The organism is Nocardia sp. NPDC127526, assembly GCF_042672265.1.
Classification (GTDB): Bacteria; Actinomycetota; Actinomycetes; order Mycobacteriales; family Mycobacteriaceae; genus Nocardia.
In genome coordinates, this window is sequence record NZ_JBHXVO010000009.1 from 1 (window position 1) to 56,126 (window position 56,126).

54 protein-coding genes, 1 tRNA gene and 1 pseudogene (1 of these 56 running past the window's edge) are annotated in these 56,126 nt (G+C 68.4%); 22 read left to right on the top strand and 34 right to left on the bottom strand.

What is annotated here, in order from left to right; translation table 11 throughout:
• Positions 1–138: 138 nt before the first annotated feature.
• Positions 139–633 (bottom strand): transcription elongation factor GreA, encoded by a 495-nt coding sequence (greA, locus tag ACFVIV_RS17690; protein WP_067534175.1) that lies wholly within the window; start codon positions 631–633, stop codon positions 139–141.
• A 247-nt stretch (positions 634–880) separates the two neighbouring features.
• Positions 881–1,297, bottom strand: a complete 417-nt coding sequence (locus tag ACFVIV_RS17695; protein ID WP_379197462.1) for a DUF4307 domain-containing protein — start codon at positions 1,295–1,297, stop codon at positions 881–883.
• 178 nt (positions 1,298–1,475) lie between these two features.
• Between ACFVIV_RS17695 and mca the strand changes: the two genes are divergently transcribed.
• Positions 1,476–2,357 carry a mycothiol conjugate amidase Mca gene (gene mca, locus ACFVIV_RS17700; protein WP_379197856.1) on the top strand — a complete coding sequence of 294 codons (882 nt, stop codon included), beginning with the start codon at positions 1,476–1,478 and terminating at the stop codon, positions 2,355–2,357.
• Complete coding sequence (locus tag ACFVIV_RS17705) at positions 2,354–2,632, top strand: hypothetical protein (protein WP_379197464.1); 279 nt, start codon at positions 2,354–2,356, stop codon at positions 2,630–2,632. Before mca ends, ACFVIV_RS17705 begins: the two co-directional genes overlap by 4 nt.
• A gap of 150 nt (positions 2,633–2,782) precedes the next feature.
• Here the strand turns inward: ACFVIV_RS17705 and ACFVIV_RS17710 are convergent.
• Positions 2,783–2,851 (bottom strand) — tRNA-Lys (locus ACFVIV_RS17710).
• Between the two features lie 87 nt (positions 2,852–2,938).
• Between ACFVIV_RS17710 and ACFVIV_RS17715 the strand changes: the two genes are divergently transcribed.
• Positions 2,939–3,640 carry a methyltransferase domain-containing protein gene (locus ACFVIV_RS17715; protein ID WP_379197466.1) on the top strand — a complete coding sequence of 234 codons (702 nt, stop codon included), beginning with the start codon at positions 2,939–2,941 and terminating at the stop codon, positions 3,638–3,640.
• Between the two features lie 100 nt (positions 3,641–3,740).
• Here ACFVIV_RS17715 and ACFVIV_RS17720 read toward each other — a convergent pair whose 3' ends face one another.
• The 3 genes from ACFVIV_RS17720 to ACFVIV_RS17730 form a co-directional block, all read right to left on the bottom strand.
• Positions 3,741–5,354 carry a TROVE domain-containing protein gene (locus ACFVIV_RS17720; protein WP_379197468.1) on the bottom strand — a complete coding sequence of 538 codons (1,614 nt, stop codon included), beginning with the start codon at positions 5,352–5,354 and terminating at the stop codon, positions 3,741–3,743.
• Between the two features lie 360 nt (positions 5,355–5,714).
• Positions 5,715–6,185 carry a VOC family protein gene (locus ACFVIV_RS17725; RefSeq protein ID WP_379197470.1) on the bottom strand — a complete coding sequence of 157 codons (471 nt, stop codon included), beginning with the start codon at positions 6,183–6,185 and terminating at the stop codon, positions 5,715–5,717.
• A gap of 12 nt (positions 6,186–6,197) precedes the next feature.
• On the bottom strand, positions 6,198–7,409 hold the full coding sequence (locus ACFVIV_RS17730; RefSeq protein ID WP_379197472.1) for a Cmx/CmrA family chloramphenicol efflux MFS transporter: 1,212 nt from the start codon (positions 7,407–7,409) through the stop codon (positions 6,198–6,200).
• A 145-nt stretch (positions 7,410–7,554) separates the two neighbouring features.
• On the opposite strand from ACFVIV_RS17730, the gene ACFVIV_RS17735 reads away from it, so the two are divergent.
• Entirely contained in the window at positions 7,555–8,139 is a 585-nt protein-coding gene (locus tag ACFVIV_RS17735) for a TetR/AcrR family transcriptional regulator (protein WP_379197474.1), read from the top strand.
• 60 nt (positions 8,140–8,199) lie between these two features.
• A complete protein-coding gene (locus ACFVIV_RS17740) occupies positions 8,200–9,783 on the top strand; it encodes a PucR family transcriptional regulator (RefSeq protein ID WP_379197476.1) in 1,584 nt (527 codons plus the stop codon).
• A 22-nt stretch (positions 9,784–9,805) separates the two neighbouring features.
• On the opposite strand, the gene ACFVIV_RS17745 is transcribed toward ACFVIV_RS17740, so the two are convergent.
• From ACFVIV_RS17745 to ACFVIV_RS17755, 3 genes are read right to left on the bottom strand one after another with little or no spacing between them, the layout of a single operon-like run.
• Complete coding sequence (locus tag ACFVIV_RS17745) at positions 9,806–10,675, bottom strand: polysaccharide deacetylase (RefSeq protein ID WP_379197478.1); 870 nt, start codon at positions 10,673–10,675, stop codon at positions 9,806–9,808.
• A complete protein-coding gene (locus ACFVIV_RS17750) occupies positions 10,672–11,802 on the bottom strand; it encodes an NADH:flavin oxidoreductase (RefSeq protein WP_379197480.1) in 1,131 nt (376 codons plus the stop codon). Before ACFVIV_RS17750 ends, ACFVIV_RS17745 begins: the two co-directional genes overlap by 4 nt.
• Positions 11,789–12,433, bottom strand: a complete 645-nt coding sequence (locus ACFVIV_RS17755) for a DUF1989 domain-containing protein (RefSeq protein ID WP_379197482.1) — start codon at positions 12,431–12,433, stop codon at positions 11,789–11,791. Before ACFVIV_RS17755 ends, ACFVIV_RS17750 begins: the two co-directional genes overlap by 14 nt.
• 118 nt (positions 12,434–12,551) lie before the next feature.
• Between ACFVIV_RS17755 and ACFVIV_RS17760 the strand changes: the two genes are divergently transcribed.
• The gene (locus tag ACFVIV_RS17760) at positions 12,552–13,877 is read left to right on the top strand and encodes an amidase family protein (protein ID WP_379197484.1); all 1,326 of its coding nucleotides are present in this window, start codon (positions 12,552–12,554) and stop codon (positions 13,875–13,877) included.
• A gap of 13 nt (positions 13,878–13,890) precedes the next feature.
• Here ACFVIV_RS17760 and ACFVIV_RS17765 read toward each other — a convergent pair whose 3' ends face one another.
• Positions 13,891–16,707: an ATP-binding protein gene (locus tag ACFVIV_RS17765; RefSeq protein ID WP_379197486.1), complete on the bottom strand. Its 2,817-nt coding sequence runs from the start codon at positions 16,705–16,707 to the stop codon at positions 13,891–13,893.
• Positions 16,708–16,828: 121 nt separating this feature from the next.
• Here ACFVIV_RS17765 and ACFVIV_RS17770 point away from each other — a divergent pair, with 121 nt between their 5' ends.
• Together ACFVIV_RS17770 and ACFVIV_RS17775 are read left to right on the top strand one after the other, a co-directional pair.
• Positions 16,829–17,203, top strand: a complete 375-nt coding sequence (locus ACFVIV_RS17770; RefSeq protein WP_379197488.1) for a VOC family protein — start codon at positions 16,829–16,831, stop codon at positions 17,201–17,203.
• A gap of 32 nt (positions 17,204–17,235) precedes the next feature.
• Positions 17,236–17,697 (top strand): iron chaperone, encoded by a 462-nt coding sequence (locus ACFVIV_RS17775; RefSeq protein ID WP_379197490.1) that lies wholly within the window; start codon positions 17,236–17,238, stop codon positions 17,695–17,697.
• A gap of 48 nt (positions 17,698–17,745) precedes the next feature.
• On the opposite strand, the gene ACFVIV_RS17780 is transcribed toward ACFVIV_RS17775, so the two are convergent.
• The 3 genes from ACFVIV_RS17780 to ACFVIV_RS17790 all read right to left on the bottom strand — a co-directional run bounded on the left by ACFVIV_RS17780 (position 17,746) and on the right by ACFVIV_RS17790 (position 20,352).
• Positions 17,746–18,144 (bottom strand): nuclear transport factor 2 family protein, encoded by a 399-nt coding sequence (locus ACFVIV_RS17780; RefSeq protein ID WP_379197492.1) that lies wholly within the window; start codon positions 18,142–18,144, stop codon positions 17,746–17,748.
• A 112-nt stretch (positions 18,145–18,256) separates the two neighbouring features.
• On the bottom strand, positions 18,257–19,129 hold the full coding sequence (locus ACFVIV_RS17785) for a LysR family transcriptional regulator (protein WP_379197494.1): 873 nt from the start codon (positions 19,127–19,129) through the stop codon (positions 18,257–18,259).
• Positions 19,126–20,352: an MFS transporter gene (locus tag ACFVIV_RS17790; protein WP_379197496.1), complete on the bottom strand. Its 1,227-nt coding sequence runs from the start codon at positions 20,350–20,352 to the stop codon at positions 19,126–19,128. Before ACFVIV_RS17790 ends, ACFVIV_RS17785 begins: the two co-directional genes overlap by 4 nt.
• Before the next feature lie 143 nt (positions 20,353–20,495).
• On the opposite strand from ACFVIV_RS17790, the gene ACFVIV_RS17795 reads away from it, so the two are divergent.
• Genes ACFVIV_RS17795 through ACFVIV_RS17805 form a run of 3 tightly spaced genes read left to right on the top strand, consistent with a single transcriptional unit; the run spans position 20,496 to position 23,277 of the window.
• Entirely contained in the window at positions 20,496–21,380 is an 885-nt protein-coding gene (locus tag ACFVIV_RS17795; RefSeq protein WP_379197498.1) for a LysR family transcriptional regulator, read from the top strand.
• 9 nt (positions 21,381–21,389) lie between these two features.
• Positions 21,390–22,235 carry a helix-turn-helix domain-containing protein gene (locus ACFVIV_RS17800; protein WP_379197500.1) on the top strand — a complete coding sequence of 282 codons (846 nt, stop codon included), beginning with the start codon at positions 21,390–21,392 and terminating at the stop codon, positions 22,233–22,235.
• 52 nt (positions 22,236–22,287) lie between these two features.
• Positions 22,288–23,277, top strand: coding sequence for an alpha/beta hydrolase (locus tag ACFVIV_RS17805; protein WP_379197502.1), 990 nt, complete (start codon positions 22,288–22,290; stop codon positions 23,275–23,277).
• Here the strand turns inward: ACFVIV_RS17805 and ACFVIV_RS17810 are convergent.
• The 13 genes from ACFVIV_RS17810 to ACFVIV_RS17870 form a co-directional block, all read right to left on the bottom strand.
• Positions 23,261–24,895 carry a dipeptide ABC transporter ATP-binding protein gene (locus ACFVIV_RS17810; protein ID WP_379197504.1) on the bottom strand — a complete coding sequence of 545 codons (1,635 nt, stop codon included), beginning with the start codon at positions 24,893–24,895 and terminating at the stop codon, positions 23,261–23,263. The two genes, ACFVIV_RS17805 and ACFVIV_RS17810, sit on opposite strands and share 17 nt — an antisense overlap.
• Entirely contained in the window at positions 24,892–25,713 is an 822-nt protein-coding gene (locus tag ACFVIV_RS17815; protein ID WP_379197506.1) for an ABC transporter permease, read from the bottom strand. The genes ACFVIV_RS17810 and ACFVIV_RS17815 overlap by 4 nt, the downstream gene beginning before the upstream one ends.
• On the bottom strand, positions 25,710–26,738 hold the full coding sequence (locus ACFVIV_RS17820) for an ABC transporter permease (RefSeq protein ID WP_379197508.1): 1,029 nt from the start codon (positions 26,736–26,738) through the stop codon (positions 25,710–25,712). Before ACFVIV_RS17820 ends, ACFVIV_RS17815 begins: the two co-directional genes overlap by 4 nt.
• Complete coding sequence (locus ACFVIV_RS17825; RefSeq protein ID WP_379197510.1) at positions 26,731–28,353, bottom strand: ABC transporter substrate-binding protein; 1,623 nt, start codon at positions 28,351–28,353, stop codon at positions 26,731–26,733. The genes ACFVIV_RS17820 and ACFVIV_RS17825 overlap by 8 nt, the downstream gene beginning before the upstream one ends.
• A gap of 17 nt (positions 28,354–28,370) precedes the next feature.
• Positions 28,371–30,308, bottom strand: coding sequence for an acetyl/propionyl/methylcrotonyl-CoA carboxylase subunit alpha (locus ACFVIV_RS17830; RefSeq protein ID WP_379197512.1), 1,938 nt, complete (start codon positions 30,306–30,308; stop codon positions 28,371–28,373).
• Positions 30,305–31,891: an acyl-CoA carboxylase subunit beta gene (locus ACFVIV_RS17835; protein WP_379197514.1), complete on the bottom strand. Its 1,587-nt coding sequence runs from the start codon at positions 31,889–31,891 to the stop codon at positions 30,305–30,307. Before ACFVIV_RS17835 ends, ACFVIV_RS17830 begins: the two co-directional genes overlap by 4 nt.
• The gene (locus tag ACFVIV_RS17840) at positions 31,888–33,123 is read right to left on the bottom strand and encodes an aminotransferase class I/II-fold pyridoxal phosphate-dependent enzyme (protein WP_379197516.1); all 1,236 of its coding nucleotides are present in this window, start codon (positions 33,121–33,123) and stop codon (positions 31,888–31,890) included. The genes ACFVIV_RS17835 and ACFVIV_RS17840 overlap by 4 nt, the downstream gene beginning before the upstream one ends.
• 3 nt (positions 33,124–33,126) lie before the next feature.
• Positions 33,127–34,290: an MFS transporter gene (locus ACFVIV_RS17845; protein WP_379197518.1), complete on the bottom strand. Its 1,164-nt coding sequence runs from the start codon at positions 34,288–34,290 to the stop codon at positions 33,127–33,129.
• Positions 34,291–34,866: 576 nt separating this feature from the next.
• Complete coding sequence (locus ACFVIV_RS17850) at positions 34,867–35,232, bottom strand: hypothetical protein (protein ID WP_379197520.1); 366 nt, start codon at positions 35,230–35,232, stop codon at positions 34,867–34,869.
• Between the two features lie 139 nt (positions 35,233–35,371).
• On the bottom strand, positions 35,372–36,661 hold the full coding sequence (locus ACFVIV_RS17855) for an ABC transporter permease (RefSeq protein ID WP_379197522.1): 1,290 nt from the start codon (positions 36,659–36,661) through the stop codon (positions 35,372–35,374).
• Positions 36,658–37,923: an ABC transporter permease gene (locus ACFVIV_RS17860; protein ID WP_379197524.1), complete on the bottom strand. Its 1,266-nt coding sequence runs from the start codon at positions 37,921–37,923 to the stop codon at positions 36,658–36,660. The genes ACFVIV_RS17855 and ACFVIV_RS17860 overlap by 4 nt, the downstream gene beginning before the upstream one ends.
• On the bottom strand, positions 37,920–39,437 hold the full coding sequence (locus ACFVIV_RS17865; protein ID WP_379197526.1) for an ABC transporter ATP-binding protein: 1,518 nt from the start codon (positions 39,435–39,437) through the stop codon (positions 37,920–37,922). Before ACFVIV_RS17865 ends, ACFVIV_RS17860 begins: the two co-directional genes overlap by 4 nt.
• A 3-nt stretch (positions 39,438–39,440) precedes the next feature.
• Positions 39,441–40,541, bottom strand: a complete 1,101-nt coding sequence (locus ACFVIV_RS17870) for a BMP family protein (RefSeq protein ID WP_379197528.1) — start codon at positions 40,539–40,541, stop codon at positions 39,441–39,443.
• Between the two features lie 322 nt (positions 40,542–40,863).
• On the opposite strand from ACFVIV_RS17870, the gene ACFVIV_RS17875 reads away from it, so the two are divergent.
• Positions 40,864–41,574 carry a hypothetical protein gene (locus ACFVIV_RS17875; protein ID WP_379197529.1) on the top strand — a complete coding sequence of 237 codons (711 nt, stop codon included), beginning with the start codon at positions 40,864–40,866 and terminating at the stop codon, positions 41,572–41,574.
• Between the two features lie 221 nt (positions 41,575–41,795).
• Positions 41,796–42,491, top strand: coding sequence for a DUF3558 family protein (locus tag ACFVIV_RS17880; RefSeq protein WP_379197531.1), 696 nt, complete (start codon positions 41,796–41,798; stop codon positions 42,489–42,491).
• Between the two features lie 12 nt (positions 42,492–42,503).
• Here the strand turns inward: ACFVIV_RS17880 and ACFVIV_RS17885 are convergent, their stop codons facing one another.
• Complete coding sequence (locus ACFVIV_RS17885) at positions 42,504–43,187, bottom strand: hypothetical protein (protein ID WP_379197533.1); 684 nt, start codon at positions 43,185–43,187, stop codon at positions 42,504–42,506.
• Positions 43,188–43,263: 76 nt separating this feature from the next.
• On the opposite strand from ACFVIV_RS17885, the gene ACFVIV_RS17890 reads away from it, so the two are divergent.
• The gene (locus ACFVIV_RS17890; protein WP_379197535.1) at positions 43,264–43,902 is read left to right on the top strand and encodes a TetR/AcrR family transcriptional regulator; all 639 of its coding nucleotides are present in this window, start codon (positions 43,264–43,266) and stop codon (positions 43,900–43,902) included.
• A 9-nt stretch (positions 43,903–43,911) separates the two neighbouring features.
• Here ACFVIV_RS17890 and ACFVIV_RS17895 read toward each other — a convergent pair whose 3' ends face one another.
• Positions 43,912–44,205, bottom strand: coding sequence for a hypothetical protein (locus ACFVIV_RS17895; RefSeq protein WP_379197537.1), 294 nt, complete (start codon positions 44,203–44,205; stop codon positions 43,912–43,914).
• A gap of 134 nt (positions 44,206–44,339) precedes the next feature.
• Positions 44,340–46,082, bottom strand: coding sequence for a histidine kinase (locus tag ACFVIV_RS17900; RefSeq protein ID WP_379197539.1), 1,743 nt, complete (start codon positions 46,080–46,082; stop codon positions 44,340–44,342).
• 81 nt (positions 46,083–46,163) lie between these two features.
• Between ACFVIV_RS17900 and ACFVIV_RS17905 the strand changes: the two genes are divergently transcribed.
• The 4 genes and pseudogenes from ACFVIV_RS17905 to ACFVIV_RS17920 form a co-directional block, all read left to right on the top strand.
• A complete protein-coding gene (locus ACFVIV_RS17905) occupies positions 46,164–46,769 on the top strand; it encodes a response regulator (protein ID WP_379197541.1) in 606 nt (201 codons plus the stop codon).
• Between the two features lie 175 nt (positions 46,770–46,944).
• A complete protein-coding gene (locus ACFVIV_RS17910) occupies positions 46,945–47,292 on the top strand; it encodes a DoxX family protein (protein WP_379197543.1) in 348 nt (115 codons plus the stop codon).
• Positions 47,249–48,427, top strand: coding sequence for an FAD-dependent monooxygenase (locus tag ACFVIV_RS17915; RefSeq protein WP_379197545.1), 1,179 nt, complete (start codon positions 47,249–47,251; stop codon positions 48,425–48,427). Before ACFVIV_RS17910 ends, ACFVIV_RS17915 begins: the two co-directional genes overlap by 44 nt.
• A gap of 59 nt (positions 48,428–48,486) precedes the next feature.
• A pseudogene (locus ACFVIV_RS17920) lies at positions 48,487–48,669 on the top strand (DUF255 domain-containing protein); the annotation flags it as partial.
• Positions 48,670–49,052: 383 nt separating this feature from the next.
• On the opposite strand, the gene ACFVIV_RS17925 reads toward ACFVIV_RS17920, so the two are convergent.
• The 3 genes from ACFVIV_RS17925 to ACFVIV_RS17935 form a co-directional block, all read right to left on the bottom strand.
• Positions 49,053–50,009: an NADP-dependent oxidoreductase gene (locus tag ACFVIV_RS17925; RefSeq protein ID WP_379197858.1), complete on the bottom strand. Its 957-nt coding sequence runs from the start codon at positions 50,007–50,009 to the stop codon at positions 49,053–49,055.
• Between the two features lie 61 nt (positions 50,010–50,070).
• Positions 50,071–50,340, bottom strand: coding sequence for a hypothetical protein (locus tag ACFVIV_RS17930; protein ID WP_379197547.1), 270 nt, complete (start codon positions 50,338–50,340; stop codon positions 50,071–50,073).
• An 85-nt stretch (positions 50,341–50,425) separates the two neighbouring features.
• The gene (locus ACFVIV_RS17935) at positions 50,426–51,736 is read right to left on the bottom strand and encodes an FAD-binding oxidoreductase (RefSeq protein ID WP_379197549.1); all 1,311 of its coding nucleotides are present in this window, start codon (positions 51,734–51,736) and stop codon (positions 50,426–50,428) included.
• Positions 51,737–51,949: 213 nt separating this feature from the next.
• Here ACFVIV_RS17935 and ACFVIV_RS17940 point away from each other — a divergent pair, with 213 nt between their 5' ends.
• Positions 51,950–52,507, top strand: a complete 558-nt coding sequence (locus ACFVIV_RS17940) for a TetR/AcrR family transcriptional regulator (RefSeq protein ID WP_379197551.1) — start codon at positions 51,950–51,952, stop codon at positions 52,505–52,507.
• 272 nt (positions 52,508–52,779) lie between these two features.
• On the opposite strand, the gene ACFVIV_RS17945 is transcribed toward ACFVIV_RS17940, so the two are convergent.
• Entirely contained in the window at positions 52,780–53,742 is a 963-nt protein-coding gene (locus ACFVIV_RS17945) for a LysR substrate-binding domain-containing protein (RefSeq protein WP_379197553.1), read from the bottom strand.
• A 76-nt stretch (positions 53,743–53,818) separates the two neighbouring features.
• Between ACFVIV_RS17945 and ACFVIV_RS17950 the strand changes: the two genes are divergently transcribed.
• Complete coding sequence (locus ACFVIV_RS17950) at positions 53,819–54,190, top strand: DUF4267 domain-containing protein (protein ID WP_379197555.1); 372 nt, start codon at positions 53,819–53,821, stop codon at positions 54,188–54,190.
• 15 nt (positions 54,191–54,205) lie between these two features.
• On the top strand, positions 54,206–54,682 hold the full coding sequence (locus ACFVIV_RS17955) for a DUF2871 domain-containing protein (protein WP_379197557.1): 477 nt from the start codon (positions 54,206–54,208) through the stop codon (positions 54,680–54,682).
• 382 nt (positions 54,683–55,064) lie between these two features.
• Here ACFVIV_RS17955 and ACFVIV_RS17960 read toward each other — a convergent pair whose 3' ends face one another.
• A complete protein-coding gene (locus ACFVIV_RS17960; protein WP_379197559.1) occupies positions 55,065–55,238 on the bottom strand; it encodes a hypothetical protein in 174 nt (57 codons plus the stop codon).
• Between the two features lie 301 nt (positions 55,239–55,539).
• Between ACFVIV_RS17960 and ACFVIV_RS17965 the strand changes: the two genes are divergently transcribed.
• Positions 55,540–56,126: the beginning of a thioredoxin domain-containing protein gene (locus tag ACFVIV_RS17965; protein WP_379197561.1), read on the top strand. 1,603 nt of this gene lie beyond the right edge of the window; the window shows 587 of its 2,190 coding nt (coding positions 1–587); its start codon is at positions 55,540–55,542; its stop codon lies off the right edge, out of view.

Here is a 56,126-nt window from a genome sequence, read left to right on the forward strand (position 1 = left end):
CCCCCAGGTACAGCGAAGCGCCGCACCGGGATCAGGTGCGGCGCTTCGGTGTTTAGTGGTATCGCGGCCGAATGTCGCGAAAACAACTGCGGCCCCTGGTTCTTGGGAACCGGGGCCGCGAAATCCGGGGTTCTCGGACTAGCTGTGGTACGGCTCCGCGGAAACCAGCGTCACCTTCATGGTGTTGCCGTTCGGCAGGGTGTACTCGCGGGTTTCGCCGACCTTGGCGTTGATGAGCGCGCCACCCAACGGGGAGTTGGGGGAGTAGGTCTCCAGGTTGGCGTCGCCCAGGCCCTCTTCGCGGGTGGCGATGAGGAAGGTCTCGGTGTCGCTCTCATCGCCGTCGTAGTAGACCTTGACGACGGAACCCGGCAGCGCGACGCCCGACTTGGTCGGCGCCACACCCACCTTGGCGTTGTTGAGTAGTTCCTGCAGCTGGCGAATGCGCGCCTCCTGCTGGCCCTGCTCCTCACGCGCCGCGTGGTAGCCGCCGTTCTCCTTGAGGTCGCCTTCTTCGCGACGCTCGTTGATTTCGGCCGCGATGACCGGACGGTTGGCAATGAGCGCGTCGAGTTCGCCCTTGAGCCTCTCGTGCGACTCCGGTGTCAGCCAGGTCACGTTCGTCTCAGTCATCTCGATCACTCCCTAGTAGTTGTCCCCGGCGGGGCCGGGATTCCCTGATTTCCGCCGTCGTAACCATCCGAAAACGGGCACAACGGCAGTGGACGGCTAGAGCGATCCCTGGGGGAGATTCCCGACAGCGCCGGCCGCCAATGCAAGCAAACACGGCTCCGAACCCCGGAACCGTGTGTCGCGTCATTTTAGCACGATTCGCAAAGATGCAGGTAGAAGCATCAAAGCGGGTTGCGTACCGGACTTTTCACCCAGCGCGCAGATACGCGGGCACCTTCTCGCTACATCCGTAGATATTGCCCGCGCCGGCTCGCTCGATGGTCTTGACGACCGTGGTGAGGCGAACCGTGCCGTCCGTGGACGCCGGGACGAGAACCTCGCGGCGGCCGACTTCCACGCCGTCGGCGTCCAGGGCCCGAACGTAGCAGACCACGGGTGTCTCAGGATTCTTGCGGGTCAGTTTGAAGTCGACCTCGACCGTGGAGTCGTCCACCACGGTGTACCCGATGCGCTCCGGCTCGATGTCCTTCGGCCCGTATTGCTGATAGCCCAGGTAGGCGACGATTACTCCGGCGATCAGCACGCCCGCGCCCAGCAGGATCATGACCCAGCGACGCGCCGGCCGGGGCGCAGTTCCGTACCGGTCGGCCGGTCTTTCGCTCATGGCTGGACGCTCCCGGGGGGTAGGTCGGAACAAATCATCGTCGGATGGAACTATAGGGAACGGAGATCGGACACCACCGCGGCGTGCCGCGATTTCGATACGGCCTGGACTCGGCGGAGAGCATTGAGGTGAACACTGTGATCGGTGAGGTGAACGAGAAGTGAGTGGTCTTCGCCTCATGGCGGTACACGCCCATCCCGACGACGAATCCAGCAAGGGCGCGGCAACGACCGCGCGCTATGCCGCAGAGGGCAATGACGTCCTGGTCGTCACCCTGACCGGCGGCGAGCGCGGCGACATTCTGAACCCCGCCATGGACACCCCCGGCGTGCTGGAGCGCATTACCGAGGTGCGCCGCGAGGAGATGGCGGCGGCCGCCGAAGCGCTGGGCGTGCGCCAGACCTGGCTGGGCTTCGTGGATTCCGGCCTGCCGGAAGGCGATCCGCTGCCGCCGCTGCCCGAGGGCTGCTTCGCGCTGGTGCCCCTGGAGGAGGCCACCGAGGCGCTGGTGCGCGTGGTGCGCGAATTCAAGCCGCACGTCATGACCACCTATGACGAGATGGGCGGGTACCCGCACCCGGATCACATCATGTGCCACCAGGTTTCGATGGCGGCCTTCGAGGCGGCCGGGGATCCGGAGAAGTTCCCCGATGCCGGTGAGCCCTGGACGCCGTTGAAGCTGTACTACAACCACGGGTTCAGCCTCACCCGCCTGGAGGTCTTCGCCGACGAGTACCAGCGCATCGGCGAGCCGTTCCCCATGCAGGACTGGATGGATCGCATGCGCAAGTTCGCCGCCGAGCGCGGCGACATCATGGCCCGGGTCACCACCCAGGTGGAATGCGCCAAGTACTTCCCGCAGCGGGACGACGCCCTGCGCGCGCACGCCACCCAGATCGACCCCAATGGCGCCTTCTTCGCCATTCCGACGGAGCTGCAGCAGCGGTTGTGGCCCACGGAGGAATTCGAGCTGGCCAAGACCCGGGTGCGCACGGCCATTCCGGAAACCGACCTGTTCGCCGGCATCGACGACGCCGACACCGAGGACCCCGACCGATGATCCTGACCCTGCTCGCCCAGTCCCCGACCCAGCCCACCGGACCGGAGTTCGGCAAGGCGTCACCGCTGGGTCTCGTCATCGTCCTGGTCCTGCTGGCCGGCACCGTGCTGCTCGTGCGCAGCATGAACAAGCACATCAAGAACCTGCCGGCCACCTTCTCCCCGGAACATCCGGAACCGGACCAGGAAGCCGACGAGGGCACCGAGCACGGCATCACCAAGCGCGAGGCCGAGGAGCCGAAGACTCCGAAGCCGGAATCCGCCAACGGGGCTTGACGGCAGTTGTCACGCACCCCCGGTCCGGACGGACCGGGGGTGCGGTGCGTTCGGGGGTGAATGGCCCCGGGCGCGAGAGGTTCGGGCGTCCGAGATCGAGTCGGCGACGGTACGTGCTGCTCTGCCAGTTGAGCTACCGGGCCCATGGATTGGACCCGAGCGGGACTCGAACCCGCAACCAGCCGATTAAGAGTCGGAAGTAACCGCTGCCTGCGCACCGGACGCAGTTGCGACTGTAGCGGCCGGCACGGGGTCATCGCATTCGAATTTCCGTGGTGGCGAAGCGGTCTCGCATGTGAGGGTGGGATGGTGACGGATCGACTGGAGAACGAGATCGTCGGGGAGTATCTGCTCACCGCGCGGTCGCTGGCCGAGTATCGGGCCATGTTCGCGCTCACGGACGCCGAACTGAGCGGGCACATTCTCGACTGCCCCGGCGGGGCGGCGAGTTTCGCCTGTGAGGCAGTGGAATTCGGGGCGCGGACGGTGGCGGTGGACCCGGTGTACGCACAGCCCGCGGGGGAGTTGCGAGAGACGGCGCTGGCCGATACCGATCGCGGGAACGCCTGGTCGGCGGCGCATACCGGGGATTATCTGTGGGACTTCTACGATGGCGATCCGGCGGTGCACCGTCAGATGCGGCATCGGGCGGTGCGCCGGTTCGTGGCGGATCTGGTGGCCTGCCCGCAGCGCTACGTCGAAGCGGGACTGCCGTCACTTCCCTTCCCGGACAAGGAATTCGATCTCGTCCTCAGCTCGCATCTGCTGTTCACCTACGCCGACCGGCTGAAACCGGACTTCCACCTCGCCGCCCTGCTCGAACTGGCGCGGGTGAGCGCTGGGGAGGTGCGGGTGTATCCGCTGGTGGAGCATTCCGGGGCGGAGCTGACCGACCTGGTGGAGTGGCTGCGGGCGGAGCTCGACGGCAAGGGAATTCGCAGTGAGCTGCGGCCGACGGCCTTCTACGAGTTCCAGCGGGGCGCACGAGACATGCTGGTGCTCGGCTGAATCGGCGTGCGCGGCGACCGCGCCCGCCCGGGCCCCACTCCAAACCTCAACCGACCGCGCCCGCTCCGCGACTGCGGAGCGGGCGCGATCTGTTCACTTGTCAGAACGGCCAATCGGCGTTCTCGCCCGCCTCGATGAGCCGAATCATCGAGAAGGCGGAATCGGTCAGCCCGCCGAAGGCATGCCGGTTGGCCGACCCGCTCGGCGCGTGGCCGTACTGGTAGCCCGCCAGGTTCCAGGTGTAGAGCGGAACCGTCTTCGGCAGGGCCGCACCGACATCGCCGCCGGTGGCCTGCTCATCGGTGAGGATCACCACCCGGTCGTGACCGGAGAAGTGAGTGCGCACCGCGCGCGCGGTATCGGTGCCCGCGCCGATGAAGTACCCGTCGGACTTCCACCGCTCGACCGCCCGCAGCACCGGCTCGGCCTTCCGCAGCGGGAAGACCAGGCTGTCCGGATAGGTCTGGTTACCCCAGCGGCCGGCCTGCGAGTACGACACGATGTCCGCCCGCTCGCAGCGGCTCGCCAGCGCGATCCCGAAGACCACCGCCGCATCCCACCGGCGCAGGGTGCCGTCCCGGGAGAAGGTGGTCTCCATGGAACCGGAGGTGTCCACCAGCACCAGCGTCCGGCCCGGCAGCACCGGGACATTGGCCAGCGAGTGGGTCAGCGCCTGCTCCAGGGCGTGCCCCCACCGCAGCGAGGGCGCGGCCCGGTACGCGGACAGGAACCGCATGGGCAGCTGCCGCGAGCGCGCCACCTGCTCCGGATCCGCCAGCCGCGCGGCGACTTCCGCCGCTACGGTGTCCGAGACCTTCGCCTCGTCGAAGTTGCGGAGGTTACGCAAATGTGCCATGTAACCCATGGACGGGATGAGGGCTTCCCAGACCTTGGCGTCGAGCGGGCCCTGCAACCAGCCCGCCACGGACTCCCACGTCATCGCTGCCGAGCGCAGCGTTGCGCGGGCTCGATCGCCGTCCTCGAACAACGCGCGACGATCCGCCACCGGAGTCGCGAGCAGCTCTGCGCGGGCGCGCAGCGTGGGCAGCGCGTCCGGAATCGGGTTCTCGCGATTGTGGCGGCGGTCCAGCGCGTGCGCGAAAAGCGCACCCTGCCACGCCTTCTCGGGCGCGGGCGTCGGGTGCGTCAGATCGAGCACATCGCCGAAGCGGAAGGCGCGACCGGCGCTGTCCCACTTGGCCAGCGCCCGCTCGTCGTACAGGCGGCGCACGGCATCGCCGATGCCGCGCTTGACGGGCTTGGGCAGGTTGCGGCCGTAGGTGGCGTGCCAGTAGGCGATGAGCTCACCCGGCTCGTCGGCGCGCTGCAGGACGGAATCGATGACCTGACGCGACATTCCGGCCGCGCCCGCATCCAAGCGGGCCTTGGTGAACTCGGCGGCGCCGACCAGTGCGGCCGAGCGCATATTGGCGCTCGTGCGCAGCCAGCCGAGGAAGCGCGCGGTCCATTCCGGATCGGCGAGGGTGGCCTCCCGCACGAGCACCGCGAAGCGATTGTCGCGCTGATCGGCCGACTCGTAGAAGGTGTTCTCGCCGACCATGTTCGACACCGCCAGCAGGAACAGCTCACTGTGCACCGTGCGCGCGTAGCCGGGCGCACCCTCGTGGGTGCGGCCGGACGGCAGTCGCTCGCTGGTGATCGGCGAGGTGGCCGCGGGCGCACCGCGCAGCCGGGCGATATTGAACTTGGCCATAGGAATTCCCCCATAGTGCTGAGGGAGCGCGCGTGAAACGGCCCGAGTTCGAGGCGACGACGGAACTGCACCCGCCACCATGGGAGACCACGATGGCCCGGACTCGAACCAGCATGGGGTGCGTACCAGGAAGTATCCGTATGTCTGCGCACCGGGCCGGTGCACGTGTGCCCCCGAGATCGAAATCGGCGACGGTACAAGCCGCTCTACCAGGCTGAGCTACCGGGTCCGAAGATCCGGGCGGGATTCGAACCCGCGACATGCTCCATCTGAAGGAAGTAACCGTTGCCTGCGCACCGGGCGCGAGACCGACATTACGGAACCGATCTTGGCCCCGCATCCCATTTTTCGGGAGGGGGTTCAGCCGAGGGTAGGGGTGTCGTACAGGGTGAAACCGCCCTGGTCGTCGGAGTCGATTCCGGTGAACCGGCCGGCATTGAGGGGATTGTTGGCGAGGAAGCGCACGCACAAGCCGTCCGGGTCGATGATGTTGAGGAAGGCCCCGTATTCGCCGCGGTCGACCACCTCGTGGTGGGGGTAGTCGCGCTCGGCCGCTCGCGCGGCCAGCTGGTGCAGATCGTCCACCGACCCCACTTCGATGGCGAAGACATCGAATCCGGCGAGATCCGGCTTCCCGGCGCAGAATTCACGCTCGCGCAGCGCGATGCCGAAACCGGAGGCCGGGTGCATGAGCTGCGCGCCGCGCAGTTCGCCCTGTTCCCGGAATTCGGCGACGAGTTCGAGTTCGAGCAGGTCGCGGTACCAGGCGACGCTGCGGGCGAGATCGGTCACGGGGAGTTTGACGTGGCGGATGCGGGACAACGCGGCCATGCGTGGCTCCTGTCAGAGTGTCGAGGTGGTCAGTTCCGGGAGCGGTTCGGTGGTCGCCTCGAAGTGCGGGCCGGAACTCCGGTACTGCACATAGCCTGCCCAGAGTGTGCCCAATAGGCCAGCGGTCCCGAGCGCCGCACCCACCCAGGCCACCGACGCGAAGCCCAGACCGGCGCTGATGGCCATGCCGCCGAACATCGGCGCCAGGGTATTGCCGATATTGAAGGCCGCGGTATTGGTGGCGCCGACCAGGGTGGGCGCGCCGGGCGCGAGCACGAAGACCCGGGACTGCAGAACGGGATTGGTGACGTATCCGGCGATGCCGAGCACGAAGACCAGGCCGATCGTCACGACCGCGTGCGACGCCAGCAGCGCGAGCGCCGCGGAGGCGAGAACGAGTACGCCGATGCCGGTGGCGAGCGTGCGGATCGGGTAGTCCTGGGCGAGCCGCCCGCCCAGGGCCATGCCGATCAGCCCGCCGACGCCGAACAGCGCCAGCACCGCGGGCACCCAGCCTTCGGGTAGCCCGCTCACGTCGGTCAGGAGCGCGGCGAGATAGCTGAAGGTGACGATGACCGCACCGAAGGCGAACGCCGTGATGGCATAGGACAACCACAGCTGCGGCCGCGCCATTGCCCGCAATTCCGCACGGACCGTGCGGGTTTCGTCCTGTGTGCCGGCACCCGCGGGAATGGCGAGCAGCGCGCAGAGCAGGCTGATCAGGGTCAGCGCGGCCACACCCCAGAAAGCCGCTCGCCAACCGGCGAATTGGCTCAGCACGGTGCCCGCCGGAACCCCGACGATGGTGGCCAGGGTGAGCCCGCCGGCCACCACGGCGACCGCCTTGCCCTTGGCAGTCGCGGGCACGAGGGCGACCGCCGTGGCGACGGCGACGCCCCAGAACCCGGCGTAGGCCAGCGCGCTCACGATGCGAGTCGCGAACAGCACCCCGTAGTTCGGCGCCAGCGCGCTGGCCACGTGCGCGGCGATGAAGACGGCCTGCAGCGCGACCAGGGCGGTGCGGCGCGGCCAGCCCAGCGTGGCGATGGCGAGCAGCGGCGCGCCGACGACCATGCCGATGGCGAAGGCGGAGATGAGCAGTCCCGCGTCCGGTATGGAAACGCCGAGGTCGGCGGCCATTCCCGGGAGCAGTCCGGAGAGCATGAACTCCGAGGTTCCTTGGGTGAAGATTCCCAAGCCGAGTATGTAGACGGCCAAGGGCATGGGTGATTTCTCCTGTGTGCGTGGGGAAGTCGATGAGCGATCGATCGCGGCCGGGTGCGCTCGCCCGGCCCTGCGGTGGGCCCGGAAGGACGCTAACATGGTTTTGGATCAACTGCTACATAACTACCGACCTAGAGTGTGAGGCATGGCGAGGCCGCGGAAGTTCGACGAGACGCGCGCTGTCAACGCGGCGATGGACGCGTTCTGGCGGCGCGGATACGAGGCGATCTCGACGCGGGATCTGGCCGAGTGCACCGGGCTCGGTACGTCGAGCCTCTACAACACCTTCGGCGATAAACGCCAGCTGTATCTGCGGGCGCTGCGGCGGTACTACGAGACCAGCACCGCCGCGCAGATCGACCTGCTGAGCCGCCCCGGACCGGTCCGGGACCGGTTCCGGGAGCTCATGGTGCGGGCGATCGATATGGACCTGGCCGAGGCCGGCGCCGATGGCTCCGGCTGCTTCGCCATCAATGCCTCGATCGAGCGGGCGAGCACCGATCCCGAGGTGGCGCGCGAGGTGCGGCGGCACTTCGACGCGGTGGAAGAGGCTCTGCGCGAAGCGGTTTCGCGGGGCCAGCGCAGCGGTGAGATCGGCGCCGGCCGGGATGCCGCCACGCTGGCCCGCCAACTCCAGAGCACGTACTACGGATTGCGGGTGCTCGCCCCGATCCAGCGGGATCGGCAGTCCCTGCTCGGTGTGGTGGAGGCCGCGCTGGCCGCGCTCTGACTCACGCTGACCGATGTGCATTCATCCACTGATTGCGGGCTGCTGTGTAGATTTCACTAGGTGTTGACCATCAGTCGGCTTGTTGCTGATCCCGCGCTGGGGCTGCGTGTGATGACCCCGGAGCTCACCGAGCGGCTGGAAGCCGAGATCGGCTGGCTGCACACGACCGAGCTGGCGGACCCCTCGCCGTACGTTCGGCCCGGCGAGTTGGTGATGACCAATGGTCTGTGGCTGGCGCATGTTCCGGCGGAGGGCTTCGTGGACGCCATTGTGCGGGCGGGGGCGGCCGGGCTGGTGTTCGGGCTCACGGCGCAGATGCCCGAGTTGCCGGAGGGGCTTGCGGCGCTGTGTGTCTCGCGGGGGCTGCCATTGGTGGAGCTGTGTATCGGGGTGCCGTTCGCGGCGCTCACGCGGGCGGCTGCGCGGATTCAGAACGAGGTGCTGCAGGCGGAGCTGACCGCTACCGTGCATCGGGGTGATGCATTGGCCACCGCGTTGTCGCGGGGGAGCGGGGCGGCCGGGGTGCTCGAAATCCTGCGTGGTGAAACGGAATTGCCGTTGCTGGTCATCGATCGCAAGGGGCGGTGCTTGGCCAGTATCGGATGTGAGCCGACCGATGAGCAGGTCCGTCTCGCCGCCGCGGCGCTCAATCGCACGCCGCCGCCGATCGAGGTGGATCTGGGTTCCGGGCCGTCGGCGCTCTACTTGATCGAGGGCGCGATGGGGGAGATCGACGCCGGGCTGTACTGCCTGGAGCCGGCCGGGCGGTTGGGCGCGGCGGATCGGGAGGCGCTGGCTCAGGCCGCGCGGTTCCTGAGCCTGGAGGTCACCAAACAGCAGGCGGTGCACGCCATCGAGGCGCGCTTCGCGGCCGAGCTGCTGGAGATGATCCTGTCCGGACCGCGGCGCAGCGGTGAGGTGGGGCAGCGGCTGCGCGCCTACGGGGTGCCGTCGGACCGGCCGCTGGGCGTTTTCGCGCTGGCCTCGGTGGCCGCGCCCGGGGCTGTCGGCCTGCCGGCGGACGAGATCGCCCATGGGGCAGGCGTTTTCTTCGCCGCGCACGGTACGCCGGTGTTCACCGCGGCGGGCAGCCGGGATGTGGTGGCGGTGTGCCCGTGGGACGGTACGGCGGAGGAGTTGACGCGCTTCGCCGGTGAGCTGTCGGCGGAGGTCCGCAGGCGCACGGCGGCCGCCCGGGTGGTCGTGGGGGTGGGCGAGATCGCCTCCGGCGTGGGCGCTTTGCGGGAGCCGCTGGTGCGGGCCCGGGAAGTGTGCCAGGTGCTGCGCGCGCAGGACGGTCCGGATACCGCCACCTTCGCCGATATCGCGACCTTCCGCATGCTGCTCGGCCTGCTCGACGAGCAAGTGCTGCAACGGTTCTCCGAGCAGGTGCTCGGCATCATCCGTGAGCACGACGCCCGCGCGCACACCGAGCTGGAGCACACCCTGCGCACCTTCCTGGCCAATGACGGCCAGTGGGGCGTGACCGCCGCGGCCCTGCACGTCCACGTCAACACCCTGCGCAATCGGATGGCCCGGATCACCGAGCTGACCGGACGCAATGTCAACCGCCTCGCGGACACCGTCGACCTGTTCCTGGCGCTGGCCGCGGAGACCGCCGGACCGGGCGCCGCATCCCACTGAACGATGCGGCGACCGGGTGGGATCAGCGCGGGTACACCTCGGGATCCACCTGGTAGACCGGCACCGTGCGATGCGGTGTCGCGGCATCCGCGCGCGCCCGGGCGGCCACGTCCCGGCAGCGCGCGAAGGTCACGTCCCCGCATTCCTGCGCGTAGCCGATGAGGCGGCGCAGCGCCAGCATGCGGCCCGGCCGTCCGGTGAGGAACGGGTGCATGCACACATTGAAAAGGCAGCCGTAGTGCCGCATTCCGTCGAGTTCGGCGCGCCACATCTCCTCGACCTTGAGCGGTGATTCGATGACCGCGCCGATTTTCGGTTCGGGCAGGTAGGCGTACTGCTCCCAATCGTCCAGCGACCAGTGCACCGGCAGCTCCACCACCGGCGCGTGCGGGCCGTCGACGAGATAGGGCCGGTCGTCGCCCATCAGGGAGGAGTCGTAGGCCAGGCCGTATTCGGCTACCAGGCTCAGGGTTTCGCGGCTGGCGCTCCACATGGCCGCCCGATGCCCGGCGATCTCGATGCCCTGGGCGGCGAAAACATCCAGTGCGCGTGCGAAATCCACGCGTTCGGCGCCGGGCGGCAGCGAGGTGGGCGCACGGTGGCTGTAGGAGTGGTGCGCCACCTCGTGCCCGCGGTCCACGATCGAGCGTGCCAGGCCCGGACGCTGTTCGGCCACCCAGCCGGGCACGAAGAACGTTGCGGGCACGGACATCTCATCGAGCAGGTCGAGGATCCGCGGCACGCCGACATCCGGTCCGTAGGACTGGTGCGACATCACCATGGGGTGATCGGCGAAGTGCCGTCCCTCCGCGAGGATGGGCGTCTCGGCGTCGACGTCGAAGGTGAGCGTCGCCACGGCGGCCGCGCCGCGGGTCCAGGGCTGGTCGGTCATGCGCGCTGTCGTGCGCGCCACGCCGCGGTGGTGTCCAGGTTGGCCATGGGATGGAGCATCTCACGATCGAAGGGCGCGAGTTCCGCCCCGGTCGCGACCTTGCGCGGCAGGTCGGGATTCGCCAGTGCGCCCGTGCCGAGGGACAGCACGTCGGCGTGCCCGCCGGTCAGCACATCGGCGGCCTGGGGCAGGGCGTGCATGCCGCCATTGGCGATGACCGGCCGCCCGGAGACCTCGCGGGCCAGGGCGGTGATGGTGGTGCCGTCGGGGAAGCGCGCGGTCTCCAGGAAATTGCGGCCCTCGCTGGCAATGTGCAGATAGGTCGCGTCGGCGGCCACCGCCTCGAAAACGATCCGCGCGTCGGCGGCGCCGCCGGGCCAGCGGTAGGTGAAGTCGTTGACCTTGGTCTGCGACAGCCGCACCCCGATGGGGAAGTCGCCGAGCGCCTCCCGCAGGGCTCGCAGCACCCGAGCGGTCAGGCGGATGCGATTCGCCACCGGGCCGCCGTATTCGTCGGTGCGCTGATTGGTGTAGTCGGTGAGGAACTGATCGAGCAGGTAGCCGTTGGCCGCGTGGATCTCGATGCCGTCGAAACCGGCGGCGCGGGCGTTCCCGGCGGCGGCGACGTAACCGGCGATGACCTCCTCGATATCGGCGGCGGTCATCTCCCGCGGCGCGTTCCACGGTCCGCCGACGCCGCCGTAGTCCTCCATCATCCGGCCGCGCGGCGGCACGGGCGAGGGTCCGATGGTCTCGAAGCCGTAGGCATTGCCCTGCGAGATCGCCCCGGCGTGCATGAGCTGCGCGATGATCGGAGCGCCCGCGTCGTGCACGGCCTCCACCACCGCCCGCCAGCCGGCGGTGTGCTCCGCGGTGACCAGGCCGGGCTGATTGAGATAGCCCTGGCTGTGCGCGGCATCCGGGTAGATGCCCTCGGTGATGATCAGGCCGAAGCCGCCAGCCGCGTATTCGCGGTAGTAGTCGGCCATCTGGGCGGTCGGCGTGCCGTCGGGCGTGGCGGAGATGCGGGTCATGGGCGCGACGGCGTAGCGGTTGCGCAGCGCCAGCGGGCCGAGGTCGTAGGGCTCCAGCGCGGGGTGGGCCAGATCGGTTTCAGTGCTGGTCATGGCTGTTGTTCTCCTCGGTGATGGGGGCGAGCACGGTCAGGGCCAGCGGGGTGGGGCCGGCGCCATTGATGACGTTGTGGTCCTGCGGGCAGGACGAGACGACGACGAGGCAGTCCATCTCGGCGCGCAGGGTGATGGAATCGCCCGGGGCGGTGGCCGCTTCGAGCCAGGACAGCTCGCCGTCGGCGGCGACGGGGATGCGCATGAAGACATTGATGGGCTGCGGAATGTGGGTCAGCGCGGGATGGCCGTGCGCGGCCATGGCCCGGCGCAGATTGTCCGCGCAGCTCGCGTGATCCGGATCCCCGTAGGCCGCATAGCGTTCCGGATCGCAGGCGGCGATCAGCATGTCGTGCGCGCCCGGCGAGGTGTCGGCCAGATAGGTGAGGATCGGGCGGCGGCGATTGGTCAGGAAGGCTTGGCCGAGCGCCGGGAACAGGCGGCTGGTGTGGGTGCGGGTGTGCGCGGCGCTGTGGTGCTCGGTGATGTCCTCGACGTTGTAGGCGAACACATCTCCGACCTGACCGCCGTCGATGTCGGTGATGCGCAGGCGCTCGCCGGTGCGCAATACCACCGATCCGGCCTGTCTGGCCGGGATGGTCACCGGCTCGGAGTAGCTCAACGCTGTCATGCCGTTCAGTTAACAGAGCCGAAGCGGTCGGCGGCTATGGAGATATCCACAGCATTGACCATATTCGATGGATATTCGCACATGCACACGCCGTCGCAGGCGCGATAGCGTGCGTTGTATGACCACCGCTACCGCATTGGCGCGGGCCCTCACGGACGGCGAGACCACCTCGGCGCAACTGGTCGCCGCCGCCATCGACCGTGCCCGGCAACCCGATTCGGCCGCGGTGCTGATCACCGTCACCGGTGAGCGCGCCCGCTACCAGGCCGCGGCGAGCGATTCGCGAATCGCGCGCGGCGCCCGCCGCGGCCCGCTCGACGGAGTGCCCATCGCCTGGAAGGACGTGTTCGACGTCCAGGGCGCGGTCACCACCTGCGGTTCGGCCAGCCACCTGCACGATGAGCCCGCCGCCGTGGACAGTCATCTGGTGCGGCGGGCGCACAACGTCGGGTTGGTGACCATCGGCAAGACCAATCTCAGCGAGTTCGCCTTCTCGGGTCTCGGCATCAATCGCTACTTCGGCACGCCCGTCAACCCGCTCGACCTGGAACTGGTCCCGGGCGGGTCCTCTTCCGGCTCTGCCGTCGCCGTTGCCCGCGGCATCGTGCCGCTGGCGGTCGGCACCGACACCTCGGGATCCGTGCGGGTGCCCGCCGCCCTGTGCGGAATCATCGGATATCGCGCCAGCCCGGGCAGATACGGCGCGCACGACTTCGCGCCGCTGTCTGCGACGCTCGACAGTGCCGGAGTCTTCGCGACGACCGTCGAGGATCTCCTGGCGCTGGATCGCGTTCTGCTGCCCACGGCGTCTCGGTCGGCCCCGGCGACCCCGCAATTCGTTGTGCCCGTGGGCGAATGGTCGGAGGACACCGAACCGCTGATCGCCGCCGACTTCGCCGCCGCCGTGACCGAACTCCGGGACGCGGGCGCCGACATTCGATTTCGCCATCTGCCGCCGCTCGCCGAGGCCGCGAAGCTCATGGACGACAACGGCACAATCGTCGGCGCCGAGGCCTACCGGCTGCACGGTCACCGCCTCGGCTCGACCATGCCGATCGAACCCGCCACCCGCCGGCGTCTCGAAAGCAACAGGCACACAGCTGATTCCATCGGACCCGTGTACGCCCGCACGACTGCCCTGCGTGCCGAGTTCGCCGCGGAACTCGGCGCGGCCACGCTGTTGTGCCCGACCGTGCGCCGGTTCCCGCCGCCGATCGCGGACCTGCAATCCGATCCGGATCGCTACGACAGCGCCAATATCGAAATCCTGCGCACCACTATGGCTCTCAGCTATCTGGGCGCCTGCGGTGTCAGCGTGCCCGCCGCCGTCGTGAGGCCCGGACCCCGCGCCGGAATCCTGTTGTCCCGCCCATCCGGCGATGACGCCGCCCTGCTGGACTCCGCGGCATGGTTGCAGCGCGTCACGGCGCTTCGACGTTCGTAGCTCCGGCCTTCGGTCAGTCCGACGCCGGAGGGGCGGTGTCGAGTGCGGTCTCGGCGCGGTCGGCGATCGCGCCCGCAACGGGGTTGCCCGCCACTTCGGTTCGGGCTCTGGCGAGGTAGTCGCGGGCGTCCGGATGGCCGGTGCGGGCCGCGGCCTCCGCCCGCAGGGCGACGTACCAGTGCCGCCAGATCCAGATGACCTGCTGGTCGAGCTCGTCCGGGTCGGTGGCGAGGGCCGCCATGGCCTGGTCGGGGCGTTTGTGGTGGAGGTGCAGGATGGCGTCGAAAACGGCTGTGTAGGCGGCCTTCTGGTCGGGGGTCGCGCCGAGTTCGCCGATGATGGACAGCCAGGTGAACCGGGCCGGATCGTCACCGCGCAGGCCGTGGACCAGCGCCACGGCGGCCGCGGCGGTGGCGAGGGTGGGTGCGTGCGGGCGGCCGGAGAGTTCCCAGGCGTCGAGGAAACGCCTGCTGCCCGCGAGTACTTCATCGGTATTGCCCGCGAGGGCGTCCGCCACCAGCAGCCGGGAGGTGGCGAAGTCGCCCTGTTCGGCGAGCAGTGGCAGGTCGCGCAGGTGTTCACCCCATTGGCGGGCGCGTTCCAGATCGCCCACGCCGATACAGATGTCGGCGGCCTCGGCGAGCGCGTTGACGCGTTCGAGCGCGCCGGCGGGCGTCATCGGGACGGCGGCGAGGAGTTCCACCCGCCGGCGGGTCGTCTCCGCGGTGGCGAAGATGTCCCCGGCCCAGCATTGGGCGGCGGCGAGCGCGTCGAGAGCCGCGCTGAGCGCCAGGGGCTCGCCGGTCGCCCGTGCCAGCTCGACGGCCCGCTCGGCCAGTGCGATCGCCTTGTGCGCGGACGATTCCGGATCGTCCGGCGTCGCATCCGCGGTGCCGAGTACACCGCATTCGGCCAGTGCCACCGCGGCCGCGGCGGCGGGATCATCGCCGGCCAATGCCCGGGCCCGCTCGAGCAAGGCCGCGGCCTCGCTCGGCGGGAGTGGCTCGGAGAATGCGCCGGACCACCGGAAGACGGTAATCGCGGCCGTTGCCAGATCGCGCGCTGCTGCCGCTGAATTACCGGCCGCCGCCCTCGAATCACCCGCTGTCGCCGCTGAATTGCCTGCGATCGCCGCTGAATTATCCGCTGCCGCAGCTGAATTACCCGCTGCCGTAGCCGAATCACTCGCTGTCAGTGCGATTTCCGCGGCGGCCCGGTACAGGCGGTACATGTCCTCGCCGCGCATGCGGCACCCCGCCACCTCGGCCGCGTGGCGCAGGTCCGCCGCGACCGCGGCCGGGTCGGTGGCCAGCGCCGCTGCCTGTTCGTAGCGAATCTGGGACTCCCCGAGCAGATTCCGGTCGAAGGCCAGCCGGGCCAGGGTCTCCGCCAGGGTGTGCGCGTCGGCGCGATGCGCGTTCTGTTCCGCCGCCCAGGCCAAGGCCGACCGAATGTCATCGGCCACCGCGTCGAACCGGGTGCGCCAGCCGCCGTCGCCGCGCGGTGCCGGCGCGGCCGGGGCGCCGCTGGTGCGCGGTGCGGATGCGGCCAGTTCGGCGGCGGTGGCCAAGCACCAACGCAGATGGCGCGCAAGGGTTCCCGGGAGCTCGCCGGTCTCGACGAGCTGCTCCGACTCGTACTGCCGGATGGTCTCCAGCGCCCGATATCGCGTGCCGCTCGGGGACGGCACGGCGGTGAGCAGGCTCTGCTCGGTCAGCCGCGCCAGGCCCTCGGTCACCGTATTCGGTTTGAGCGGTGCGAATCCGGCCACCGCGGTGGCATCGGCGGCGGTGAACGGCGCGACGAAGACCGCGATGCGGCGCAGCAGGCAGCGGTCCCACGCGGTCAGCAGGTCCTGGCTCCAGTCCAGCATGGCCCGCACGGACCGGTGCCGGTCGTCGGCGCGACGCCCGCCGACCAGTAGCCGCAGCGGATCGGCGAGGCTCGCGGCCAGGCCGTCCAGGCCGAGGGTGGGCAGCCGCGCGGCCGCGAGCTCGATCGGCAGCGCCAATCCGTCGAGGCGCTGGCAGATCTCGGACACCTGGTCGTACTGCTCGGGACTCACCGGCCAGCCCAGCGCGGCCGCCCGGTCCAGGAACAGCGCGATGGCATCCGCGGCCGAGTCGTCGAGCGAGAGCGGCGGAACGTTGTAGACCTGCTCGAAGGGCACCATGAGCCGGGCCCGGCTGGTGGCGAGGACGGTCACCCGCGGGCAGCCGGCGAGCAGGCGTTCGATGAACGGCGCCAGGCCCTCGCGCAGATGCTCGCAATTGTCGAGGACCAGCAGGGTGTGGCGGCCGGCGAGCACGGTCAGCACCGAATCGTCGATGCTGCGTCCCGGCTGCTCGCCGAGGCCGAGCGCCCGGGCCACCGCGGCGCCCGCCATCCCCGGATCGGTGACCGGCACGAGATCGACGAACCATGCGCCATCGGCGAATTCACCCGCCAGATCCGCGGCGACGGCCAGGGCCAGCCGGGTCTTGCCGACGCCGCCGGGGCCCAGCGCGGTCACGTGCCGCTGCGCGGCGACGGCCTCCCGCAGCGCGGCGCGCTCGGCGGCCCGGCCGATGAACGAGGTCAGCGGCGAGGGCAGGACGGCGACCGCCTCGCTCGCCGGTTCGTCCCCGATGAGTTCGGCCGCGCGCCCGGCGAGGGCCCGGCGGTCGGGTACGCCGACCTTGCGCAGCAGCGAGGACACATGCGTTTCCACGGTGCGCACCGAGATATAGAGCTGGGCGGCGATCTCGGCATTGCTGCGATGCTGCCCGACGAGAGTCAGGACCTCGGCCTCCCGGTCCGAGATCCCGGCGGAGACCTTCTGCTTCGACACCGTCCCATTCTCACGTATCGGCGGGTCGCCGGCGCGGCAGTCGGATTACGTACTCGTTCAGTGGTGGGATCCGTGGTCAGCACGGATGTTGCGCCGTCCGCCCGTCCCTACCGTTGTTCCCATGACGAACGACGAACGGACCGAAGGCGGAACGGCTATCAAAACCGTTCTCCATCCCGTCTCCGACCTGGCGAAAGCCAAGCAGGTGTACACCGCACTGCTGGGTGTGCCGCCGCACATCGACGGCACCTTCTACGTCGGCTTCGAGGTCCACGGCCAGCACATCGGGCTGGTGCCCGGCGGCGGGCCGCAGGGCATGACCGCCCCGGTCGCCTACTGGCACGTGCCGGATATCGAGGCGAAGCTCGCCGAGGTCACCGCCGCCGGCGCCACCGTCCGGGAGCCCGTGCGCCATGTCGGCGAGGGCCGCCGCGTCGCCACCGTCATCGATCCGGACGGCAATGTCCTCGGTCTGCTGCAAGACCGCTCGCACTGATCACCGATAACACAGATAACAAAGGAATCGACATGACCACCCAGACCGCCACCCGCACCAATGGCAAGCCCAAGACCACCGTCGGCTTCTCGGCCGAGGAACGCGCCGCCATGAAAGAGCACGCCAAGGAGCTGAAGGCGGCCGCGCGCCGCGGCGCCAAGGCCGATCTCGAGGGCGATGTCCTCGCCAAGATCGCCGAGATGCAGGATTCGGATCGTGTACTGGCCGAACGCATTCACGCCATCGTCAAGGCCCACGCCCCGGAACTGTCCCCGAAGCTCTGGTACGGCATGCCCTCCTACGCCCGCGACGGCAAGGTCGTCGTCTTCTTCCAGTCCGCGGAGAAGTTCAAGGCCCGCTACGCCACCCTCGGCTTCAACGACTCCGCCCGCCTCGACGACGGCGCGCTCTGGCCCACCGCCTTCGCCCTGACCACTCTGAGCGCCGCCGACGAGACGTTCATCGGCGAACTCGTCAAGCGCGCCGCCGCCTGACAACCCCCGGACATCCGGCCTGCCACCCCTGGGCGGCAGGCCGGATGTTCATGCGCGGGAAGCGGAGTCGGTGGCCAGGGGCACCTCGCCCGCCGTCTTGCTGAAGCCCAGCGCCTCGACGATCCGGCCCTCCCGCACGCGCATGAGGTTCACGCCCTCCACCCACTCGTCCGGGCCGGCGCCGAATCGGTAGTACCAGCGGATCGTCGCGCGATCGCCCGCGACGATGACCTCCTGCGGCATGAACTGGCTGGTGAGGTCACCGACCAGCGTTTGCCAGAAGGCCAGGCAGGCGGCGCGTCCGACCACCCGCTCGCCCCGGGGCGCGGGCTGGACCGACTCCATGACGCAGTCCTCGTCGACGAGATCGTCGAGGAGCGCGGGGGCGCGGTCCACGAAGGCGCGATTGAACAGGTCCATGACCTCGGCGGTGCTGCGGAACGACACGAGACATCCTCGGGGGTAGCTGAACAGATGCCCTGTGATTCTCCGATGGCTGAAAAGACGAGGGAAACAATCATTTCCGGTAGCGGCCACAGGCGGAATTTGTGGCGGGCGGTCACTGCACGGCGGCGCGCACGGCCTCGATCAGCGTGCCCATCGGACGGTGCGGGGCCTCGGCGGTCCAGACGACGGCCGAATCGATGGGCGTCGCATCGGACACCGGGATCAGCCGGATGGCGTCGTCCGGATAGCGCCGGCTCAGTGACCGGGGCGCGAGCCAGATCCCCTGACGGCGGGCCGCCAGAATCGAGCCGTCCTCACTGTCCCGCACGATCGGTTCGGCGGCGCCGTCGGGCCGCAGGGCGGCGACCCAGTCCCGTTGGGCCGCTTCGGAAACGAAGATCGCGGGCACGATGACGGGGTCCGCGGCCAGATCCGCCAGCCGCAGCGTGGCGTGAGAGGCCAGTCGATGCCCCGTCGCCACGGCCGCCATCCAGGGGTCCGAACCGATAATGCTGTGCCGCAAGCCGGTATCGGAGACCGGAGCCCACAGCAGGGCGGCATCCGCGCGTCCCGAGTCCAGTATGCGCACCTCGTCCCGCACCGCGCGCACGCTGATCAACTCCACCTGCACGGCCGGATCCGCCGTTTCCACGGCCTCGGCGACCTGGATCATGAGCGGCACGGTCGCGCGGCAGCACACGATCCGCAGGGTGTCGGCCGAGGCGGCGTCGGCGGCGCGCACGCGCTCGATCAGGCTCCGCAGATCGGTCACCGCCCGTTCGGCGCCTTCGGCGAAGACCTGCCCGGCGGGCGTGAGCTCGACGCCGCGCGAATCCCGCAGCAGCAGGACCACGCCCAATGTCCGCTCCAGATGCCGGATTTGCGCCGACAGGGTCTGCTGGGTGATGTGCAGCCGGGCCGCGGCGCGGGTGATGTTCCGCTCCGCGGCGACCGCCAGGAAGGACTCGAACAGACGGATATTCACCAGCACCCCGGACCGCACGAGTGCTCGCGCGCATCGCGGTTCGGTGTGCGCCACATGACGACACCGGCCAGCACGCTGAGCGCCGCGCCGAACCACAGCGCCGCCGCGAGGGCGAGATTGTCGGTGATGAGGCCGCCGAACAGCGCGCCCAGGGCGATGGCCAGATTGAACATGGCGGCATTCAGGGCGGTCGCGGCCTCCGTGGATTCCGGTGCGGCGCGCAGGATCCAGGTCTGCACGCCGACCGGGATGCCGCCGAAGGTCAGGCCCCACAGGATCAGCAGGGTCAGGGCGGTGGCCGGGGTGCTGCCGACGAGGGCGACGAGCACCAGGACCGCGGTGAGCGCCACGCTGAGGACCATGAGCGCCACCCGAACATCGCGCCCGGCCGCCGCGCCGGTGAGGAAGTTGCCGGCAATGCCCGCGATACCGAAGCCCAGCAGCGCGGGACCGATCATGGCGGCGTCGACGCCGGCAACGTTCTGCAGCAGCGGGCTGATGAAGGTGAAGGCCGCGAAATGTCCGCTCACCAGCAGGAATGTCACGAGCACCCCGGCCCGCACCACCGGATTGCGGAACTGCTGACCGAGGGTGCGCAGGTGCACCGGATCGGTGGCGGGCAGCTGCGGCAGCAACAGGAGCAGGGCGGTGACCACCACCAGTCCCAGTCCGCCCAGGACGCCGAAGGCGATGCGCCAGTCGGTCAATTCGCCGATCAGCGTGCCCGCCGGAATGCCGAGCACATTGGCGGCGGTGGCGCCGCCGAAGGCGATGGCGGTGGCGCGCGGCACGAACCGCTCGGGCACCATGCGGACCGCGATACCGGCCGCCAGCGCCCAGAATCCGCCGATGGCAATGCCGACGAGGAAGCGGGAGGCGAGCAGCAGCGCGAAATTCGGCGAGAAGGCCGAGAGCAGGTTCGCGCCGACCATCAGGGCGATGAGGCCCAGCAGCACGATGCGGCGGTCCAGGCGGCCGATCGCCACCGGCAGCAGCGGCGCGGTGGCCGAGGCGACCAATCCGGGCACGGTCACCATCAGGCCCGCCGTGCCCTCGGAGACGCCGAGCGCACCGCTGACCGAGGTGAGCAGGCCGACCGGCAACTGCTCGGACGTCACGACCGAGAACGTCCCCAGCGCCACGGCCGCCACACCGAGCCAGCGGCGCAACGGCACCCGGCCGGATGCGGATTCGAGTGCCGGATCACCGACAGCGGACACCATTCGAGAACTCCTCACTGCGCTGGAACCCGCGGGCCACCGTGGCCGGCGCGGTCCGGGTTCTACAATGGGCGGCCGGCGTGTGCCGAACAACGATGAATTGGGCAATGCCGCATTAACCGCGGAGTTAACGAGACAGGGACTTCGTGGAGTTACGCGATATCGAGATCTTCCTGACGCTCGCGGAGGAACTGCACTTCGGGCGGACCGCCGAGCGGCTGAACGTCACCCCGGCGCGCATCACCCAGGCGATCAAGAAGCAGGAGCGGCAGATCGGCGCGCTGCTGTTCGAGCGGACCAATCGCAGCGTGCGGCTCACCTCGGTCGGTGAGCAATTGCGACGCGATCTGCAACCGGTCTACGCGGAGATCGCGGACAGCGTGGAGCGGGCCAAACGGGCCGCCCGCGGCAAGTCGGCCCTGCTGCGCCTGGGCCTCATGCCCTTCAACACCACCGAGCAGCGGCGCTACTGGGACGAGTTCCGCACGCGGCATCCGGAATGCGAATTGCGCATCCGCCGTTGCCCATACGTCGATCCCTTCGAAATGCTGCGGGGCGGCGACTTCGACGCGCTGGTCATCTGGTTGCCGGTACACGAACCCGACCTCACCGCCGGCCCGGTGCTGTTCACCGACAACCGGATTCTGGCCGTCAGCGAGGATCACGAACTGGCCGGCCTGGACTCGGTCTCGATCGAAACCCTCGCCGACTTCCAGCACGTCACATCGCCCCGTATGCCGGACTACTGGGAGGACGCGTATCTGCCGTTCCACAGTCCCGCCGGCCGCCCCATCCTGCGCGAGCAGGTGGCGACCACCAGCGACGAGCTCATCGAAATGATCGCAACCGGCGAGTACGTGCACGTCTTCCCGGCACACGTCACCCGCTACTGGGCGGTGCCGCACATCCGCTGGGTGCCCGTGCCCGATCTGCCGCCACTGGACTACGCCCTGGTGTGGAAGACCGCCGCGGAGACCGAGTCGATCCGGCAACTGGCCGCCGTCATCCGGGAGCTGCGCAGCGACTCGTAGCATGGCGGTATGCCCGTCGAACCGGTCCACATCGCCGGCGCCGCAGTGGAAATCGCGGTCCCGCCGCCATCGGGCCGCCTGGCGGGGGTCGATATGGCCGGATTCTCCGGCCGGGCGGAGGCCCGCGTCGATCTCCGGATGGTGCCGTACCCGGCCCTGACGGTATTCCTGGACTTCGGTGACGTGCTGCTGGTCGATGCGAACGGCGGTGCGCGGCACCGGGGCAGCGCCGTCGTCGGTCTCGGCTGCGGCAGTGTGCACGGGCGCGGGCGCGAGGTGGATCTGCTCCAGGTGCGGTTGTCGCCGGTGGTCGCGTACGGGGTGCTGGGTGGTGCACCGGAGTCGGGCGGCACAGTGATTGCCCTCCAAGAGCTTTGGGGGCGCGACGCCGAACGCATCATGGCGGAACTGCACGCGCGCGGGTCGTGGGACGAGCGGTTCGCGATCGCGGCGGACGCACTCAGCCGGCGTTACGCGGCGGGCCGGAGGGTCGATCCGGAGGTCGCCTTCGCCTGGCGGCGAATCGTGGTGAGCCGAGGGCGGATTCGGGTCGAGCGGCTGGCGGTCGAGACCGGCTGGAGCCGCAAACGGCTGTGGTCCCGGTTCCGGTCCCAGATCGGCCTGACGCCCAAACGCGCCGCGCAGCTGGTCCGATTCGATGACGCCGCACACCGTCTCGCGGCGGGCCACAGCGCCGCCCTGGTGTCGGCGGAGTGCGGCTTCGTCGACCAGTCCCACCTGTGCCGGGACGCCATGGCCTTCGCCGGGCTGACGCCCGCGGGTCTCGCGGCCGCGCCCTGGCTCGCGGTCGACCCCGTCGCCTGGGCCGATCCGGCGTACGCGCCCCGGGCGTGACCGTGGAACATTTTTCCAATACATCCCGCGGTGCGCCGGAGATGCTGGCGCCATGAACCACGCAACCGCAATCGACCGGCCGCCGCTCGGTATCCGCCTGCTGAGCCCCCTGCAGAAGGAGCCGGACTGGCCGACGCTGACGCCCGAGAAATTGGTCGCCTACCGCGATTCGGCGAACCGCAAGGCGAGCTCCCGCCTGGCCCGGGTGATCACCGGGTTCCCGGATCGCGGTGTGGCCATCGGCTGGCAGGAGGTGGCGCTGCCCGATCGCGTGATCCCGGTCCGGATCTACCGGCCCCGGCGCGCGGGCGCCGCGGCGCTGCCGCTCGTACTGCATGTGCACGGCGGCGGATTCGTCGGCACCGCGCCGCAATCCGACTGGGCCAACAGCCATTTCGCCGCGCGCCTGCCCGCGGTCGTCGTCTCGGTCGAGCATCGCCTGCTCGCCCAGGGGACGCCGCTGACCGCCGCCGCCGCCGACGGCTGGGATGTGCTGCGGCATGTCGTGCGGTACGCCCCGGACTGGGGCATCGACCCGGACCGCATAGCCGTGGCCGGTGAGAGCACCGGCGCATTGATCTCGGCGCTCGCCGCGCTGCGCGCCCGGGAATCCGGCCTGCGCCTGCGGGCACAGGTGCTGACCAATCCCGTCACCGACCTGACCGGCACGATGTACGACTACCCCTCGATGGTCCAGCACGCGGACAGCCCGACCCTGACGGTCTCCAGATTGCAGGTCTTCCAGCAACTGGCGGTGCCCCAGGGGACCGATGCACGCGCGGTGTCCCCCGTGCACGCGGACGATCTGAGCGATCTCGCCCCGGCCCTCGTCGTGGTGCCGACCCTGGACCCGGTGGCCGACCATGGCCGTCGCTACGCCGAACGGCTGCGCGAGTCCGGCACGCCCGCAGAACTTTCCGAATATCCCGGCGCGCCGCACGCCTTTCTCGCCACACCCGGCATCGTGCCGCAGGCGAAGGCGGCGCGGGCCCGGATCACCGAATTCCTCGGTGACCACCTCGTGGTCACGCGCGATCGGTGAGTTCGGGCAGGCGGGGGACCGAGGCCACCAGGCGGCGGGTGTACTCGTGCTGCGGTGATCGCAGGACCGAGTCGGCGTCGCCGGATTCGACTACGCGGCCGTCCTTCATGACCACGACGCGGTGCGCGATGTGATGCACCACGCCGAGGTCGTGGGAGATGAGCAGCAGTGCGGTGCCGAATTCGGCCTGCAGATCGGCGAGCAGGTCGAGGATCTGCGCCTGCACCGAGACGTCGAGCGCGGACACCGGCTCATCGGCGACGATCAGCGCGGGATTCGGGGCCAGGGCGCGGGCGATGGCGACCCGTTGCCGTTGCCCGCCGGACAGGGTGCGGGGATGACGGTCGAGCAGGTCGCGGCCGAGTCGTACCGCATCGAGTATCTCCCGCACCCGCTCCGCCCGGGCGCGCCCGCGAATACCGGTGGTGTCCAGGCTTTCTCCGATAATGCGCGCCACGGTGTAGCGCGGGTCGAACGAGCTCAGCGGATCCTGCGCGATCAGCTGAGCGGTCCCGCGCCGGCGGCGCAGCTCACGGTCGGGCAGTTCGCTCCACGGTTCGCCGTCGACGACCACCCGGCCGGAGGTCGGTGCGATGAGGCTCAGGGCCATGCGCGCGGTGGTCGTCTTGCCGGAACCGGATTCGCCGACTATGCCGAGGGTTTCGCCCGCGAACAGGTCGAAATCGACGTTCTCGACCACGGCTCGCGCGGCGGGTTCGGAACCGTAGGTCTTCCGAAGGTCCTGCACCGACAATACGATTCGCGTGTCGTCGACCGTGCGCGGCGGCAGCGGCCGGCGATCGGAGACGGTCAGCGTCGTACCCCGCGAGGCGGCCGAGGGAACGGCGGCGAGCAATCCCCGCGTATACGGATGCTCCGGCCGGGTCAGCACCTCGAGGGTGCGGCCCTGTTCGACGATCTCGCCGTCCTTCATGACCAGCACCCGATCGGCCAGTTCGGCGACCACCGCGAGATCGTGGCTGATCAGCAGCAGGGCATTGCCCGCCTGCTTGCGCTGGCGGAGCAGATCCAGGATCTGGCGCTGCACGGTGACATCGAGGGCGGTGGTCGGCTCGTCGGCGATGACCAGCCGGGGATCGCCCGCGATGGCCGTCGCGATCAGCGCCCGCTGGCGCAGCCCGCCGGAGAGCTCGTGCGGGTACTGCCGCAGCCGCAGTTCGGGTTCCGGGACGCCGACCGAGGTGAGCAGCTCCACGCTGCGCGCGGTGACCGCCTCGCCGCGCAGATCGGTCAGCGCGCGCAGCACCTCGGACAGCTGCTCGCCGATCCGGCGCAGCGGATCGAGCGATACGAGCGCGTCCTGGAGCACGAAACCGAGGTGGCTGCCCCGGATTCGACGCCACTGGCGCTCCCGGTAGCCGCGCGCGTCCTGTCCGAAGAGTTCGAAGCGATCCGCGCGCACGTGCGCGCCGGATCCGGTCAGACCGGCCAATGTCTTTGCGGTGACCGACTTTCCGGAACCCGATTCGCCGACGATGGCGACGGCTTCGCCCGGGTCGATCCGCAGGTCGATGCCTTTCACCACCTCGCCCGCACCCGCCCTGCCCGGAAAGCCGACGCGCAGATTGGCGATCGAGACCAGACTCTGCCCGCTCATGCCGGAGACCTTCCGTCGTAGTGCCGTTGCCAGTGCCGCCCAAGGGAACTCAATGCGATGACGGTGGCGGTGACGGCCACGCCGGGCAGCACCGCGATCCACCAGGCATTGCGGAGATAGTTGCGGCCCTCGGCGAGCATGGCGCCCCATTCCGGGGCCGGGGGCTGCGGACCCATCCCCAGGAAGCTCAACCCCGCCGCGCCGAGCACGGCGGTGCCAAGTCCGATGGTGGCGAGGATCGGCACCTGGGCGATGGCGTGCGGAAGGATATGGCGCCGCACCAGTGTCGCCCGGGTGAGCCCGAAGGTCCGCGCCTGCTCCACATACCCGGACTCCCGGACGACGAGCGTGCGGGCGCGCACCACCCGGGCGAACCGGGGAATCGAGGCGATGCCGAGCGCGCAGATCAGATTGGCGGTTCCGGGACCGGTGAACGAGATGAGCACCAGGGCGAGCAGCAGATCCGGGAACGCCGAGACCACGTCGAGAAAGCGGGTGATCACCTCGTCGAGCAGGCCGCGGGCCAGCCCGGCGGCCAGGCCGAGCGCGGTTCCGGCGATGACCGCGATGGCGATGGCGGTGACGCCGATGAGCAGCGAGTAGCGAGCCCCGTGCACGACGCGGGTGAAGACATCGCGCCCGAGATGGTCCGTCCCGAACCAGTGGCCCGGGCCGGGTGGCAGCTGTGCGGCCAGCGGATCGGCGGTGAGCGGATCCTGCCCGGTCAGCACGGCGGGCGCGAGCACCGCGACCGTGACGACGGCCAGGACCAGGGCCGCGACGCCGACGCCGGGCGCGATGCGGGTCGCCGTCCTCATCGCGGTTCACCTCGCCCCGAGCCGGTGCGCAGCCGCGGGTCCAGCCACAGCCCGAGCAGGTCGACGACGGTGCTGGTCACGACGTAGACGAGTGCGGACAGGATGGCCACGGCCAGGACGACGGGAAGATCCTGGGCGAGTACGGCATCGACGGTCACCCTGCCCAGTCCGGGCCTGCCGAAGACCTCTTCGGTGATCACCGCTCCGCCCAGCAGGCCGCCGACCAGCCAGCCGGTCAAGGTCACCGCCGGCAGGGCCGCATGGCGCAAGCCGTGGCGCAGCCGCAGCGCCGTCTCACTGACCGACCAGGATTTCACCGTGACCGCGAACGGTTCCTCGAGCGCCCGCTCCAGGCCGTCGCGCAGTACCTGGGCGATGACCGCGCCGAGCGAAAGGCCCAGTGCGAGAGCGGGAAGCACCAGCGAGGCGAGACCCTTGTTCCCCGCCACCGGGAAGATCTTCAGCTGGAAGCTGAAGACCGACAGCAGGACGATCCCCAGCCAGAACGGGGGAGTCGATACGAGCGTCAGCTCCACGGCATTGGCCAGTGCCCGCGACCGCCGCCGGTGTGCCGTGATCGTCGCGACCACGACCGCGAAGATCAGGGCCACCAGCAGCGCGGCCGCGGTGAGCTCCAGGGTGGGCGCGGCCTGCGAGCCGATGATCTCCGAGACCGGTCGCTGCAGGATGTAGGAGCGCCCGAAATCGCCATGGGCGCAATCCCACAGGTAGCGCAAGTACTGCACCACGACCGGGCTGTCCAGGCCCCATTCGGCGCGGATGGCCGCCTCCAGTTCCGGGGTGCGCCGCTGCTCGCCCACCAGCAGGTCGACGGTATCGCCGGGCGCGAGCCGGACGCTGACGAAGGCCAGGGTGGCCGCTCCCCACAGCACGCCGAGACCCGAAAGCACGCGGAGCAGAACGCGTTTCCCGATCTCGCGGCCCGCGTCGAATCGGGTGTCCGAGACCACCGCCCGCGGTGGGGCGGCGGTCTCTGCCGTCGCCGCGCCGCCGACGCTAGCCACGATCGACCCAGATGTCGTAGGCGCTCTCCGGGAACTGGTGGTAGGCCCGGAATCCGGCGCCGTGGACATAGGTCGCGGCCGCGATCTGGTCCTCCGGCTGGTAGAGGGGCAGCGCGTAGGCCTTGTCGGCGAGCACGAATCGCTGCAACTGCGCGTACTGCTTGGCGCGCTCACCGGAATCCTGTGTCGCGGCAGCGGCTTTCAGCCATGCGGTCAGCTCCGGATCGGCGGCGCGGCTGTAGTTGAGCGTGCCGAACGCGGTGACCGGGTACCAGTGGTTCTCGATATCGATGCCGCCGGTCAGCGTGTCGGAGTTGGCGATCGAGCCGAACGTATTGTTCTTGCGGCGGTCGGTGTAGGTGCCCGCGTCGACCAGGGCGATGGCCAGGTCGATGCCGGCATTCTGCTTGGCCTGGGCCTGGATCGCCTGCAACAGCACATCCCGCTGATCGCGCACGGTGGACTGCGCCTGGACCACCTCGATGGTCAGGCGCTGCCCGTCCTTGGTGCGGAATCCCTTGTCGTCGCGCACCGTCCAGCCGGCTTCGTCGAGCAGGCGGTTGGCGGCGTTCGTATCCGCGCCGTAGGACTTCTCGATGCTCTTGTCGTAGAACAGCTCATCGTTCGGGGAGGTGATCCCCCAGCCGCGGGTGCGCTCACCGCGATAGATCGACTGGAGCACGGCGTCGACGTCGACGGAGTCGATCAGCGCCTTGCGCACCTTCACATCGGCCGCCGCACCGTAGGTCGAGTTGAGGTACAGCGAATAGGGGCTCCCGGCATTGAGCGCGTGCTGATAGGTGAATTCCGGGTTGTCCTCGAACAATCCGGCGTCGTTCCCGGAAATGCCCTCGATGATGTCGACCTGGCCGGAGGTGAGCGCTCCGGTGCGCACCGACGATTCGGGCAGGAATCGGTAGGTGACCTCGTCGAGGTAGGCGGGGCCCTGATGCTTCGCGTTCTGCGGCGCCCAGTTGTAGTCCGGGTTCTTCCGGAAGTGGATCTCCTGGCCCTTGGTGTAGCGGTCCAGGATGAACGGTCCCGTACCGGCGATTTCCGGTCCGCCGGACTTCAATTGCGGCAGTTCGAAGGCGGCCGGGGAGATGATCTCCAGGGTGCCCGCGTAGTCGAGGAACGGCGAATACGGGTTCTTCAGCGTGAAGACCGCCGTCCGTTCGTCCTTCGCCACCACCGTGTCGAGATTGGACAGCGGGCCCGAGCCGAAACCGCCGGAATAGGCCGGGTCCTTCATCTTGGTGAAGTTGAGGGCCACCGCGGCGGCGGTCAGCGGAGTGCCGTCGGTGAATCGCACCCCGTCCCGCAGGGTGAAGGTGTAGGTCAGCCCGTCGGGCGATACCTCGTGCGCGGCCGCCAGCCACGGGACGACCCCGCCGTCCGCGGTGCGCTGCAGCAGCGATTCGTACGAGTTGCGCAGCAGCAGTTTGGTTTTGCCCTGGCCATTGAGATGCGGATTGAGCGTGGTCGGCTCCGTCTCCACGCCCCAGGTCAAGGATCCGCCGCTGATCGGCTGCGCGGAATCGCCGCCCGCGGTGTCCGATCCGCCGCATGCGGTCATCAGCGTCAGGACGGCCGTGGCCGCTCCCAGAGCTGTCATCAGTCGCCGATTCCGCATCACAGCGCGGCGCTCCTCTCCTCGATGAGAAAGATCGATTGATCCGTGGTGACGACCGCGCCCTCGGCCGCGGTCACCGTGACGACACCCGAATGTGTCGCCGTCAGTTCGTGTTCCATCTTCATGGCCTCGACCACGCCCAGGACCTGGCCTTTTTCGACCTCCGCGCCCGATGCCACATGGAGCCGCACGAGCGTGCCGGGCATGGGCGAGCGGATCTCCGGATCCGCCGATGTCGCGCCGGGCGAGCGGTATTCGGCGTACCGGACTTCCCTGGACACACCCGCCACCTGGCAGACCCACGCCTCGCCCCGGCGGCGGACCGTGGCGAGCGTCGAGTCCACCGAAACCGTCTCGCCGCCAAGGCGAATACCGGCGACGCCCGGATCGGTGATGGCGGTGCGGACGAGCACCGCCGCGCCGTCGTAACCGCTCACCCGGACGGTGAACGGACGGCCTTCGACCGTCAGATCGACGCCGCCCAGATCGTGGCCGGTGGGATCCAGCCGGGCGCGGTCGCCGGCCGGAGCGCCCGCCGACCACGGTGTCGTCCGGTCGGGTGCGGTCAGCGTGGCGGCGACCGCCAGGGCCGCGAGCCGGTCGGGATCGGCGAACTCCGCGACCGGATCGATCCGATCGAGGTAGGCGGTATCGTGCTCGGCCGCAATGACTTCCGGGGCGGCGAGGACGTGCGCGACGAATCCGAGGTTCGTCGAGATGCCGTGCCAGCGCAGTTCCGCGCAGGCGTCCCGCACGGCGGCCAATGCCGCCGCCCGGGTGGGGCCGGTCGCGACGAGTTTGGCGATCATCGGGTCGAATCCGCCGGTCACGCGGAGCCGCCGGGTGAAGGCCCGCTCGATGCGGATATCCGGCCACCGGGTGACCTCCAGGTCTCCCGGGCAGGGCAGGAAGGACCGGAACGGGTCCTCCGCGTACATGCGGACCTGGACCGAGGCGCCCGTGGCGGCGATCTCCTCCTGGGCGGCGGGCAGCGGCTCGCCGGAAGCGACCCGCAACTGCCATTCCACCAGATCGACACCGGTGATCTCCTCGGTGACGGTGTGCTCGACCTGTAGCCGCGTATTCATCTCGATGAAGAAGAATTCCGCGCCCACCAGCAGGAACTCGAAGGTGCCCGCGCCGGTGTAGTGCAGCGCCCGCGCGCCGCGCACGGCGGCGTCGAACATCCGCCGGCGAATGGCCTCCGGGATACGCGGAGCGGGAGCCTCCTCGATCACCTTCTGGTGCCGTCGCTGCAACGAGCAGTCGCGATCGAAGAGATGCACGACAGTGCCGAATTCATCGCCGAAGACCTGCACTTCGATATGACGCGCGTGCTCGGCGTAGCGCTCCAGGTGCAGGCGGCCGTCGGCGAAGGCCGCGATGGCGGTGCGGGTCGCCGAGGCCAGCGATTCGCGCAGTCCGGCGGGGGAGCGCAGCACCGACATGCCTTTGCCGCCACCGCCACCGGCGGGCTTGACGATGAGCGGATAGCCGATGTCCGCGGCCGAGCGGACCAGCGCATCGAGGTCGTCGGTCGCTTCCGGGGTTCCGGGCAGCACCGGAACGCCCGCGTCGGCCATGATCCGGCGGGCGGACGCCTTGTCGGCCATGGTCTCGATCACCTGCGAACCGGGGCCAACGAAGACCAGTCCGGCGGATCGGACGGCGCGTGCGAAAACCGCGTTCTCGGAAAGGAACCCGTATCCGGGATGCACCGCGTCGCAGCCTGTTTCGGTGGCGGCGCGAATCAGCGCGGCGGCATCGAGGTAGCCGCCCGCGGGCAGGCGCACCGTCGCCGCGGCGCCGTCGTGATAGGTCAGATCGCGGTCCTCGTCGACGCTCACGGTGACATAGCCGATGCCGAGGCGGTCGCAGGTGCGGGCGATGCGGGCGGCGATCTCGCCCCGGTTCGCGATGAGCACTCTCGAGATCACAGCCGGAACACCCCGAAGGTGGAGGCGGCCGCGGCCGGTCGATCCCAGCGCTCGTGCGCCAGCGAAAGGCATTGCGCGAGCCAGGATCTCGTATCCTCCGGCTCGATGACCGCGTCCACCCACAGGCGTGCGGCGATATAGGCCGGCAGCGACTGGCGTTCGAAGCTGTCGATAATGGGCTGCTTGATGGCGGCTTCCTCGGCGGCGCTGAGCTCCTGGCCCGCGCGCCGCAGCCGGTCGCGCTTGAGAATGGCCATGACCGAGGCGGCCTGCTCGCCGCCGACCCCGGTGGAACGGGCATTCGGCCACATGGCCATGAACTGTCCGCCCATCGAGCGGCCCGACATGGCGAAGTTGGCCGCGCCGAAGCTGCCGCCGATGACCAGGGAGATCTTGGGCACGGTGGCGCAGGAGACGGCGTTCACCATTTTCGCGCCGTGCTTGGCGATGCCCTCGCGCTCGTACTGCTCACCGACCATGAAGCCACTCACGTTGTGCACGAACAGCAATGGGATCCGGCGCTGATTGCAGATCTGGATGAAATTGGTCGCCTTGAGCGCGCTGTCGGGGAAGATCACGCCCTGATTGGCGACGATCCCGACCTCGTATCCGGCAATGCGCGCGGTGGCGCAGACAATGGTGATGCCGTAGTCCTTGCGGTACTCGACCCACGAGGCGGCATCCACGACGCGGCGCAGAATCGCGCGGACGTCCATTTCCTTCTTGGTGGTGGACGGAATCAAATCCGGCAGGCCCGCGGGGTCTTCGGCCGGTTCGAGGGCCGGGAACGCCGGTGGGTGCACCCGGTCTCCGGGCGTGCGCGCGATGATGTCCCGCACCATCGCCAGCGCCTCCTCCTCGTTCGCGGCCAGATGGTCCGCGACGGCGGTGTGCCGCACGTGCAGGTCCGCGCCGCCCAAAGTCTGTGCGTCGACCTTGATTCCGGTGGCAGCCTCCACCAGTTGCGGGCCGCCGAGGAAGACGGTGCTGAGGTCCTCGACCATCACCGTCTCGTCGCTCATCGCGGGGATGTACGCCCCGCCCGCGGTGCAGATGCCGAGCACGGCCGAGATCTGCGGCAGGCCCAGGGCCGACATCTCCGCGATATTGCGGAACATCTTCCCGAGGTGTTCCTCGTCGGGGAAGATCTCCTCCTGCAAGGGCAGGTAGATGCCGCCCGAATCCGCGAGATACACACAGGGCAGGCGATATTCACGGGCCAGCTTCTGCCCGCGCAGATGCTTCTTGATGGTCAGCGGGTAGAAGGTTCCGCCCTTGACGTGCGGGTCGTTCGCGAACACCATGCACGGGCGACCGTGAATCGTGCCGATGCCGACAATGAGCGCGGCCGCGGGCAGATCGGTGTCGTACACCTCGTGGGCGGCCAGCTGGCCGATTTCCAGGAAGGGTGTGCCGGGGTCGAGGATGCGATCGACCCGTTCGCGCACGGGAAGTTTGGCGTCGCCGGGTCGCCGGCGCGGCGCCACGATCTCCGCGATCCGGTCGCGCAGCAGTCGGCGCTGTGCCTCGAATCCGGCTGTGTTCTCGATGATTCCGGTGTTGTTCTCGACTGTCACGGTCATGCGGGGAGTTCCTCCCGATCCCGGTGGGCGGCGAGGCTCGCGGTCAAGGTGTCGGCGAACCGGTGGATGGCGGCGGGCTCGAGATCCGCCCGCAGCATCAGGCGCAGGCCCGCACTGCCGCGGCGGATGATCGGGAAGAACACGGGGGAGGTGTAGAACCCGGCGTCGAGCATGTCCTTGGCCACCGCGACGGTGGCGTCCTCCCGGCCGATGCTGACGAAGCGAATGGGGAGACCGTCACCGGCGAGATCGGTGTCCACGAGCGAGTCGAACAGGCGAACCCGTTCGCGGAGTTCGGCTTGCAGCCGGTCGACCGTGCCGTCGTCGTGCAGATCGCAGGAGGCGACAATGGCGCCGAGCCCCGCCGTATTGATCCGCTGTGACCACATCAGGGGTCCGCTGGTGCGCAGCAGGGTGGGTTTGCGGGAATCGTCACCGGGCGGGCCGAAGAAGATCACACCGCCGCTGGCTCCGAAACCCTTGTTGAGTGAGGCGATTACGAGAGTCCGCTCCCGCCATCCCGCGTAGGCGCCGAGGACATAGCCGCGGCCGCGTGCACCGAGTGTCGAGATGCCGTGCGCCTCATCGAAATACAGGAACAACCCGTACTCGTCCTGGAGTCGGTGCAGCTCGTCCAGGGGAGCGCCGCCGCCCGTGCTGTACACGCCGTCGGCGATATACGCCACGTGGGAATGCTTGCGGCACAAATCCTCGAGAGCGGCGATATCGTTGTGCTCGATGGTGACCAGCTCGGTCTCGTCCGCGACCAGTGGTTTCATCGCGTTCAGGCAGAAGTGCGCGTTCTTGTCGAAGACGACCAGGGGCGGATGCCCGCCGGTGAGCTCCCCGGAGGCGAGCAGCGGCAGGGTCGCCCAGGCCGCCGCCGCACACGAGGAGACCGTGACGGCTTGCGCGCCGAAGGTATCGGACAGCCGTTGCTCGGCCTCCTCCAGCAATGCCAGGCGAATTCGCATGCGGGAGATGGACGAATTGATCGTCGCCGTCTCGTCGAGACCCCGGTGCGCGCCGGCGATTATCCGGGGATCGCTGTCCAGGCCGAGATAGGAATACGAGGAGAAGTTGACGATCTCCCGGCCGTCGCGGTCGTGGACCTTCCCCTCGCGCATATCCGCCGCGACGATGTCGACCAGTCCGTGCGTTGTGCTGTCGTCCCAGAAAGTATTGCTCAATTGCAATTGCCTGCGAATATTGGCGAATTGGTGTGTGGCCATTCCCTATTCCTTCGGTGGCGAGGGCGCCGCGACGACGAGCACGTTCACGGCGGCGAGCAGAGTGATAGCGAGGGACCAGGCGAGCAGCCCGGTGAGCGCGGGGCCGGCCAGCGAGGCGACGCCCGCGAGGCCCTGCTGGATGAGCGCGCACCACGACACGGCGATCGCGCCTCCCGAGACGAGGTGGCTGACGGCGTGCGCGGCGCTGTTGGGGAACAGCGTGGCCTGGCCGAAGGTCGTCGTGACGTAGCCGGCGAGGAAGATCGGCAGCGCGATCGCCCGGTGCAGGTCGACCACCCAGACGACGGTGATGAGTATGCAACCGGCCAGCATGATCCACGCGCCCTGCCGCATCATGGCGCGCGCGCCCACTCGGCTCACCGCCCGCCGCACATAGGTGGCCCCGGCCAGATACGCCGCACCGTAGAGCACGCCGAACAGGCCGAACACCCACGGCGGCAGCGCGAATCCGTCCGCGAAGATGAACGCGGACTTCTGCTGGATCATGACGATCACGGCGAATCCGATACCGCCGGCGACGGCGGCGGTCACGAAGACCCGGTCGCCGAGCAGCCGGCGCGCCGTGCCCTTGACGGGCGGCCCCGGCTCCGGCGGCGGGAGCTCGACCCGCAGCGCGGCGGCCACCGGCACGACGGCGAGCGCGGCCAGCACGGCGAACCCGTACCGCCATCCGAGCGTGGAGGTGACGATGCCGCCGATCACCTGTCCGCCGCCCAGCGCGACGACGAAGGCCATGGACAACAGCGCCAGTTGCCGCGCCAGCTCGGCCCCGGTGAACAGGTCCTTCACCATCATTCGCCCGACGACCGCGATACCGCCCGCACCGATCGCCTGCACGACGCGCAGCGTGAGCAACTGCGGCGCGTTCACGATCAGCGCCAGCCCCGCACTGGCGAGAATGAAGCAGATCCCGGCCGCGACGAATGCGGGCACCCGCCCGAACCGCTCCGCCGCCCGCCCCCACGCGACCACCGGCAGCGCGGCGAACACCACGAACAAGGCCACGGACAGTTGCAGCGTGCCATCACCGGCCGCTATATCGGCGCCCAGCGCCGGCATGCCCGGAAGGTAGATGGTGGTCGCCATTTGGGCCACGATCACCGCGCCGCACGCGGTCGCGACCACCGCCCGGCGCGATGCCGTCACGGTCGCACCGATTTGCTGCCGCACAGTCAATTCATTCCCCTACGCCCACAGATGTGCGCCGCCATTGTTCGAGACAATGGCGGCGTCACTCGTCCGGATTTCGGATCCGCCCATCAGATTTACGCCGTCAAGGAAGACCTCGAACAGGGTTAGAATCGCCCTGATTCGTTCGGGGACAAGGGTTTTCAATTCGCGTTATCGCACCCCGCGATTGCGACGGGGGTCACGACCGGTCACACCTGTCCACGCGCGGGCCCGATTGGTTCACCGACGCCTATACCCACAGCCCGCGAAACAAGAGTCTGCTCACCCTGTTCGGGGCCGAACACACGCTCGGCGGTATCGCGGGTCACCAGGTCGCGGAGACTACCGATGAACACCCCGCGCGCCTCGCACTGGTGCACCGGGTCACCGCCGCGTTCCTGCGCAGCGCTCTCATTCCCGGGGACACCGCCTGGAAATCCGCGGCCACGACATTGGAGTCGGATCCCGACCCGCTCGGTGAACTGCGGACCAAGTAAAGGACTCGCTGCTACGGAGAGGTATTCGATGCTGCGGCCTCGGCCACCTGCCCGTTCATGCCGGCCTGCCCGCCGCCGCACGCGCGGCCAAAGCGTCGAGCACCTCGGCCCGGGCCGGCGGCACATCGATGTCCATGCGCACCAACTGTTTTCCCGCCGGGATGAATCCGAAGGTGAAGAACGAGCAGCAGTTCGATTCCCGTGCCGCCAGTTCCCGGGCGCGGGCTTCGGCGGCGGCGTCGAGGTCCAGCCGCAGCCGCGTGGGCGATACTCGTTCGATGCCTCGTAGCGCGTCACGGAACAGCGCGTCGAACTCGGCTACCCGCAGTGGCTGCTCGGCGGTCGGCAATGCACACGCGTCGACGGCCACCCATGCGCCGTCCGCATCGCCGGTGGCCGGCATTCGGGGTTCCTCGGTCATGACCGGCGCCTCCTGCCTCGTGGGAGCCCGAGACGGGCTCGCCGTCATTCGAGGCTAAGCCTGTACCCGGTACCGGATGCAACCTCGCAGCCGGGTACGGGCATCCCCGGTGCCGGAAGACCGCGCGAGCAGATCACTTCTATTTGCTCCCGGGGGTGTAGGGGATGCCGTCGGCGGCGGGGGCCACGGCTCGGCCTATGAAGCCGGCGACCACGACGAGGGTGACGGCGTAGGGGAGCATGCCGAGGAATTCGGTGGGGATGGGGTTGCCGGGCATGGTGTTGAGGAAACGTTGGAGGGCGCTGGAGAAGCCGAAGAGCAGGGCGGCGGTGAGGACGCCGAAGGGGTGCCAGCGGCCGACGATCATGACGGCCAGGGCTACGAAGCCCAGGCCCGCGGTCATGTTCTTGGAGAACGAGACATTGTTGGCGATGGTGAAGAAGGCGCCGCCGAAGCCGGAGAGGGCGCCGGCGGCGGTGACGTTCCAGAAGCGGAGGCGGTTGACATTGATGCCGGCGGCGTCGGCGGCGGCGGGATGCTCGCCGACGGCGCGGGTGCGCAGGCCCCAGCGGGTGCGGAAGAGCAGGAAGGAGACGGCGAAGACGCAGGCCAGGGCCACGTAGACGAAGATGTTCTGGTCGAACAGTACCGGGCCCAGGATCGGGATGTCGGCCAGGAAGCCCAGTGAGTCGCCGACCTTCTGGACGGTGGCGGGCTGGTTGAGGGAGCCGTCGGCGCGCATCAGCCGCTCGTAGAGGAAGCCGGTCAGGCCGAGCGCGAGCAGGTTGAGAATGATGCCGGTGACCACCTGGTTGACCTCGAAACGGGTGGCCAGCCAGGCCAGCAGCAGGGTCGAGCAGACGCCGCTGAGGGTGGCGGCCAGCATTCCGATGTAGGCATTGCCGGTGATGGAGGCCAGCAGCGCCGCGGTGAACGCGCCGGTGAGGAACTGGCCTTCGATACCGAGATTGATGACGCCGGAGCGTTCGGCGACGACACCGGAGAGCGCGCCGAAGATGAACGGCAGGGCCAGGAAAAGGGTTGTCGCCAGGACGAATTCGACGGGGAAGCCGACGCCCGGGGTGACGGTCCAGGACAGCGCGGCGATGACGAGGGCGGCGACCCCGCCGCCGATGAGGAAGTCGTCGGATCGCTGCAGGATTTCCTTCGGCACCAGCAGCAGGGCGGCTCCGGCAAGTGCCGCAAGGACACTCAGCGTCACGACCACCACGAGCGTGCCGACGGTCCAGCTCGCGTCGACGGTTTGGTCCAGCCGATAGGTGGTGGTCCGCCCGGAGTCGATCAGGGCCAGGCCCAGCCCGCCCAGGACGACGCCGAGGCCGATCAGACCGTACGCCGCCGCCGTATGCCGCCGGAGGGCCTTGTCCGACACCGCAATCTGCGGTTCGCTGCCGGTCGTCGCGTTCACCAGCCCCTCGCTTCCAGAGTATTGAGCCCGCCGCGCGGGGTCCGCAGCCGCAGCAGGGTTTTGACCAGCGCGGGCGCGGCGATGAACAGCACGATGACCGCCTGGAGCAGGGTGGACATCTCCACCGGGATGGCCGGCTGCATGTGCAGCGTGCCGGACTTCAGCGCGCCGAAAAGCAGTGCGGCGGCGACGATCCCGCCCGGATGCGCGCGCCCGAGCAGCGCCACCGTAATGCCGTCGAAGCCGTACTCCACCGCGGTCGTGGGATTCACGGTGTACGGGTTCAGTCCGAGCACCAAGGCCGCACCGCCGAGCCCGGCCAGTGCACCGGCCACGCCCATGGTGGTGGTGAAGGTGCGCCCGATATCCATGCCCGCGGTCTCGGACGCGTGGGCATTGGCGCCGACCGCGCGAATGCGGAAGCCGAAGGTGGATTTGCTCAGCAGCCACCAGATTCCGGCGGCCAGGGCGAGCCCGAGCAGCAGCCCGGTGCTCACCCGCAGACCCGATCCCGCCCAGCCGAGCAGCTGCGGCAGCCGCGCCGAGGTCTCGACCGGCTTGGAGACGAGTTCCTGGGAGGTGACCGAGTGAATGAAGGTGGTGCCCAGCGCCCAGATCAGGAAGTAGGCGGCGATATTGTTCAGCATGATCGACGAGATGACCTCGTGCGCACCGGTTCTCGCCTTCAGATAACCGGGTACCGCGCCGAGCAGCCCGCCCGCGAGTCCGCCCGCCAGCAGCGCCAGCGGAAGGTGCAGCAGCGCCGGGAGTTCCACCGCGAAGCCGACGATCAGCGCACCGAGCATGCCGAAGACGAACTGCCCCTGCGCGCCGATATTGAACAGCCCCGCCCGGAACGCGAGCCCGACCGCCAGACCGGTGAACAGCAGCGGGGTCGCGTAGGTCAGCGTCTCCGAGAGCGGTCGCAGGACCTGGGCCAGCGTGGCATCGCCCGCGAAAAACTGCTGCAGGCGGTGGAAATCGAGAATCGAGCCCTCGAACAGATCCTGATACGCCGTGCTGACGGCATACCAGGAGGAATTGAGCGCGTCGGCGGGCCGGGCGAACAGATAGCTCCAGGTGCCGCGCACGTTCGGATCGGAGACGATGATGAGCACCGCGCCGATGGCGAAGGCCAGCAGCAGCGAGTAGATCGTCACCATGACGTTGTTGGCTTCGGTCAGATAGCGAACGAAGGTGGGGCCGAAGCCCTTCCGGCTCGGCTCGGTATCCGCCTGGGTTTTCTCGGTTGTCGTGTTCACGCGTCGCCTGGGGAGGTCTCGGGCCGGTGACCGATCATGAGTTGTCCGATCTCCGATCTCGGGGTGTCGGGTGCCACTTCGCCTGCGATCCGGCCGTTGTAGATGACGGCCACGCGATCGGACAGGGCGAGAATCTCGTCCAGTTCCGCGGAGATGAGCAGCACCGCGGTGCCGGTGTCGCGTTCGGCCACCAGCCGGGCGTGGATGAACTCGATGGCGCCGATATCCACGCCGCGGGTCGGCTGCGCGGCCACGAGAACCTTGCGCGGACGCGAGAATTCGCGCGCGATGATGACCTTCTGCTGATTGCCGCCGGACAGCGCGGAGGCCCGCTCCTCGGGTCCCTGGGTGCGCACGTCGAACTCCGCGATGGATTTGGCGGCGAGCGCCCGCACCGCCTTGTCGTCGACCACGCCGCGCCGGGACAGCGGCGTCTCCCGGTACTGGTTGAGCACGATGTTCTCGGCGACGGTGAAATCGGCGACCAGGCCGTCGCGGGCCCGGTCCTCCGGGATGTACCCCAGCCCGGCCGCGATGCGCCGGTACGGGTGCCAGCGGGTGACGTCCGCGCCGATCATCTCGATGGAGCCGCCCGCCGGGGTGATGGTGCCGAGAATGGCGCGGCCCAATTCGGTCTGGCCATTGCCTTCCACCCCGGCCAGGCCCACGATCTCACCGGCGCGCAGGGTCAGGTTCAGGCCGTCCAGCACCGCGACGCCCCGATCGTCGAGCACGGTGAGATCCTTGATCTCCAAGGCGTTCCCGGCCGGCTGCGCCGGAGTTTTGTCGACGGTGAGCGACACCTCGCGCCCGACCATGGCGGCGGCCAGCTCGGCCTCGCCGTCCTCGGGCGAGGCTTCGGCGACCACCTTGCCGCGCCGGATGACCGTGATGGTGTCGGCGACCGCCTTCACCTCCTTCAGCTTGTGGCTGATGAAGATGATCGACATGCCCGACTTCGCCAGGTTCCGCATGATCGCCAGCAGTTCGGCGACCTCGGTGGGCGTGAGCACCGCGGTGGGTTCGTCGAGGATCAGCAATTCGGTGTGCCCCGACAGCGCCTTGACGATCTCCACCCGCTGTTGCACACCGACCGGCAGATTTTCACAGATCGAATCCGGATCGAGCGCCAGGCCGTAGCGCTCGGACACCTCCCGCACGGCCCGGTGCGCCGCGGCGCGATCGAGAATCCCGGCCCGGGCATGCTCGCGCCCGAGCTGGACATTGTCGGCGACGCTGAACGGGCCGACCAGCTTGAAATGCTGGTGCACCATGCCGATTCCGGCCGCGATGGCATCGCCGGGCGAACGGAACCGCACCGGCGCGCCATCGATCAGGATCTGCCCGTCGTCGGGTTCCAGAATCCCGTACAGCATGTTCATCAGCGTGGATTTGCCCGCGCCGTTCTCGCCGAGGATGGCGTGGATCTGGCCCGGCTCCACCACCAGGTCGATCGCGTCATCGGCGACGAAATCGCCGAACCTCTTGGTCAGGCCGCGTAGTTCGAGGCGCATACGCTACGGCTTCGGGGCTGCCGGCGAGGAGACCGTCACCGTGCCCGCCACGATATCGGCCTGCAATTGCTTCAGTTCCTGCTTCAGCGCGTCGGGGACCTTGCTGTCGAAGTCGTAGAACGGCGCCAGCGCGACACCCTGATTGTTCAGCGTGCCCACATAGCGGCCGTCCTTGGCGCCGCCGGTGAAGGCATTGTCGATGGCCACCCGGATCGCCGAGGAGATGTCCTTCATGGACGAGGACAGCATGATCTGCTTGTACTCCGGAACCGCCTGGTAGCCGTCGGAATCCACCCAGATCATGCTGGCATTGCCGGCGTCCTTGATGGCCGAGGCGCCACCGAGGCCGACCGGCCCGGCGACCGGGTGGATCACATCGGCGCCCTGGGCGAGGAAGTTCTCGGTCAGCGACCGGCCGGCGCTGGTGTCGTCGAAATTGCCGGTGAACGAGCCCTTCTGGGCCTGGGTGTCCCAGCCGAGGACCGTGGTCGTGGTGTTGTGCGCCTGGTTGTACTTGGCGACACCCGCGGCGAAACCGTCCATGAAGATGGTGACCGCCGGAATCTGCATACCGCCCCAGGTGGCGACCTTCCCGCTCTTCGTGGTGCCGGCCGCGAGGTAGCCCGCCAGGTACGAGGACTGGGCCGCGTTGAACTCCATCGAGTACACATTGGGCAGGTCGACGTGGGAGTCCACGATCGCGAAGCGCTTGTCCGGATTCTCCTTGGCGACCGTGGCGACCGCATCCGCCATCAGGCCGCCGACCCCGATGACCAGACCGCAGTCCGCGTCATCGGCGGAGGCCCGCAGGTTGGGCTCGTAGTCCGCGGTGCTGTTGGACTGCCGGTAGCTGCCGGAGATCTCCTTGTTGGCGTCGACGGCCGCCTTCACGCCGTTCCAGCCGGATTCATTGAACGACTTGTCGTCCACGCCGCCCGCATCGGTCACCATGCAGGCCCGGAACCGCGTGTCGGCGGCGCCGTAGACATTGCCGGATCCCTTCGAGCCCTGGTCGGCCGGGGGCGAACCGCAGGCGGACAGCAGCGCGAGCGCGATGGCGACACCGCCGGCGATGACGGTTCTCGAGGCAGTGGCAGATCTCATCTGCTCACATTTACCCGATCTCCGGTTTGCTGGATTGAGTTTGAAACATTGATTTACAGAAAGTCGGCTTGCCGGGCGGGTGCACCGCCGTCGACCGGGGCTCCGCGGCGGCCGGGCGCCGGCGGCCGTCATCACATCACTAATCGATCATCGGGTGCTCTTTCGGCAATCATCGCCGGCCGCGTCGAACTGTAACCCGTTTTACGCTGATCGGGACCGCCTTCGACCGCACCGCGTCACGCTAATCGTGGCTGAATAGCCTTGGGGGACAAGATGTCTCGTGCGGCAGGTGCGGCCGATCCACGACCGATTGGGATATCGAATGAAATTCCGCAGCACCACCGCGGCTGCCGTACTGGTTGTCGGCGCGCTGACCGCCGGTCTGGGGACCGCGCATGCCGAGCCCGCAGCCCCCGCAGCCCCCGCCGATCCGGGGATCAAATACTCCCTCAAGGTGGTCGACAAGACGGTTGTCGCCGCGCTGCGGGGCGCGAAGTTCACGGTGAGCGAGCAGGACGGCGCGACCCCCGACGCCCCGAAGACCCAGGTCGCCAACATCATGGACGAGAACGGCGCGACGGTGGTGTCGATGCCGCTCGACTACCGGATCGGGGACGTCCAGGTCCCGATCACGGCGGTCACGAAGAACGACGACACGGTTCTCGAGATCACCCCGGCGAAGCCGGAGGGGGTGCAGATCCCCACGCAGCCGCTCGCGGTCAAACCGATCGCCTCGCCGGCGGAGGATCAGAAGGCGCTGAACGAATTCAGCGGCAAGCTCTCGGTCGCCGGTCAAGTCGGCGCACTGGTCGGCAGCATTATCGGGTTCATCGTCGGCTGCGTCGCCACCATCATGGTCGGCTGCATCCCGGGCGGAGTCGCCGGTGTGCCCGCGGGCGGCATTATCGGCGGCCTGGTCGCGGGCGGCCCGACCCTGGTCGCCGCGGGCATCGACCTGCTGAACACCTGGCAGGCCGCCCCGGGCACCTCCAAGTGGGCCGACCCCCAGCCCCAGCCCGCCCCGCAGAACTGACCGCACGCCGCCGCGAACGGCGAAGACTGTCCGAGAAGCCCTCCGGAAACACGGAGGGCTTCTCCGTTTCGACCAGCGTCGGCGGAAGGCCATCGAATAGGGCATTCATCGGATAGTGCGGTCCCCGGCCCGCGCCATACGTTGAAGCCGCAGCGCGGGATAGTCGAATCCATTTCCGGAACAGTGCTTTCGGGCCGCTGAGCTGGAGGTATCCGCCGATCATGACACGCATGCCCGAATCCTGCGCCACTCCGCTTCGCCGGGGAATCCAGGGGAGGACCACCGCCCACCGTCTCGCGGCGGTACTGGGTGTCGCGGCCATAGCGCTCACGGCCTGTGCCACCGACTCGACGGGCGGCGCACCGGCCCCGGGCGGGACCACCTCGGTGAAGAGCACCCCCGGTGCACCCACGACCGTCCAGGACGACAGTGGCGCGGCCGCACCGGATCCCACCGAAGCCGACACCGGCACCACCGCCCCCGGCAGTCCCGCAGCATCAGCCGTGGATTCCCCGGCCGGCACCTCCTGGGACCCTTGTTCGCTCCCCGAATCAGACCTCGCCGCAGCGGGATTGGATACTTCCACCGAGACGCGAGTATCCGGTTCGAAGTACCCGGCCTGCACCTGGCAATCCACCGACGGAACCTTCGAAACGACCATCGTGGCCTCCGGCGATTCGATGGACGCGGTCCTCGAGCCCGGCACCTTCCACGACCTCAGGCGCACCGAGTACTACGGCCGCCAGATGGTCGTATTCCGCTCGGTAGCCGACTCCAACCAACTCGGCTGCCACATCGCCACCCCGGCCGGATCCGGCAGCATCGTCTTCACCGTCCGCCGCGCGAAAGCCGGCACGGCCAATGCCTGCCACGACGTCCAGCGAGTCGGCGCCGCCCTGTTCAACTCCCTGCCCTGACCGACCAGCGCGTCAGAGAGGTTTGCAGATGATGGAGGCGAAGCCGATCCGGTCCGCGCGCATCTTCCGATAGACCGAGTTCCGGAAGTTCGGGCGCATCAGGTCGAGCACGAATCCCGCCAGTGTGCCGGGTAGCCGCACCTGGTTGATGAAGACGTACGGGCTGGTGTCGATGGGGCCGAGCAGTGCGATGTCGTCCACCTCGGCGTCATGGGTGAACCAGCCGGCGACGGAGTCGAAGTATCGCAGCGCGCGGTCCGGGTCGTCGGAGGTGAAGTGGTTGAACAGGAAGGTGCCCGACGGCGAGCGGTCGATGTCGCCGAGGCGGCGGATATTGCGAGCGGCCATGACGAAGTCGGGGTTCAGCTGCTGAAACGCCGGAGCGGCTTGCACTTCCGCGATCGTGTCCGGTGTGGTGGTCTCGATCAGGACGATCACGTCGAAGCGGGGGCTCTCCACGAACGGCTGGATCGCGACCGCCCGGTAGACCGTGGCCCCGATCACCTCATCGAGCGCCTTCAGCTGCTGGGTCAGATCCCGGTACCGGCTCAATGCCTGGCGTCGCCGGGAACTGCGGGGCACGAAGGGAACTCGGCGCGGTGGGTCCACGCGGAATCCGGCATAGAGGTAGCCGTAGGGGGAGGTCTCGACGTACGGCGCGGGCGGGTTCGTGTGTGTCCGCTGGTTGGTGCTCATGGGGTCCTTCTTTCGGGTATAAAATAATCGATCGATCGATTAATTCTATCTCCGCCGAAGGAGGCATGGAAGCCCGATGACGACACCACGGCGCGGGCCGGGCCGGCCGCGAAAAGTGGACGCCGGCGATACCAAAGCCGCCCTCATGTCCGCCGCCCTGCGGCTGTTCGCCCGCAACGGCTACGCGGGAACCTCGATCCGGTCCATCGCGCGCGAGGTCGGATTGAGCGAGAGCGTCCTCTACGCGCACTTCGCCGGCAAACAAGCGATATTCGATGCGGTCCTATCCGCGCTCGGCCCCAAGAACCCGCTGGACATCACGGCCCTCGGCTCCTCCGCCCCCGCCGAGGACGACCCGCCCCACTACCTCCGCGAACTCGTGCGCGCTTCGCTCGAGGAATGGGAGCAAGACGACGCCAGGCTGCTGATCAGCATGATGGCTCGCGACGGCCTGCTGCACAGCTCCGCCGTGCGCGATGCCGTCTCTGCCATGAGAACCCAGGTGAGCCTGCTGTTCGACCGCTGGATCACCGCCGGCCTGATCCCGGCGGATCTCGCCGCCCCGGAAGACCTCGCCATGTCCTTCACCGGCTTCATCGGCCTGACCCGCATCCTGCACCTGCACGCCGAGGCAACGGACCAGGATCGCGCGCAGGCCCGCGACGAGATCCGCCGCCACACCGAGACCTTCATCCGGGTCACCTTCCGGGACTGACATCGGGTGCTATGGGTTTTCGTCGATGATCTCGCCGGTGAGCGCGGACGCCTCCAGCATCAATGCCTCGGTGGCGTCGACGAGCGGGACGCCTTGCGCGGCGGCGATCGCGGCCAGCATGTTCTCGGCGCGGTCCCAGCGCCAGGTGTCGAGGTAGGTGCCGTCCTCGAGCCGGGTGAGCCGGGTTTCGGTCAAGCCCGGATTGGCGAGACGGATGCCGTCGATGAGAGTTCTCCGTTGTGCCAACAGGTTTTCGAGATCGGCACGGGCTACTCGGAATCTGTGCATTCTGACCACGGCCATACCAGCGCTCTCGCTCCTTCGGGTCTTGTCGTGCGGACGAGAACCAGCCTCACATCGGCGGCGGGCGGAGAGAAGTGTGCCGGGCACCGATCGTGCATGCATCCGGCAGCGTGGAACCGTGCAGAATGCACGAGTCAGCAGGGCACCGCGGCCTCGAGACGGAACTCGCCATCGCTGGTCGAGGTCGTGAAGGACCCGCCCGCACCGAGCACCCGGGCGCGCATGTTCCGCAAGCCCTGTCCCGACCCGTCCGCCGCCGTCGCGCACACACCGTCGTTGTGAATATTCAGCTGTACATTCTGATTTCGGCTTCGACAGTAGATCTCGACGCGCGTCGCGGTGCTGTGGCGCAGCACATTGGTCACCGCCTCCCGGACGACCGGAGCGAGCACGGTGTCGGCCCGTTCCGGCAGATCGTCGTCGTAGTCGACGCTGACGTTCGCAATGGCGGTGGCGAGTATCGCTCGGGCCGAATCGAATTCGCGCCGTAGCGAGAGGGCGGCGCGATCGTCGGTGAGGGCGAGCGCCTCGAATTGCGCATCGGCCGCGATGCGCAGGGCCTGGTCGATCTCGGATGCCGCGCGGCGCGGGTCTCGCGAGATCAGTTCGCCGATGAGATCGCATTTCAGCGCCAGCACGGCCAGCGTCAAACCGAGCAGATCGTGGATATCGCGAGCCAGGCGCAGGCGTTCGAGTTGTGCTGTCCGAGCGGCCAGCTCGGTTCGTGACCGGTTCAGCTGCACCGAAAGCTGGTGGAATCGAGAGAGTCCGAAGAGAACCAGAGTCGTCTGCAGAGCGAGCAGAACCCAGCCGGTTCGGTCTGTCAGCGCGCCGGTCGGTTCGGTGAAAACCGCGCGCAGCGCGAAGAACCCGACCGCTGCGACCGCCCAGGACAGGCGCTCGCGCAGCAGCGCGGCCGCGGCGAGCAGGCTCAGCCACGAGCACCAGGCCGGACCGAGCCACAGCAGCGGAATCAGGGCGAGCGTCAGCTGAGCCCACAGCAGCGGCACGGCGAAGCGCACCCAGACGACCTGCGCCAGTAGTAGCGCGGAGAAGGCGAGCCCACCGGCGGCGTTCAACACCTGGTACTGCGGGACCTCCATGACCTGATTGGCGCTGATCGCCAGCAGGCTCGCCACCAGTGCGATCAGTGTCAGCCGGGGAGCCAATCGCGCCACCGGCGCGCGGTCTCTGGCGGGCCGGTCGAGATCATGCTGGGCCGCCGCGATGCGGCGCATCATGGCGACGATCGTGCGCGTACGGTCGGCCACATCGTCGGCCGTGCGAATCGCTCGGTCCGGCGAATCCGCCATATCGCGTCGCACCAGGTACAGGCGGTCCGTCACCACGAGGAGCTGTTCACCCAGCCCGGCACGGAGGTCCCGCGCGACGCGGAATCGCTCCTCGGCGCGAATGACTCGTGTCAGGTCCTCCTGTGTCGAGCCCAGTTGGTCGACCAGGTCCGGCAACCTCAGCAGGCTACTGAGCACCAGGCCGACGGCGGCTGTCCCGACAGCGGCGTGCAGGTACGCCGTGCCGCTCGCATGCAGCCCATGGTCGAGGGGGCCGGCCGCCAAGGTCACCACGCCGAAAGCGAACCACCGCGAGCGCCGTCCGGGCGCCAGGGCGATGGTGGCGGCCAGCAGGCCGTCGAGATCGACTGCGGCCGAGCCGAGGACCGCGATCGGCAGGTAGGTCGCCGCGACCTGCGCGACCAGGACGGGCCGGGTCGGGCCCGGCCACCGATGTGCCATGACCAGCAAGGCGGCCTGCGCGAGGGCGCAGCAGGCAGTAGCAATGCCGTTCCCGCCGAAAACCACCGGGAGGACGCACGGGACCAGGAACAGGTACCCGATCGACCTGGAGAGCAACGACACGCGATGATTGCATACCGTTCGGCCTGTCCTTAGCAAATTGAACAGCTCATGGGGGCAGGCCGCGGTGAGGAGAGGTATCAGATGATCAGAATACTGATCGCCGAGGACATGCGACTGCTGCGCGAAACCCTGGTGGCGTCACTGGAATTGGAGGACGACCTTGTGGTGGCCGCTGTTCTGGAGGAGGGCGGATCCATTGCGGCCACGGTGGCCGCCGAGAACATCGATCTTGCCATCCTCGATATCGATCTGCCGGGCAAGGACGGACTCACCGCCGCCGCCGAGATCCGCCGCGACCACCCGGAATGCCGGGTGCTGGTGCTGACCTCGCTGGCGAGTCCCGGCCACCTCAAGCGCGCCATCGATATCGGCGTCTCCGGATTCGTGCTCAAGGACAGCTCACGCCGGGATCTGCTGCGCGCGGTCCGTACCGTCGCGGCCGGCGGCAGCATCCTCGATCCCGGACTGGCCTTCACGACCCTGCGCGGCCCGGCAAACCCGCTGACCGACCGCGAGATCGATGTCCTGCGCTGCCTCGCCAGCGGCGCCGACCCGAAACAGATCGCCGCGCAACTGCATCTGTCCTACGGCACGGTCCGCAACTACCTCGCCGCCGCGGCGGCCAAACTGCAGGCGCGTACCCGAGTCGACGCCGTGCGCATCGCGCAGCAAGCCGGCTGGCTCTGATCCCCGCGCAATGTGCACCGACGAGCCATGCGTTTTGCACGGCTCGGCACTATCGAATGCATGTCGAGATCATGACTCGGCGCACTACAGCGCGCTGTCCCGCGATGTGACGCTTTTCCTTGTTCGAAAACGGACGCCGAGGCGCCTGCCTCGGCTTGCAAAGGAATGGTCTCTCATGAACATCGCGTACCACGTCGTCGGAGTCGTCGCGGCCCTGTGGGTCGGTTTCTCCGGCTTCTCCCTGTTCACCAAGAAGCAGTTCGTGGTCGAACCGCTCCAGCAGTACAACGTCCCCGAGTCCTGGTGGAACTGGCTGGCTCTGGCGAAATCCGCGGGCGCCCTCGGTCTGATCGTCGGCTTCGTCATCCCCCCGATCGGCATCGCCGCCGCGTTCTGCCTCATCGCCTACTTCCTGCTCGCCTCGGCCACGTCCATCCGGGCCGGTCACGCGGGATCGGCCATCTTCCCGGTGCTCTACCTTGTCCCCGCCGCTGCGACGGTGGCCCTCCAGTTCGCCAAGTGACGCCTGTTCGAGCTGCGCCAACGAAGGGAACGACATGCCGAAAGCGGTCATAGTCGGTGGTGGCATCGGCGGTCTGGCGACCGCCGTCGCGTTCACGCGCCGGGGCTGGGAGGTCGAGGTACTGGAGCGATCGGCCCGGATCGCGGAGGTTGGGGCGGGATTATCACTGTGGCCCAACGCATTTCGGGCATTGGATGAGCTGGGCCTGGGTGCCGAGATCCGCGGCCGGGCACAAGAGGAAGGCTCCGCGGGGATTCGGGACAACACGGGGCGTTGGCTTTCCCGGACCGACATCGAGGCCGTCCGGGTCCGATACGGCAGTCCGCTCCTGATGCATCGCGCCGACCTGCTCGATATCCTGCGTGCATCGATACCGGAATATGCTGTGCGGACTGGGATTTCGGTATCCGCGGTGCGGGCGGACGGCACCGCGGAGCACTCGGCGGGGACCTCGGCCGGGGATGTGGTCGTGGGCGCCGACGGTATTCGCAGTGTGGTGCGACGCGCGGTCTGCGGCGCGATCGAACCCCGCTACAGCGGATACACCGCATGGCGAGTGGTGGTCGACCCCCGCGAGCCGGTCGGCGATATGGGGGAAAGCTGGGGTCGGGGCGAGCGCTTCGGCTACGGCACCCTCCCGGACGGCAGGGTCTACTGCTTCGCCACGGCCGACATGGCCGCGGGAACCGCGGGCGGTGGGCTATCGGAAATGCGCGCCCGGTTCGGTTCCTGGCACGAGCCGATCCCCGCGCTGCTGGCGGCGGCCGACGACACCGCGATCCTGAAGCATGATCTCTACGACTTGCCGCCCCTGAAAACCTATGTCGCGGGACGGATCGCACTGCTCGGTGACGCCGCGCACGCGATGACCCCGAACCTGGGTCAAGGCGCCTGCCAGGCGCTCGAGGATGCGGTCGTGCTGGCCCGGGTCGCGGCCGAGGACGGCGATCTGACACGCTACGACGCGCAGCGCAGGCCGCGCACTCAGATGATCGTCAAGCGTTCCCGTGTCATCGGTGCCGTCGGTCAGCTCTCTTCGCCCGTGGCGGTGCTGGCGCGCAACGCACTACTGCGGTTGACCCCGTCCTCGGTGCAGTTGAAATCACTCGCCCCCGTCCTCGACTGGGAGGGCTGACGGGAAGCAACCCGCGGATCTGCGGCAAGTGGCGCCGGCACGGGTTTCGCCCCGGCGGACTGTGGAAAGCTGGGGACGTGAATCTCCTGACGGATGCCACCTCGCCGTACCTGCGTCAGCACGCCGACAACCCCGTGCATTGGCGGGAATGGAACGAGGGCGCGCTGGCGGAAGCACGGGAGCGGGATGTGCCGATCCTGCTGTCCATCGGGTACGCGAGTTGCCACTGGTGCCACGTGATGGTTTAAGGTTACTAGCTGCATTTACGCAGGTAGATTTCGTATTTGGACGGTCCGGGTGTGCAGTCAGGGCGATTCGAACGGCATCCACGACCGGTCGAGCGCGGTCGCAGGTTCGGTTCATCGGCGGGGCACGATATGGAAGGGAACAACACCGACCGGCATCTTCTTGTCGGAAAGCTGGTCATCGAAGCCGATTTCACCCTGAGCAGCAGCAAGGGCTAGGAGGTCGTCGGCGCGACTTCCTAGACGGTGTGCGGCGGAATGCGGGTTCGGGTGGGCTATCTATGTCTGGCGTGATGCCTGCCATTCAGACATCCTGAAATCTATAGCCGAGTTGAGTGTATGGCAGGCTGATCTGTCACTCCTGGGCCGCCGCCGATTCATCAGCGGGGCTGGGATGCGGCCCTCGATTGGGCGTTCTCGTTGCGAAGCACGAACTTGCCGGGGACGCCATTTTCCTTGTCCTTGAACGCTTGTGGCGCATCGGTGAGGGGGTAGAGGACGGGGGCGGGGAGAGTGATCTCACCGGCGGCGAGGCTGCGGGCCAATTCGATGAGCTGGGTGCGATTCGGTTCCACGATGAAGTAGACGGCGCGACCGGCAGGAGGTTGGGTTGCGGGCGGAGCGGCGATGGAGACGAGCGTGCCGCCCGGTGCGACGAGCGCGGTGGATTGGGCCAGGATCTCGCCGCCGATCATGTCGAAGACCAGGTCGGCGGTGCCATTGAGCGCGGCCAGGGGTTGCTCGGCCAGATCGAGGAATGTTGTTGCGCCGCAGTCCACTACGAGTTTCCGGTCGTGCGCGCGACCGGTGCCGATCACCTCCGCGCCTGCGTTGCGGGCTATTTGGACTGCCAGCTGGCCGACCGCGCCGCCTGCCCCGTGGATCACCACGCGCTGGCCTGCGGTGAGTCCGCCGTGGACCATCAGCGCCTGCCAGGCGGTCAGGCCGGACATGGGCAGCGCGGCCGCCTGGGTGTGCTCGACTCCGTCCGGCACCAGGGCGAGGTCGCGGGCTTCGACGGCGACGTATTCGGCGGCGGCGCCGTCGCGGTAGCGGTCGATCATGCCGAAGACGCGGTCGCCGACGCGCAGATCGCTGGGGTTGGTGCCGAATCCGAGTTCGACCACCACGCCGGAGACGTCGCGGGCCGGGATGGCGGGCGAGCGGTCTCGTCCGGCGCGGTCCACATAGGTGGGCTCCCAGTCCAATTCGCCGGGGGTGAACGCGGCGGCGTGCACCTCGATGATGACGTCGCCGACCGAGGCGCGGGGGTAGGGCGTGGTCTCGATCATCATCTCGGCCGCGCGGCCGGGCCGGGGCATGCGGGCGGCGTTCATGGTTGTGCGGGACATTGTTTCTCCAGATCGATTGTGGTGTAGCGATTTCCGGTCGTGGGTGTCAGCGGGACAGCCACCCGGCGAAGCGGTTCGTCAGGAAGGGCATGATGCCCCATACCATGGCCGCGACCGCCACCGGCAGAATGCAGGCCAGCCGCAGGGGCGTCGGGAAGCCCTCCAGCAGCGGGGCGGTCACGGTGATCAGCACCGTCAGCATCGGGTAGGGCCCGATCAGGGTCAGCAGCCAGAACTTCCACTTCGGCGGGTGCGCGGCCCCCCCGCTGCCCGTCGCGTCATCCCGTCCCGCCCGAATTTCCCCGCTCGCCGACATGGCCGTTCCTCTCCTCTGGTTTCGCTTTCATGACGTAGACGAGGCAGCTAGCGCAGGTGTGACAGTGCGCCCCCTGTGGCCGGCTTCAGCCGAGGACCGGGAAGTTGCTGCGCAGCACACTCTGGGGATCGTGCTGCTGTTTGATCTCGCGCAGCCTGGCGAGGGCGGGTTCGGGGAAGGCGTTCGCTGCCCGTTCATTGGGGTTCAGGAAGCCGAATGGCTTGTGGCCGGTCGCACGGTCGCCGAGCGCGTCGACCAACTTCTGCTGCTGGTCGGCGATGTCGCTGGTGATCTCGGTAGTGAGCGGCAGCCCGAACAGGTAGAGCAGATAGGGTTGGGCGATCGGGCCCTGCGGGGTGCTCGACGGCCGGGTGAGCGCGCCGCCCAGATGACGCAGCTGCACCAGCAGCAGCGGTGAGATCGGTTCCGCCAGTAGTGCTTTGACGGCGACGTCATCGAGATCGGTGAGCAGTTCCGCGCGTGAGCTGCCCGGTCCGGGATCGGTCGGATCGTTGGAGACCGCGCCGAGTTCGGCGACCGGTAGCGTGCGCAGGCTCTCCGCCAGCGGCGCACCGACAGCGGTGAAGGGGCGCAACAGCTCTCGCGCTTCCTCGGCCCGGCCCAGATAGGTGGCCTCAACCGACACCATGGGCGCCGAGCCGGGGAAGTGCACCAGATCCAGCCACACGCTCAGCTCGTCCGGCGCGGTCGCGGTGATTTCCCGGAAGGCGTGCACGGCCGCGGCGGTGTGCTCCGCGGGCCACAGCAGGTTGCCGCCGAACAGATCCGGCGCAGGATGCAGATCGAATTCAATGGCGGTGACGATGGCGAAGTCGCCGCCGCCACCACGCAATGCCCAGAACAGGTCCGGATTGATCTCGGCTGTTGCGCGCGCCCGGGTGCCGTCGGCGGTGACGACGTCGAACGCGGTGACGCTGTCGGCCGCCCACCCGTAGCGTCGTGAGAACCAGCTGAGCCCGCCGCCGAGGGTGTATCCTGCGACGCTCACCACCGGTGAGCTGCCCGCGAGCCCGGTCAGGCCGTACGGACCGGCCTCGGCCAGCACCGCGCCCCAGGTGACACCGGCGCCGACGCGTGCCGTGCGCGCGAGGGAGTCGACGCTCAACTCGGTGAGCCGGTTGGTGCGCAGCAGGATGACACCATCGGTGTCGCCGCTCGCGCCGTGCCCGCTCGGTTGCGCCGCGACGGTCAACCCGCGCTCGGCCGCATAGCGCACCAGCGCGGCCACATCCTCGGCGTCGGCGGCCTCGACGACCGCGAGGGCGGATTGCTTGACGGCCCGGTTCCATGGCAGCCGTGCCTGGTCGAAGCCCGCGTCCTCAGCCAGCAGCACGCTGCCGCGCACGGCGGCGCGCAGGTCGGAGAGTTGTCCCATGGTGGTGATTCCTTGTTCGGAGAGGGCTCGACACCGGACGTGAGCGTGACGAATTACGCCCGGCGAGAGGCGTGGTGCGATCGGGTATGGACGCGGACAGCTGCGCCGTCCTCGCCAGAACGTAACGTAACGTAACGTTCTGAGGCAGCAGTATTGGGCACCCCGGACCTCTTGTCAAAACGAAACGTTACGTTCCTGAGTTAGGCTGCCCACATGTCCGAACGCAGCGCCCGGTCCAGGGCAACCATCCTGAAGGCGGCGCGCGAGCTGGTTCAGGAACGTGGCTACGGCGCGGTGTCCATGGACGGGATCGCGGCCAGGGCCCGGGTCGGCAAGCCGACGCTGTACCGGTGGTGGCCGTCGAAGGCGGCGCTGATCCTGGCCGCGGCACTCGAGGAAGCGGGCGAGGTCTTCGTGGTGCCCGACACCGGCGATATCCGCGCCGATCTGAGCACCCTCGTGGTGCGGGCCTGCGAGGTCCTCGGGGATGACGACCTGCGCCCGCTCTTCGCCGGGGTGGTCGGCGCGGCGCAGAGCGATCCACCGACGAACGCCGCGGTCAAGGAAATTCACCACGCGCTGCGCGGCCCGAACCAGGAGCGCATCATCGCCGCGCAGCTCGCGGGCGAGCTGCCGCAGGGCGATCCCGAGCTGCTGGAGGACATGCTGGTCGGGGCCATGTGGTACCGCACGCTGATCACCGGCGGGCCGATCGATCGCGCCTTCGCCGATACGGTGGTCGCCAAGGTTCTCGGCGAACCGACCACATAGCCGAAACCGCCCGACCCGCAACTCCCGCAACCGAATTCCCGCCGTCGATAGCGGGTCCGACCGTCGGTGTGCTCGCAATCCGCGTGATCATGGCTGGAAGATTCCTCCACTACCTCGTGCGCCGTGTCCCAATCAGAAGTAGTGCCACAGCGAGCGGTGAACAATGCCCGAATCGGCAATGGTCGTTACGCACGGCGCAATGATCGGATGCCGACTCCTCGGGGAACGCGTCGACCCGCGCGCATGCCAGTGGCAGTGGGCAGCGCCGTGAATCACAACGGTTGAGACACACCGACTTTCACCGCCGCAGCGTTGAACGCCCGAACGCACGCGGTTTCTCTGCATGCGCGCCAGGCAAAGCCTCGTTCAATGGGTGGGGCGTCCTCGATCGGCAGGTACACGACATCCGGGCGCGGGTGATACCGGATCGCCTGCGCGCCGAGGATGAACGCGCCTTCGCCCGCCCCGACCCGGGTCAGGATCTCCTCACCGCTGTAGGCCACCCCGCAGTGCGCGATCGGCCGACCGCCCGGCGTCTGTCGGGGCGCGCGATCCTCGACCATCGCCGCCGGTAGCGACCCGGGCATGCGAAACAGACCGACCTCGGCCAGATCCTCGGTGGTAATCGACTCCCGAGCCGCGAGCGGATGCCGCGCCGACACCGCCAGCATCCGCCCCTCGCTGATGAGTACCGGCCCGATGACGAAATCGGGCTCGCCCACCGGCCTCCCGATCAGCACCATGTCGTACCGATCGCTGCGCCATCCGGTGACCCCGTCGCTCATGTGCAGTTCGCGAATCCGCACCTCCACACCGGGGTGATCCACCCGGAACCGCTGGGCCACAGCCAGAATCATCCGCCCCGCACCCGGGCTCCCGAATCCGATGCTGAGCACACCCTCGATCCCGCGCCCAGCCCGTACCGCCTGCTTCACGGCCTGCTGAATCTGATCGCATCCCGGCCGCAACTCCTCCAGCAGTCGCCGCCCTATCGGCGTCAGCGCCACCTGCCGACTGCTGCGCTCGAACAGGGGCGCACCGATCCTGCGCTCGACCGACTGCAGGGTCCGGCTCACCCGGCTGGGCGAGACCCGCAACCGGTCGGCCGCCCGCCCGAAATGCAGTTCCTCACCCAATGTCAGCAGCACTTCGACCTCATGCCGCTCCACGGCACCGCTCCCGATCCATGTCCGCGGAATCGTTGCGCGAGCCGAAACGACCATTGCCGATTCCATCGTTGTTGCGCGCCAACGCCGTTGCTACTTCTTGACCTCGGTATCTGTTCCATCCCCCGGAGGAATTCCCCCACCCATGCTCACCCCCATCGCCTACGGGCTTGCCGCCATCCTGGTCGTTTTCATTCAGCTGGTCGGGCTTCGCTTCCTGCTGCAACCCCAGGCCGCAGCCACCGGATACGGCGTCCCCGCAAAGCTCGACGGCGACTCCGCCTACCTCACGATCAAAGGCTTGCGCGACATCACCTCCGGTGTCATCGGCGCAGCCCTGCTGCTTTTCGCCGACGCCGACGCCGTGGCCTGGTACATGCTGGCCGTAGCCCTCACCCCATTCGGCGACACCATCATCGTGCTCCGCCACGGCGGCACCAAAGCCGCGGCCTTCGGCATCCACTTCGCGACAGCCGTGATCGTCGTGCTCAGCGCCGCCCTGCTCTTCGCAGCCTGATTCCCGGAGCTCGTCGTGCAGAAAATCTATTACGCCGCACACACTTACATGATCGCCGGTCTCATCAGCGGACTGTTCTACCGCGAATTCACCAAACTCGAGAACTACACCGGCGACACCCAGCTCTCCATCGTCCATGCACACCTGCTCGCCCTCGGCATGCTCTTCCACCTCATCCTGCTCGTCCTGGAAAAACAGTTCGCACTCTCGGCGAGCCCCCTGTTCACCTGGTCCTACTGGACCTACAACGCCGGAGTGACCCTCACCGTCACCCTCATGACCATCCACGGCTGCCGGACCGTCCTCGGCCACGAAACAGGCGCCACAACAAGCGCTCTCGCCGGCCTCGGCCACGTCGTCCTCACCATCGGCCTGATCCTGTTCTTCATCAACCTCGGCAAGCGAATCACCGAACACAACGGCCGTCCTTCCTCGATCGCGATCCATGCACAGCAGGATGACGAGACGACCGCTCGAGGTGTGACAACGTAGCCTGCCGCTGACCGGGCGGTCCGGACAGGCTGCTGAGGCCCCTTCCGAAAATGCGCTCTGAGCCGGGGTGCTAGCTGACAGCAACCCCCTAGGATGCGAACCTGCGACACGCGACCTGCCCTTCTTGGTCACGCAGATCTGCCTGCGAAATCAGAACCATTGTCTGACCTGGACGAATGACGATTCCAGGAGCGCCCTCGGCAATGCGCACAGAATATGGGCAACTGGAAAGCGCCTGGTCATCGCGGATTTCTATCTGACAGTGCGGGTCCGCTAGCCATTTGTCTACGGCAAACGGCCGATCAGATGTGACGGTCCGGCGAATCAGGCCGCGCCGCCGACGAAAACGTGGGATTTCCGGTCGGGGCCATCGCCGGGCTGGTCAGGGCAGTGGATCGACGATACGAAGCTCGGCTGACGCGTAGTCGTAGGCGATGTTGATCACCTCTTCATCCGAGCCGAAGCGGACCGCGCGCAATACTCCGAGGCCGTCGATCATGGTGATCAAGGCGCGGTAGGCGAGTCGCCTGACGAGACAGCGGTTGGAGTTCGGCACGGATGGCTGCGGATTGGGCTCTGTTGAATAGCGACAACCTTGAGGGATTGTCGACTGAGCCCCGACCCGAAGGGCAGCGTAGTAAAAGGTTCGGGGCGGCTGAAGCGCCCAGGCTGGTGTCGTTCGGTTGGGGTTGGGGGTTGTTGAGGTGATGGCGCACTACTCTTCATGTGATGGCGCACGAGCCTACGGCACGATACTGGGACGATTGTGCCAATCCATCAGGTTCCACAGTGGAGACGTGGAGCGTGCGCTCCGCTGAGCGGGTTGGGTGTCGGCTCGAAATAGGAGGTTGGTGGGCGTGAATGAATTGGCCAGTGCCACATCGCTTTACCTGCGTCAGCACGCTGAGAACCCGGTTGATTGGCGGCAGTGGAGTGCCGAGGCGTTGGCTGAGGCGGCGACGCGGGACGTGCCTATCCTAATGTCCATAGGATATTCGTCTTGTCACTGGTGTCATGTGATGGCGCACGAGTCGTTCGAGGACGAGGCTACGGCGGCCTTGATGAATGAGCATTTTGTATGCATCAAGGTGGATCGGGAGGAGCGGCCCGATCTGGATGCGGTGTATATGAATGCGACCGTGGCGATGACGGGGCAGGGTGGGTGGCCGATGACCTGCTTTTTGACGCCGGCGGGGGATCCGTTCTATTGCGGGACGTATTACCCGAAGACGCCTCGGCACGGGATGCCGTCGTTCACGCAGTTGCTCACGGCGGTGAACGACACCTGGCAGAACCGGCGGGATGAGGTGGATCAGGCGGCGGGGCAGGTGGGGGAGGCGTTGCGGCAGCAGGCGGGTGGGCTGCCGGGCAGTACCGTGGGGGTGAGTGCGGAGCTGCTGGATCATGCGGTGGCGACCGTGTTGCGGGATATCGATCCGCAGCA

Bases quoted from the DNA above. Each gene is read 5' to 3' on its own strand.
- ACFVIV_RS17945 (WP_379197553.1), bottom strand. From the start codon at position 53,742: ATGGAATCGGCAATGGTCGTTTCGGCTCGCGCAACGATTCCGCGGACA.
- ACFVIV_RS17815 (WP_379197506.1), bottom strand. From the start codon at position 25,713: ATGAGGACGGCGACCCGCATCGCGCCCGGCGTCGGCGTCGCGGCCCTG.
- ACFVIV_RS17875 (WP_379197529.1), top strand. From the start codon at position 40,864: ATGAAATTCCGCAGCACCACCGCGGCTGCCGTACTGGTTGTCGGCGCG.
- ACFVIV_RS17925 (WP_379197858.1), bottom strand. From the start codon at position 50,009: ATGAACGCCGCCCGCATGCCCCGGCCCGGCCGCGCGGCCGAGATGATG.
- ACFVIV_RS17885 (WP_379197533.1), bottom strand. From the start codon at position 43,187: ATGAGCACCAACCAGCGGACACACACGAACCCGCCCGCGCCGTACGTC.
- ACFVIV_RS17910 (WP_379197543.1), top strand. From the start codon at position 46,945: ATGAACATCGCGTACCACGTCGTCGGAGTCGTCGCGGCCCTGTGGGTC.
- ACFVIV_RS17790 (WP_379197496.1), bottom strand. From the start codon at position 20,352: ATGGTGTCCGCTGTCGGTGATCCGGCACTCGAATCCGCATCCGGCCGG.
- ACFVIV_RS17720 (WP_379197468.1), bottom strand. From the start codon at position 5,354: ATGGCCAAGTTCAATATCGCCCGGCTGCGCGGTGCGCCCGCGGCCACC.
- ACFVIV_RS17725 (WP_379197470.1), bottom strand. From the start codon at position 6,185: ATGGCCGCGTTGTCCCGCATCCGCCACGTCAAACTCCCCGTGACCGAT.
- ACFVIV_RS17715 (WP_379197466.1), top strand. From the start codon at position 2,939: ATGGTGACGGATCGACTGGAGAACGAGATCGTCGGGGAGTATCTGCTC.
- ACFVIV_RS17755 (WP_379197482.1), bottom strand. From the start codon at position 12,433: ATGACAGCGTTGAGCTACTCCGAGCCGGTGACCATCCCGGCCAGACAG.
- ACFVIV_RS17825 (WP_379197510.1), bottom strand. From the start codon at position 28,353: ATGACAGCTCTGGGAGCGGCCACGGCCGTCCTGACGCTGATGACCGCA.
- ACFVIV_RS17880 (WP_379197531.1), top strand. From the start codon at position 41,796: ATGACACGCATGCCCGAATCCTGCGCCACTCCGCTTCGCCGGGGAATC.
- ACFVIV_RS17940 (WP_379197551.1), top strand. From the start codon at position 51,950: ATGTCCGAACGCAGCGCCCGGTCCAGGGCAACCATCCTGAAGGCGGCG.
- ACFVIV_RS17760 (WP_379197484.1), top strand. From the start codon at position 12,552: ATGACCACCGCTACCGCATTGGCGCGGGCCCTCACGGACGGCGAGACC.
- ACFVIV_RS17735 (WP_379197474.1), top strand. From the start codon at position 7,555: ATGGCGAGGCCGCGGAAGTTCGACGAGACGCGCGCTGTCAACGCGGCG.
- ACFVIV_RS17935 (WP_379197549.1), bottom strand. From the start codon at position 51,736: ATGGGACAACTCTCCGACCTGCGCGCCGCCGTGCGCGGCAGCGTGCTG.
- ACFVIV_RS17730 (WP_379197472.1), bottom strand. From the start codon at position 7,409: ATGCCCTTGGCCGTCTACATACTCGGCTTGGGAATCTTCACCCAAGGA.
- ACFVIV_RS17895 (WP_379197537.1), bottom strand. From the start codon at position 44,205: ATGGCCGTGGTCAGAATGCACAGATTCCGAGTAGCCCGTGCCGATCTC.
- ACFVIV_RS17840 (WP_379197516.1), bottom strand. From the start codon at position 33,123: ATGGCCACACACCAATTCGCCAATATTCGCAGGCAATTGCAATTGAGC.
- ACFVIV_RS17905 (WP_379197541.1), top strand. From the start codon at position 46,164: ATGATCAGAATACTGATCGCCGAGGACATGCGACTGCTGCGCGAAACC.
- ACFVIV_RS17800 (WP_379197500.1), top strand. From the start codon at position 21,390: ATGCCCGTCGAACCGGTCCACATCGCCGGCGCCGCAGTGGAAATCGCG.
- ACFVIV_RS17770 (WP_379197488.1), top strand. From the start codon at position 16,829: ATGACGAACGACGAACGGACCGAAGGCGGAACGGCTATCAAAACCGTT.
- mca (WP_379197856.1), top strand. From the start codon at position 1,476: ATGGCGGTACACGCCCATCCCGACGACGAATCCAGCAAGGGCGCGGCA.
- ACFVIV_RS17835 (WP_379197514.1), bottom strand. From the start codon at position 31,891: ATGACCGTGACAGTCGAGAACAACACCGGAATCATCGAGAACACAGCC.
- ACFVIV_RS17810 (WP_379197504.1), bottom strand. From the start codon at position 24,895: ATGAGCGGGCAGAGTCTGGTCTCGATCGCCAATCTGCGCGTCGGCTTT.
- ACFVIV_RS17950 (WP_379197555.1), top strand. From the start codon at position 53,819: ATGCTCACCCCCATCGCCTACGGGCTTGCCGCCATCCTGGTCGTTTTC.
- ACFVIV_RS17890 (WP_379197535.1), top strand. From the start codon at position 43,264: ATGACGACACCACGGCGCGGGCCGGGCCGGCCGCGAAAAGTGGACGCC.
- ACFVIV_RS17870 (WP_379197528.1), bottom strand. From the start codon at position 40,541: ATGAGATCTGCCACTGCCTCGAGAACCGTCATCGCCGGCGGTGTCGCC.
- ACFVIV_RS17750 (WP_379197480.1), bottom strand. From the start codon at position 11,802: ATGACCAGCACTGAAACCGATCTGGCCCACCCCGCGCTGGAGCCCTAC.
- ACFVIV_RS17705 (WP_379197464.1), top strand. From the start codon at position 2,354: ATGATCCTGACCCTGCTCGCCCAGTCCCCGACCCAGCCCACCGGACCG.
- ACFVIV_RS17865 (WP_379197526.1), bottom strand. From the start codon at position 39,437: ATGCGCCTCGAACTACGCGGCCTGACCAAGAGGTTCGGCGATTTCGTC.
- ACFVIV_RS17850 (WP_379197520.1), bottom strand. From the start codon at position 35,232: ATGACCGAGGAACCCCGAATGCCGGCCACCGGCGATGCGGACGGCGCA.
- ACFVIV_RS17805 (WP_379197502.1), top strand. From the start codon at position 22,288: ATGAACCACGCAACCGCAATCGACCGGCCGCCGCTCGGTATCCGCCTG.
- ACFVIV_RS17745 (WP_379197478.1), bottom strand. From the start codon at position 10,675: ATGACCGACCAGCCCTGGACCCGCGGCGCGGCCGCCGTGGCGACGCTC.
- ACFVIV_RS17775 (WP_379197490.1), top strand. From the start codon at position 17,236: ATGACCACCCAGACCGCCACCCGCACCAATGGCAAGCCCAAGACCACC.
- greA (WP_067534175.1), bottom strand. From the start codon at position 633: ATGACTGAGACGAACGTGACCTGGCTGACACCGGAGTCGCACGAGAGG.
- ACFVIV_RS17695 (WP_379197462.1), bottom strand. From the start codon at position 1,297: ATGAGCGAAAGACCGGCCGACCGGTACGGAACTGCGCCCCGGCCGGCG.
- ACFVIV_RS17930 (WP_379197547.1), bottom strand. From the start codon at position 50,340: ATGTCGGCGAGCGGGGAAATTCGGGCGGGACGGGATGACGCGACGGGC.